The organism is Bacillus sp. LR_5 (assembly GCF_042709275.1).
This window is the reverse complement of the sequence record NZ_JAVAXX010000032.1, coordinates 1-40,538: the sequence shown is the minus strand read 5'-3', so window position 1 is coordinate 40,538 and position 40,538 is coordinate 1. Positions and strand designations below refer to the sequence as shown.

The window sequence follows — 40,538 nt, the reverse complement described above, 5'->3', positions numbered from 1 at the left end:
AAAAGCAGGAGAAATTAATTCTCCTGCGTGTTCATATGCTCGAATAACCTGTCATAATCGGCGCGAGTGGCATCCCGAAGACCTTCAACACGTTCATTTGTAATCTCCTGTTTGCCTTCCTTCAAGCCGTCCAAGAAATATTGAACATATTCTTCAGATGAAATGCCCCGGTACGTCAGGCCTTGTTTATCGCGTGATTTTTGGTTTAAGCCCGTGTCCACCATAGGCGGTGCCATTTCAATCACTTCCACGCTCGTGTCGCGGAGCTGGTGTCTGAGCGTAAGCGAGAACGAGTGAAGTGCTGCTTTTGTTGCGCAGTACACCGGATAAACAGCTAACGGGTTAAACGCAAGCCCGGATGTGACCTGAACGATTGCCGCTTCAGGCTGCTTCATCAAATGAGGTGTGAAAAGGGCGGATAAATGGACAGGCGCTTGGAAATTAAGTTCAATTTCATCACCGTCCACAAAAAGATCCTCTGTCCCTTTTTTAAAGTCAATTTCCTTTTGAATGCCGGCGTTGTTGACGAGAACATTCAAGTTCGGATATTCCTTTAAAGCCCATTCATACAATGCTTCCCGCTGCGAACGGTCTGCAACATCACATTGCTTTGTATGGATGTTTGGGAGCTGCTGCTTCGCTTCTGCAAGACGTGCTTCGCTGCGTCCGCAAATGATAACTTCATTGCCGAGCTCCAGCAGGCGCTTGGCCAGTTCAAGCCCGATGCCAGCAGAACCCCCTGTGATTAAAACCGTATTGCCTGTCATCTTCATTGGATGTAACACCTCTTAATTAAGTTGGCTGTGATTCCTTTACTATTTCAAATCTTAGCAGGAAATATGCAGCCGCGTCCTATGAGATGCTCAGGATGAAGTGACTTTTCCGGTTTTATAAAATTCGTCAATTGCTTTATCGACATACACCCAGCCTTTCCAGCCGATGTGAATGGTGTCTTTCATGAAATACGGGTCATATTCATGCCCTGAGAAATCAGCAACCTGGAAGCCCTTCGCTCTGATTTGTTTATTTACCTTTTTGTAATAGTCAGTGCGTCCTTTTTTCGGGAAGCCCGTGTAATCGTACCATTTCCCGTTAACAGGAATGGTGACAAACATAGGCTCTGCGCCCGCATCCTTCAGGATATCGAGCATCATTTCAAAGTCGCCATATTCCGGTGACACCGCATACGATCTTCCTTTGTTTTTCCCTTTCAGCTTAGGCACTTTCGGCTTCAGCTTTTTATAGACAGGGTTGTCGATGTGAAAATCGTTAGAACCGGAGTGGCGTTTGCCCGATTGATCCGCTAGTTTATTCAATTCAGACCATGACTTATCCTTTACTGACTGCGAGATATAGCGCTTTGGCCCGGATGATTCTGTCGTTGAATAATACAGATCTTTCTTTTCCAGCATGCTGTAATACACTTTCGCCGCCGGCTTCAGCGCGTTCACTTTCCACGTCTGGCCGTTTACCATTGCTTTGTACAGCTCAGAAAGAATGGCATCGTTTTGCACAGCCTTAAAGCGAAGCATGCGTTTCATCATTTTCTTTTTAATTTCAGGATCGATCTGATCGTTAAATGCCAAATCAAGCCCTTGCAGCGCAGAATAGTTCGGCGCGAAATGCTGTTCATCAGACCCGCGCTTAATAAACCATTGCGGAGACACGATGAATACGATTTTTTTGCCCTTCAGCTGATCCATGTGGGCAGCGAAGTTTAAAGAATGAATCAATGACTGGGATCCGCCTTTGCCGACAAGGTATGGCGTGAATCCCTCATTGTTTACCTGAAAATAATTAGATGGGTGGAACTCGTCCAGCCGAGAAAGCTCAGAAGACCCGTAAATCGGAAGATATGTCGGATCTTTGAGCATCTGATCTTGTAAATATAGCCCTTGAAACATACTCGGATTCAAGGCTGTTGCTGACTCTTTCACACGCTTATCGGTGATGAAGCCTGTCAGCCATGAAGATGGAATTGCGATGGCGCCTGCGAATAGAATAAACGCCAAAATAATTGGACCGAAAAAACGCTTTTTCATTATTTCAACTCAGACAGCTGATTTACAATGTTGTTAGGTGTATTCCAAACGTCCCGGTCAAATTCAGTGATCGGCACTAAAATATCAAAACGGTTTTCAATCGCAAGCAGCAATTCTACTGTTCCAAAAGAATCAAGCAAACCTTCTTCAAAAATTTCAATATCAGGATTTTCTTTTACGATGTCATCCTGGCAAACCTCTGCTAAAACGTCTAATACCTCTTGTTTAAAATCCATAGCTTTCTAATCTCCTTTAATGGTGGTGATGAAATGGTTTTCCTGAGAAAATATAAAACCCGAAGCAAACGAAATGGAATGTGATCACAATAGCGAGAATGGTTGTCCAGCGGTTGGACGGCAGCCATTTATATTTCTTATTCCACTTCTCGAAAAAGTTGTAACACGTCATCAGAACGGCGTGATAGAGGCCGTAAATGATATATTGCGGCGCGAGCCCGTGCCAAACCCCCATCAGCATAAACAGCAGGAAATACCCGATGTTTGAGACGGCCATACGGTTTTTGATCCACTTTTTCTTAGTCATCCAAAATACGAATCTCATAAACACATAATCTCTGAACCAAAATGACAGAGACATATGCCAGCGATTCCAGAAATCTTTAATATTTTTACTGATAAACGGTTTATTAAAGTTTTCTGGTGATTTAATGCCCATAATGTAGCTGACCCCGACGGCAAACATCGTGTAGCCGGCGAAATCAAAGAATAAATACATGCTGTAGCCGTACATGTACAGCAGGTTCCCAAGAATCTTATTGTGCGTGATTGCGGGAAGATTCATGATGAAGTACGTATTGATCGCGTAGCCGATAATAAATTTATACAGGAAACCGATGAAGATTTTATGGATTCCCGTATACAACAGGTCGGCGTATTCTTCTTTCGTCCAAGCCTTCTGTTCATCCTTGACGAACCGGCGGTATCTGTCGATCGGGCCGGAGGAAATCGTCGGGAAAAACAGGATGAAATACAGCAGGCGGTGCAATGGCAGCTGTTCTTTCAGCAGTCCGTCTCTTGCTTCCATAATCAGCTGAACGCCTTTAAAGGTTAAATATGAAATCCCTAAAAAGCTGATCAGGTTATGCGGCGGATGATGCGGCTGCGGGTGTGAAAGAAACGGCCATATTTTTGACAGAAATAAAGGCAGAATAGACGCGATAACAGCTCCGCAAAAGACAAAGCCGCTGTTCGCTTTCTGCCGGTATGCCAGATAGCCGCTGATCAGGAGCACCTGCCATATTGTAAACAGGCACAGCGCGATGACCCCGTGTAAGTCGTGCGAAAAAATTAAAGCCAATATAATGATAGATATGAACATGTTGTATGCTTGAAATCTTTTTCCGTTTAAGCCGAGAATGATCGTCGGCAGAAGAAGAATGCCAAGCAGTATAAAGAATAAAAACGAGCTGTAAGGCGTCATACAAGAACCTCTTCGCCAATGCGTTTTCGGTCAATTTTGCCGTTAGCCGTCATTTGAATGTGATCCTGATAGATAAATTTTCTCGGGATCATATATGCCGGAAGAGAAGCGGCAAGCTCTTTTTTAATAGCGCTTGTCAGCTGGAATTCCTTCTCGAACTCATGCTCCTCAGGCACAATAGCAGCGATCAGGTACTCAACTGTTCCGTTTGGCTGATAAGGAATCACGACAGCAGAACGAACGTACTGTGACTGTCTGACATGGAACTCGATTTCCTCCAGCTCCATTCGATAGCCGTGAAGTTTAATCTGAAAATCCAAACGTCCTTGGCAGAAAATCTGACCGTCTTGAATAAAGCCGGCATCGCCAGTTCGGTATGCCCACTGGCCTTCATGAGAGAAAAACGCTTTTTCCGTCAGTTCAGGTTCACCAAGGTAGCCTCGGCTTACACTCGGCCCTGCAATGACGATTTCTCCTTTTTCTCCCTCAGGAAGCGGCTGTCCCTCTTCATCCATAATGAAAATGTTCATATCTGGTTTGGCGAAGCCCACTGGAAGCGATTCGCTGCGGCTGATGACGTCATCCGTAATTTCAACCGATGTGACAGCCACTGTCGCTTCAGTCGGGCCGTACGTATTAAAAATCTTCGCTTTCGGAAAACGCTCAAGCAGCGCTTTTGCCACAGAAACCGGAAGAACCTCTCCGCAAAACATAAATGTGTCCGCATGAGGCAGCAGATCCTGTGAAAAACCCGGATCCATCAGGCACATTTGCACAAAGGAAGGTGTTGATGTCCACACATTCAGCCCGGACTTCTTCAGCTCTTCAAATAAGACTTTCGGCTTATTCACAGCATCCTTTGTCACGCAATGTAAAGTCCCGCCTGATTGAAGGCACGGATATAGGTCCATGACAGACAAATCAAATGAGAACGGCGCTTGGTTTAAAAATATTTTTCCTCCGCTGACTGGAAAGTCTGCACAAATCCAGTCTGTGAAGCTTTGAAGGTTCGCAGCGGAAATCTGCACGCCTTTCGGATTTCCTGTGCTCCCGGAAGTGTAAATGATATAAAACGTTTCGTGTTCTTTGACCCATTGATCTTGGCTGACAGAGCCGCCTTCGTTTTCCAGCAGTTCTTCCGCAGAAACTGTCTGAATCTGCTGGCCGACTGCATCAATTGAGAGTCCTGCTGCATGGATCAGCAATTCTGCTCCAGAGCCTTCGATAATTTTCACAATCCGTTCGGACGGAATAGAAAGGTCAACCGGAATATAAGGATGTCCCGCTTTGACACTTCCCAAGAAGGAAACGATCATATGCGGCTCCATGTGGCCGTACACAAGGATAGGAGATTTCTTTTCCCCAGAAATGCGTTTTTGGATCGCGGCAGCCGCGCGGTCAGACTGCTCCCATAATTCCTGATACGTGAGCGACTGGCCTTGAGAGCGGAAGGCATCGGTTTGCGGATAAGTTTCCGCATGTGTTTGAATAGCATGTAAAAGTTTCATAGTTATTCTCTCTCCAATTAGAAATCGTTATAAATATATGAACCGGTATTCGCGGTGTGAAAACCATACATAAAAAACAAAACAAGCAGTATCATCAAATAAAAGCCTGTATGACATGTCCACTTGACAGCGGGTTTTTCATACAGCTGTTTCATTAATTGCAGCATATCAAAAATTCCCTTCCCGTTTTTTCGACAATCACATGATTATTTGACGATCAGATGCTCAAAAAGTTTCATTTTTTCCCTAATCTCCCTCAAATTAATATATCGGCGTATGTTTTTGAAAATGAATCTTTATACCTGCAAGGGCAAGAATGGAATGTTTCGAGCTGATTCATAATAAAGGAAAAGATACCTGGAGTCAAAAGATCTTTTTAACTTTTAAAAAGTGTAATGTACTTAAAAAAATTTTTCTGTACCTGTTTGTTCAAGTGAAAGCAGAAACCTAATGAAATCAGGGCGAGAAGCGTATAATAAGAAAGAAAACGCCTTCTTGCGGTATCTTGTGAAATAAGGGAGAAGTCATTATGATAGATAAGGAAGCAAAAGGAGTTTTTTATTAAGCTGCCGGCTGAAAAAAAGTAAGCCTTTTAATAGAAAGGAAGAGGAAGATGAACCAAACAAATAAGGGTGAGGGTCAGACAGCGCCGCAAAAAGAAAGCATGGGGCAGATCCTTTGGCAGTTAACCCGTCCTCATACGTTAACCGCATCGTTTGTGCCTGTGCTGCTCGGAACCGTTTTGGCGATGTTTTATGTGAAGGTTGATCTGCTGCTGTTTTTGGCTATGCTGTTTTCTTGCCTATGGATCCAGATCGCGACGAACTTATTTAATGAATATTATGATTTTAAACGCGGGTTAGATACAGCAGAATCAGTCGGAATCGGAGGGGCAATTGTACGCCACGGAATGAAGCCTAAAACGATTTTGCAATTAGCTCTCGCCTCATACGGGATTGCCATTTTGCTCGGTGTCTATATTTGTGCCAGCAGCAGCTGGTGGCTTGCGCTGATCGGCCTTGTCGGCATGGCGATCGGCTACCTGTATACAGGCGGGCCGCTGCCGATTGCGTACACGCCGTTCGGTGAATTATTCTCAGGCATTTGCATGGGTTCGGTGTTTGTGCTGATTTCGTTTTTCATTCAGACAGATAAGATCAATATGCAGAGCATTTTGATTTCCATCCCGATTGCGATTCTTGTCGGCGCGATTAACCTGTCGAACAACATTCGTGATATTGAAGAGGACAAAAAAGGCGGACGCAAAACATTGGCGATTTTGATGGGGCATAAGGGAGCTGTTACTCTGTTAGCTGCGTCGTTTGCCGTCGCTTATATCTGGGTTGTCGGCTTGGTTATTACCGGTGCCGCAAGCCCATGGCTGTTTGTCGTCTTTTTGAGCGTGCCTAAGCCGGTTCAGGCAGTGAAGGGCTTCGTCCAGAACGAAATGCCGATGAATATGATTGTCGCAATGAAATCAACAGCCCAAACAAATACATTTTTCGGATTCCTGCTCTCGATCGGATTATTGATCAGCTATTTCCGATAATAAAAAAGACCGCTCGTTTCGTGCGGTCTTTTTTTGTTACAATCGACCGCATTTTGTAAAAAAATTCATAGAACCTTGCAGCAGACAGGGACGTCTAGTACATGGACAGCGGATAAAGTTCCGTTAAAGGAGATGACGAAAATGGATTTATCTGTAACACATATGGACGATTTAAAAACAGTAATGGAAGATTGGAAAAATGAATTATTAGTTTATAAATTTGCGCTAGATGCGCTCGATACAAAGTTCTCAATTATCAGCCAGGAATATAACCTCATTCACGGACACAACCCGATTGAACATACAAAATCCCGTGTCAAAAGCTTTGAAAGCATCGTGAATAAGTTAATGAGAAAGGGCTGTGAGATTACGACGAAGGAAATGAAGGAGCATATTCACGACATTGCCGGCGTGCGCATCATCTGTTCCTTTATTTCTGACATTTATAACGTCGTGAATGTGTTGAAGCAGCATGAAGATTTGAGAATCGTAAAGGTAAAGGATTATATCCAGACACCCAAACCGAATGGCTATCGAAGCCTGCATTTGATCATTGAGATGCCTGTGAATTTAACGAACCGTGTGGAATACGTCAAAGCAGAAATTCAAATCCGGACAATCGCGATGGATTTCTGGGCGAGCCTTGAACATAAAATTTATTATAAATTGAACAATGACGTTCCTAAGCAATTAACAGATGAGCTGAAAGAAGCCGCGGAGATTGCCCATTACCTAGATGAGAAAATGCTGGGGATTAAGAAAGAAGTGGATTGATAACAAAAGCGAAGCCTGACAGGGTTTCGCTTTTTTGCTTTGCTTGCTAGTACTTTTTATACCAGTATAAACTCACTTCTGTTTCCATGATTGAACCTGCTTTATCATGCATGAAGAAAGGGGGTAAACATGAACCATTCCATTTCATTATCGAGAGGTTTGATTTTTCTTATCGCGGTGACTAGCGGGTTTACGGTAGCTAATGTCTATATCAATCAAACATTGCTCGTCAGCATGGCAGGCACGTTTCATGTGACGCCGGCACAAGCTGGGATGATTGCTACATTGGCGCAGATTGGCTATGCGGCGGGGAACCTTCTGCTTGTTCCATTGGGAGATCTTTTTGAACGCCGCCGCTTAATTGTGAGCCTGCTATTCTTAGTGGGGGTTTGTTCGGCCGCTTCAGCGTTAGCTGTAAGCTTTCCATGGCTAGTCATCACAAATTTATTATTGGGATTCTTCACGATTATTCCTCAAATCCTTGTGCCGTTTGCGGCAGGTTTAGCAAATGACAGGAACAGAGGAAAAGTACTCGGAAACGTAGCCATCGGCTTGGTTTGCGGAATTTTAGGGGCGAGAGTGGTCAGCGGGGCGATAGATGCCCATTATGGCTGGCGCTTAATGTATTGGATTGCCTGTGCAGCAGCCGTCATCATTATGTTGATCATTCACTTCTGCTTTCCGAAAAGCAAAGGGACACATGCATTTCATTACGGAAAACTCATTTCTTCATTATTTCCGCTTTTGATCAAGGAGAAAGTGTTAAGAAAAGCATGTGTAAACCAAGGCTTCATGTTCGGCGCCTTCAGTTTATTTTGGACGACGTTAGTGTTTATGGTGAGTGAACCTCCATTCTCGTTTGGCAGCCAGACTGCCGGAACAATCGGTTTGGTGGGAATTGGCGGGGCTTTTGCAACTCCGCTGATCGGCCGGATTATTGATCAAAAAGGAGCTGCTTTTTCCAACAAGCTTTGTATGTCTTTTACCTTATTGTCATTTGTTTTATTAATGGCAGGCCAGACTTCATTGATTGTGATTGTATTGGGCGCTTTATTCATCACCATGGGCATTCAGGCGAATCAGGTGGCGTGTCAGGCGGAGATTTTCCAATTGTCGGCTGAAATGAGAAGCAGATTGAATGGCCTCTTTATGGTCAGCACGTTTTTAGGCGGCGCCTTGGGATCGTATGCAGGAGGTGCAGTCTGGATGCTGTTTCATTGGAACGGTGTTTGTATTCTGGGGATGATCATGGTCGGTATTGCCTTCAGTTCAAGGATTACCATAAATCGTACTACTGAAAAAGCGATATTGGAAGGGAGATAGAAGCTGATGCGAACAAGTGAACGTTATAAAAAAGGGTTAGATATTCTGAAACAAATTGATGAGGAGAACTATGAAGCGATCGTGGGCAATTTTAAACATTCCATCGCTCCGGACCTTGGTGTGCTTGCCGTGGAGTTTAACTACGGTCAGATTTTTTCAAGACCAGGTCTTGATCTGAAATCCAGATTATTAGCAACCGTTGCTGGATTGACTGCATTGGGCAATACCCAGCAGCTGAAATTCTATATTAACGGAGCCCTGAATGTCGGATGGACACAAGAAGAACTCATAGAAGTCATGATGCAGATGATTATTTACTCAGGTTTCCCGAATGGACTGAATACCATTCTTCCTGTGGCCGCGGAAGTATTTGCAGAACGAAACAAATAATATAAAAACCTTCTCCTTTTTATGTAGAATACTAATAGGAAATTCTATGCAGAAGGAGAGTGTGTATGTGGACAGTATGGCAGAAAAACGGAAAGAGCTAGGGGAGTTTTTAAAACTGAAAAGGGCACAGCTTTCTCCGCAAGAATTTGGATTGCCTATGGGCACCAGAAGGAAAACAACAGGCTTGAGAAGAGAGGAATTGGCCCAGCTGTCCGGTATAGGTGTCACATGGTACACATGGCTGGAGCAGGGAAGGGATATTCGGGTATCAACACAGGTACTGGAAAGCATATCGAGAGTGCTCAAATTGAATTATGAGGAAAAACGTCATGTCTTTCTGTTGGCTGGCCATCATGTTCCTTTAGATGATCAGGATGAAGATAATAAGAGCCTTCCTCTAGCTGTGCGGCACTTTATTGATCATTTAACCAATTGCCCTGTTTATGTGACTGACGAAAAGTGGGACGTTATTGCTTGGAACACAGCAGCTTGTGCTGTGTTCGGCAATTTTGGCCAAATGGGCAGTAAGGAAAGGAATGCCATATGGCGATGTTTCACCTCGAAGGAGTATCGGGATCTGCTTGACGACTGGGAAAGCCACGCCAAAAAACTTATCGCACAGTTTCGATCGACAGCCAGCCGGTTTCTTGGGGAAGCATGGATAAAAGAGCTGATCGATGAGTTAACTGAAAGAAGCCCGGAATTTAAAAAATGGTGGAACCACCACGAAGTATTAGGCACACACGCAGGAGAAAAAGTACTTCATCACCCGGCAGCCGGAACAATGGTGATGGAGCATATGACATTACAAATATATGACTCTCCTGATTTGAAACTGACCATTTATCGCCCGTTAGAAAAAGAAAATACAGTTGATAAACTGAAAGCTTTACTTATAGACGGCTAAACAGCTGATCATTATAAAAAAAAGACGGCACCCAAGTGCCGTCTTTTTTTATTTGATATCTTCAAAAATGTCAGATGCTTTCGCCTTCATTTGTTTCTTAATGGTTTTCGGTTTCTTCTCTTTTTTCACAGCCTCATAGACAGCGGCTGTCACAAGATCGCCTGCTTGCTGGAGGCGTTCTTTGCTGATATGATCAATCGAGTCTTCAGGGGTATGATACCACGGCTCAACTTCTTCTGTTTCCGGGTCTCCCCAAATAAAGTTGGCGGAATCAATGCCGGCTTCGTGGAATGGCACATGATCAGATGATCCTCCCTGTGTCAGAGACAGGCTGTCAAACCCAATTTTTTCAGCAGCCGTACGGCTGGATTCCCAAACATAGTTAGATTGGCCATCCAATGTGTTGACATACAGCTCAGACGCTTTTTCCCAGCTTGTGCCTACCATATCTAAGTTGAAGTTCACTTCGCTTCGTTTCAGCTCTTTTTCTGATAGATGATCTACATAGTGAGAGGAGCCGAGCAGGCCGAGCTCTTCGGCGCCGAAAGCGATAAAGCGGATTTCTTTATCAGATGGAACGCTTTTTAAGACACGTGCCATCTCCAGCATAACAGAGGTTCCTGAGCCGTTGTCATTTGCTCCGGGCGAAAAAGGAACACTGTCGTAATGGGCCGTCACGTACACAATGTCTGGATGTTTGATGTTCTTTGGTTTTTTGATTCCGATGATATTCTGGGAGGTTTGGTTTGTGAATGCTTTTAGTTTTAAGGTGGCTTCTTTTTGCTGGGTAAGTGCTTCACCGTCTTCTTTCTTAATGCCGACGACCGGAATGCCGACTTTATTTCCCGACAGGTTTGGCGTCATAGGCACGAGGCTTTCTTTGTTGTTATAAATGATGACAGCTTTCGCTCCGGCGGCTTCGGCATTTTTGGCTTTCTCGTAATAAGTCAGGTCTCCTCTGGAAATCAAGGCGATTTTGCCCTTGGCGTCAGCGGTAAAGTCCTTTTGATAGCCCAATCCCGCATTGTAAAGCGGGGCCGTCAGCCCTTGTTCTTCAGTCGGAGCTGAGCCGGACGCCGCTTGGAGAAGAATATCGCGTCCTGCTGAAGACAGTGTACCCTCAAGCCGGTCAGGAATGTTGAATCGTTGAACCTTCACATCAAGCTTTAATTTTCTCAAGGATGAGGCGATCAATAGGGCACTCTTTTTTTCAGCTGCAGTTCCGGCTATTCTGGGGCCGATTGCTTCACTTAGCTGAGAAATGGTAGAGTACGCATGCTTTGCTTTGAATGGAAGCTCGCGCTCGCTATTTGATATTTGTAAAGCGTGCGCGGCAGGGGTGACACTCTGTGCCGGCAAGAGCAGTGTGCCGGCAGTTAAAACAGCCATCGTCATGACAGTCAAAAGCTTTTTCATCAAAAATAAACCTCCCCTAAATGTATGGTTGGGGAATATTTCGGGATGCTAAAGGAGTTTCCTGCAAGATGGAGAGCGTTTTTGAAAAGACAGTGCTTTATACCTGCAAAAAAACGCTTATGAATGAAGGGTCATAAGCGTTTCGGAATATCAGACTATTGGAGCTTTAAAAACTTGCGTTTGCCGACTTGGATGATCATATTCTCTCTTATCTCTGCTTTGGTGTGAACATCTGTTACTTTCTCTCCGTCGATGCGTACACCGCCGTTTTGAATCATGCGGCGCGCCTCGCTCTTCGAAGAGAGGAGCTTTAGCTTGACGAGCAGATCAATCATCGCTATCGTTTTTTCGCCTTTCCAGTTTACGGCCGGTATATCTTCCGGCAGGCTTTTTTCCTGAAAGACTGTTTTAAACGAGTGTTCGGCAGCTTCTGCTGCTTTCTCTCCGTGATACATTCGGACGATTGTTTTGGCTAAAAGCATTTTGGCATCACGCGGATGAACGGCGCCGGTTTCTAAGTCTTTTACGAGCTGTTTTTTCTCTTCAAGCTCTAAGTCTGTCGCCAAGTGGATGTATTTTTTCATCAGGCTGTCGGGCAGTGACATCGTTTTTCCGTACATGTCGTTTGGATGTTCGTTAATGCCAATGTAGTTGTGTTTCGACTTCGACATTTTCTCGACGCCATCCAAGCCTTCCAAGAGCGGCATAAGGATGACGACTTGTTTTTCTTTGTTGTATCGTTCTTGAAAATGCCGCCCCATGAGGACATTGAAATGCTGATCCGTTCCGCCTAATTCAATATCACTTTCGAGAACGACAGAATCATATCCCTGCATCAATGGGTAAAAGAATTCATGCAGTGAGATTGGTTTTTGCATGGCGATGCGTTCTTCAAAGTCGTCGCGCTCCATCAGGCGGGCTACCGTTATTTTCCCTGCTAATTCAATGACATCTTCCAGATTCAATGTTTTCAGCCATTTTGAGTTATAGTGAAGCTCGACTTTTTCTGGATCAAGCACTTTTCCGAATTGCTCAAAGTAGGTTTTGGCATTGTGCTGAACTTCTTCATCAGTCAGTTGCTTTCTGGCTGCCGATTTTCCGGTCGGATCACCAATTTTTCCTGTGAAATCCCCAATTAACAGCTGGACAATGTGGCCGTTTTCTTGAAATTGGCGAAGCTTATTTAACACAACCGTATGGCCCAAATGTACATCCGGTGCAGACGGATCTAATCCGAGCTTAATTTTAAGCGGCGTGCCCGTGGAAATTGATTTCACGAGCTTTGCCTTTAATTCCTCCGGCGGTATGACTTCGTGGGCGCCTGTCATGTATAGCTGAAGCTGTCTTTCTACCTCTTTTTGCTGTGACGCTGTGAGCTGCTCAAATGTTCTCATCATTTTTCCTCCTTTTTTACAAACACAAAAAAGAGCCCATCCCGATAAGGGACGTGGCTCAATGCACGCGGTACCACCCTGGTTGAAGACATCGTCTTCCGCTCATTCGAATAACGGTTTCCCGTTCTTTGCTACCTTTAAGGTTCACAAAGAAAGCTCGGGGAGGTAATTCACGTTTGCTGTGTGCCGGCTCGCACCTTCCGCCGGCTCTCTGAAACAGGGAGACAAACCGCTACTGGATTCCCGTCAAAGCTTATGTTGTATGAAGATTGTCAGCTACCTTTCTAAGCAGCCCTGTCAATATTTTCTGTTCGTCCTTCGTCATTCCCGCAATGAGCTCTGTTTCCCCTTTGTGAAACTCCGGGTAGAGTTCTTCGATCGCTTGTTTGCCGGAATCGGTGATAGAGACAAATACGAGTCGCCGATCTCTTGTGTCGATGCTTTTACGGCAAAAACTCTTTTTTTCGAGCGTTTTGATCACGTTGCTTGCTGTAGCTGTAGATATCCCTGACAGCTCAGCGATTTTTCTCGTTTCGAGCGCTCCCCATACCCATAGATCATAAAGAATGGAGAAAGCGGTCCAAGAAAGGTTATAGGAAGAAAGAACCTCAGTCTCCATTTTGACACGGAGCCTTTGTGCAGACCGATACAGATTCGTAGCGATCGAAATGGCTTCCAGGTTGAGTGACTCGACGGGCATTTGTTTGAGCTTAGAAAGTGTATCGTGTTCTTCCTTCCGAAGCTGCTGATGTTGATGTGAACGTTCCATTTTTTAGGCCTGCCTTAAATTATCAGAATCATTAGCTATGAAACGAATTGTAACAGAGTCTGATGTGAACTTCAAGCCCATATATCAGTGAATAAAAAAAGCCCAAACAACGCCAAAATAAACAAAAACCCGCAAACGGGGGTGCAGTTTTGCAAAAATATGTTCAATCCGTCTATAAGCATGATCCGTTTCATCTGTTTTCGACAGAGCATGTAGTGACGTTAGCGATTATCGCCCTTTTGGCCATTCTGTTGTTTTTGTTCCAAGAGGGGGTCAAGCAGCCGAGGGCCAGCCGGTTTTTACGTTCTCTGTTTATGTTTCTTTTGCTTGGTTCGCAAATCGGCTATCAAATATGGATGGTCGCCACGGGCAGGTGGTCGGTGCGCACTTCATTGCCTCTCCAGCTTAGTGACCTGTCGGTGTATTTGTCAGCTATTATGTTAGTGACAAAAAGCAGAAAGCTGTTTGTGTTTTTGTTTTTTGCCGGCATCGGCAGTTCGATTCAGGCTCTTGCCACTCCTGACCTCGGTATGTTTTCATTTCCGCATATCCGATATATCCTCTTTTTTATTTCTCACGGGTCTGTGTTTTTATCCTGTCTGCTGATGGCTGTGATTGGCACCTACAGAATGGGCCAGCGCTCGTTATGGGTGACAGTCCTGCTTGTTAATGTGTACGGCGTCTGTATTTTCCTGATTGATCGCTGGCTTGGCGCGAATTATATGTATTTGACGAAAAAACCGGGCGGATCCTCTCTCTTAGATGTTCTCGGGCCATGGCCGTGGTATATCGTCTCGGCTGAAGCCATCACAATCGCAAGCTTTTTCATTCTTTATTGGCTTTATCGCATCTTCAAAAAATGACACCTTTTTTGTTGTATCACACATTCTGTTTAAAAAAATGTCGGAGAACGTGTTTATTTTTTTGAAAAAGGGTATGTAACTTGTACAACAAAAAGGGAGATGAATACCATTGAGGAAAGATGAAATCATGCATATCGTATCATGCGCAGATGATAATTATGCTCGTCATTTAGGTGGGATGTTCGTTTCTTTATTGACTAACATGGATCAGGAGAGAGAGGTAAAATTATACGTCATTGATGGCGGAATTAAGCCTGATAACAAAAAAAGACTGGAAGAAACCACTTTGAAATTCGGAGTGCCGATTGAGTTTTTAGAAGTGGATACCAAAATGTATGAACATGCGGTAGAGAGCAGCCATATTACAAAAGCCGCGTATTACCGCATTTCGATTCCCGACTTAATTAAGGATGAAAGCATCAAACGAATGATTTACATCGATTGTGATGCGCTTGTCCTAGAGGATATTTCCAAGTTATGGGACTTAGACATTGCGCCATACACCGTAGCTGCTGTTGAGGATGCGGGGCAGCATGAACGCCTGAAAGAAATGAACGTCACTGATACAGGGAAGTATTTTAACTCAGGTATCATGATTATTGATTTTGAGTCTTGGAGAAAGCAAAACATCACAGAAAAAGTCATCAACTTTATCAATGAACACCCAGACGAAGACTTTCTTGTGCTGCATGACCAAGATGCACTGAATGCGATCTTGTATGATCAGTGGTATGAACTTCATCCGCGCTGGAACGCTCAAACCTATATCATGTTAAAGCTGAAAACCCCACCGACTCTGTTAGGGCGGAAGCAATATAATGAAACAAGAGAAAACCCGGCAATCGTGCACTTCTGCGGCGGAGAAAAGCCTTGGAACTCCAATACAAAACATCCGTATCGCGATGAGTATTTCCATTACATGTCCTATACGAAGTGGAATACGATTGGGAATCCGGCGATCAACCAATAATACAGATATAAAAAAACGCTTTTGAGATGATCAAAAGCGTTTTTTGTTTGTCTCAGCGTGCGACTGACCGTTGGTAGAACCGCTGAATATGCATGGCGATGTAGCACAATTCTTTTTCAGGAAATTCAAAGCCGTATTCCTTCTTCACAAAGGTGCCGATGCTTAGGGCACACAGGAAGGCATCCTTAAACTTCTCTTTAATGATGTCGATCATTTCTGCGTCCAGCTCGTAAATGGATTCGCCTGCTTTGATATGCTGAATGGCAAAGCGGAGATGGGTCACAAGCCGTTCATAAGAGATGGTATCTTCAACGATATTAATAGACAGTTGAATTTCGATAATCTCGATAATATCACGGATCATTGTTGTAATATCAAGCGTTTGTGTCATATCGCCGGCATTGTTTCTTGCTGTGTGGATATGCATGGCGATATTGCCGATTTCATCATCAGGAATGTGAATCCCCAGTTTATCTTTAATCAGTGCTCTGGCCCATAAGCCGATCTGGAACTCCTTTGGATAAAGGACTTTGATTTCATTCAGCAGCGGATTTTTGATAACCATCCCATTGCTCAGGCGTTCAATTGCAAAAGAAAGATGGTCTGAAAAAGCGACATGAATGCGCTCGTTGATTTTGATGTTCAGCTCTTTTTCGGCATGAGAGATAATTTGCTCAGAAATCTGAATGTGGTCTTCAGGCAATGTTTCTAAAATCTCTTCGAACTGCTTATAGTCAGGTGTATCTTTTCTGATAAAGGTTTTTTCTATTTTTGACGGATCGACAATATCATTCTTCTTTTTGTTAAACGCAATTCCTGCACCCAAGAGAATCTTCTCTTCATTTTGATCCTTTACGACGATAGCATTATGATTTAAGATTCTTTTAATTTTCATAGCTTTTTTGTCCTTTCATCCCCCGTTTTATGAATGAAAACGAATAAATCCAGTTATTCTGTCTCTTCTTTAAACCCGAGAAACAATGTAGCTATAAAAGCAGAGACGGCTGCGATCAAGAAACCGATCATATAATGAACAAAATTAGCGGCGCCAAACGGCAGCACGATTGAAATCATCGGAATGCCTGTCAGCCCGTAGGAATTTGCCACAACTTGTACCGCAACCACGTATGCTCCGCCAATAGCACCGCCGATGGCTGCTCCGATAAAGGGACGGATCAATTTGAGATTTACCCCGAATACAATCGGCTCAACAATGCCTAAAAACGCGGTCAGAGAAGCGGGGAGCGCAATTTTTTTCAGGCTTGATTGTTTCGTTTTGAGGAATACCGCAAGCCCCGCTCCGCCTTGGGCCACATTCGCCATCGACCATATCGGCACTAAAAAGTTGACACCGACATGCGGATTAGCAAGCAGCGTTGCCTCAATTGCATAAAAGCTATGATGCAATCCAGATAGGACGATGGTGGAGTAGATGCCGCCGAAAAGGGCTCCGGCGGCAATGCCGGCGTGATCATAAATATAGACGATCGATTGTGTCATGATCTGGCCGATGATGGACGCGGCGGGATTCATCACAATCAGCGCGAGGCATCCTGTCACCATGACCGTAATAAAGGGAATGATCACGACATCAAGCGACTTCGGCACAATCGATTTTAATAGCTTCTCAATTTTGCTCATGACAAAAACGGAAAGAAGAATCGGTATCATGGAACCCTGATAGCCCATCATTGGGATATGAAGCCCCCATATGTCTAAAGAAGACGGGGTTTTGCTGCCGAGCATAGACGGGTCCAGCAGATCAGGATGCGTCAAAAGCCCCGCGATCACTGCCCCTAGGTATGGGTTGCTGCCAAATTGCCGTGCGGCACTGAAGCCGACTAAAATCGGCAGTAAAATAAAGGCTGTGCTGGACACGAGGTCGAGCATTTTAATCCATGGGCTGCCGGCAGCGAACCAGTGAAACACCTTAATCATGCCGATCAGCCCCATGAGCAGGCCGCTTGCTGTTATTGCCGGAATAATCGGCACAAAAATATCGGACAGTGTTTTCGCAAAAGCTGCGGCAGGGTTCAGCTTCCGGCTGGCTTTTTTCTGGTGGACAGGTTCTTCAGAAGGCGCGTTCTCCCATACATGAACGACTTCTTTATATATTTTGTTGACGACGCCTGCTCCGAAGATAATCTGGAAAAGCCCATAACGGAAAAAGGTGCCCTGCACACCTTGCAGGTTCTCAATGGCATGTATATCAATTTTCGTCTCGTCCTTTACATCAAAACGAAGACGGGTCGTACAATGGCTGATGCTGATAATATTGTTTTTTCCTCCTGCGAGCAGCAGTAATTCTTTTGCAATCTCTTTATGCAAGCAATCAAAACCTCCTTTGCTGAAGAAAAGTCGGCTTGTTCATCGTATCAAATGAAAAGTTGACAATCAAAATGAAAAAAGTGAGAAATACCGGCTGAAAATGACAAAAATGCCCGCGTCGACGACGGAGCATGAGAATAGGGGTTGTCCAAGGCGCCGTTATGAGCCCAACACGAAAAGAAGAGTTAAAATGCCCTGCTTTTTAGGCACTAATACTCCCTTTGCATCATTGGGTCTTGCCTGCCTGCCCAGTCACAATCCCGCCATATGTGGTGATAACTGTAATAACGTTCATTTTATGCTGTTCATGGCTGTATAGCAATAGTATGAAAAGCCTGTGAGGCGGATGGGAAAAAGGTTGTGTGCGATGTTCTTAGAATGTAAAAAACCTTTAAGACCCGGAATGCAAGTCTTAAAGGTTTTTGGTTACTTTTTCGGTTTGACGGCGTTCAGCCGTTTTTGCAGCTTTGTTTTTTCATTGGATGCTTTTAATTGATTCACTGCAGACTGAGCGGATGTCTTCGATTTCTTTGTTTTGTCTTTTTCCGCTTTCTTCACTTTTGCCTTGGCAGTTTCGACTTTTTTTGCTTCAGCCGCCGCCACCTTTTTCTTCACTTTGTCTAACCGTTTTTGCAATGCCGTTTTGTCCTTGCCTGCTTGAAGCTGATTGACGGCTGATTGTGCTTTTGCCGCATTTGCATCAGTTGATTTCTTTTCAGCCGCAGATACGGATTGCTGTGCCGTCTTCAAATTGGTGCTCTTCACTTTGTTAAGGCGTTTCTGCAGGGACGTTTTTTCTGAACTTGCAGGCAGCTTGCCAATTGCTGATTGTGCGTTGTCCACATCTGTTTTCTTTTTGCTTTTTTCCGCTTTCGCAACTTTGTCTTTCGCTTGCTTTGACGCGATGTAGCGTTTTACTTGGTCTAAGCGTTTTTGAAGGTTCTTTTTGTCTGTTCCGTTCGGAAGCTTGTTGATGGCAGTTTCTGCTGTATCAACGGTTTGCTGTGTTTTATATTTTTCTGCCTTTGCGACTTTGTCTTTCGCATCTTTTACATTTCTGTATGACTGTACTTTATCCAGTCTTTTTTGCAGGGCAGTTTTGGCGTCGGAGCCCGGCAGCTGGCTGACGAGTTCTTGCGCTTTGTTGATATCGGTTTGTGCTTTTGTTTGTTCCGCTTTTTTCACCGCTTGCTCTGCTGCCGCGTACGCTGAATCTGTTGCCTGTGCTTTATATTGGATTAAGCCGTAGCCAAATTGCTGATCGCGGCCTGCGGTACCAAGATCAACGATATTTCTCCGCATTTCCTCGCGAAGCTGGACGTTTGTCTCGGCAGGATCACGCTGTTTTAACAAAGCAAACATGGCAGCGGCGTGCGGTGTCGCTTGGGATGTTCCGCTTCCTGTTGCATAATACTGGTTTAAGTAAGTGCTTGTGATGTTTGTCCCCGGCGCTGAAAATTCAACTTCATCTCCAGTTGTTGAGAAGGAGGCAAGCTGATTCTTTTCGTTTGTTGCTGAAACAGCAACGACACTGCTGTATGCCGCCGGATAATTCACCGGCTTGCCGTTTCCGTCGTTACCGCTTGCGGCAACAAGCAGAACACCTTGTTCATATGCTTTGTTCACGGCCTCATGAAGGATTTTGCTGTCTGACGTCGTGCCAAGGCTCATATTGACGATGTCCATCCCGTTTGCGATCGACCAGTCAATTCCTTGGAGAAGACTTTGAAGATCCCCCGAGCCGTTCTGATCAAGCGCTTTAACCGCGTATATTTGTGCTTCCGGTGCGATGCCGTCAATTCCGTAGCCGTTATGCTTGGCTCCGATAATCCCTGCGACATGTGTTCCGTGGCCGTTATCATCTTTGTAAGAAGAGGTATAACTGACAGCTGAATACCCGCCGGCAATCGACAGGTCATCGTGGGGGGAGATCCCGCTGTCAATGACGGCAATTTTGATATTTTTTCCTGTCAGTCCTGCCTTCCAAGCCTGTTTCACCTGAATGGGCTCAAGGTTCCATTGCTCAAAGTTGTCAGAGGTGTCAGTGCCGTCTGACAGCACTTTGAAATCCGTGCTGTCTGCTGCGGTAAATGATACGTTGTTTTCTACATACAAAATATCAGGATCCTGCTTTAATTCTTTTACTGTCTCCTGGTCTGCTGTGACCGCTACCGCGGGAAGATGTTTATACTGCTGTTCAACATCAGCATCACTATCCAGGATGGTTTCCTTTCCGGCCTTGTTTTTATAAACCACAATAACCTCTTTCTCGCTGCTGTTTTGCGCATGAGCGAGAGGGCCTACGGCGAGAAAACTGAAAAACAGAGTGACTGATACAACAAGTTTGCAAGACATGTTTTTCATGATTCATCTCCTTTTTCTATGATGTTTGATATATATATCGGAGAAAAAAAGAGAGATTAATAGTAAGAAGGAAAAAATTTTTCATGGGCAGGGTTGTTTAGCAAAATACAGATTTTTTCCGCATGAAGAGGAAATTTTCCAAATGAATTTGTAAGCGTTTTCAAAATAAGATAAAGAAAACATTGCGGAGGTTGTTCACAAAGCAATGAGAAAAGGGGGCTTTTAAGATGAGCACATTCACTCGGGTGATGGAGGAAAAAATAATGCCTGTCGCCGGGAAAATTGCCGGGCAGCGGCATCTCAGCGCTTTGCGTGACGGAATTATCCTGACCATGCCGCTGATTATTATCGGGTCTGTCTTCTTGATTTTAACGAGCCTGCCGATTCCGGGGTATGCTGATTTCATGGCGAGTGTGTTTGGGAACGAGTGGGCCGATAAGCTCGGATATCCTGTTAACGCTTCGTTTGATATTATGGCGATGATTGCCGCTTTTGGGATCGCCTATCGGTTGGCAGAAAGCTATGGTGTCGATGCCCTTTCTGCCGGAGCGATTTCAATTGCCGCATTTCTGCTGGCGACGCCGTTTGAGGTGCCGTTTACACCGGATGGCTCAACGGAACCCATCATGGTAGGGGGCGGAATTCCGATCACGCTGCTCGGCAGCAAGGGCTTATTTGTCGCCATGCTGATCGCCTTGTTTTCAACCGAAATCTATCGGTACATTATTCAAAAAAATATCGTCTTCAAAATGCCAGACGGTGTGCCGCCTGCGGTAAGCAAATCGTTTGTCGCGCTGATTCCCGGCTTTATCATTGTGTTTCTCGTGTGGCTGGCGCGCCTTTTGATTGAAATGACACCTTTTCAGAGTCTGCACAATGTCGTAGGAGACCTGCTTGGCACACCGCTTTCCATCCTTGGCGGCAGTCTCGGCGGAAGCCTGATCGCTGAATTTGTGCAGATGCTGCTTTGGTCGTGCGGGATTCACGGGGCTTCCATCATTGGCGGAATCATGGCGCCGATTTGGTACGGCGCGATGGATGCCAACCGTCTCGCCTTTCAAGCGGGCGAGGCGCTGCCGAGTATTTTTACGACTCAGTTCTTTCAAATTTGGATCAATGTCGGCGGGAGCGGGGCGACGCTGGCGCTTGTCCTGACGATGCTTGTGCGCTCCCGCAGCAAACAAATGAAGCAGCTTGGCCGATTAGGGATTGGGCCCGCACTTTTTAATATCAACGAGCCGATCATTTTCGGCATGCCGATTGTCATGAATCCGCTCCTTATTGTCCCATTTATCATCGCACCGCTCCTCACGATTACCGCAACTTATATCGGCATGAGCACCGGGCTGGTGGCAAGACCGGCCGGAATCGCGGTGCCATGGACGATGCCGCCGCTCATATCAGGTTACCTGGCGACAGGCGGAAAGGTGTCGGGCGCCGTTATGCAGCTGGTGAACCTGCTGATCACCTGTGCCATCTACTATCCGTTTTTCAGAATATGGGATCATCAAAAATGGCGGGAAGAGAGTGCGGTTGAATCTGGGGATAAAAATGTGTAGTGATGTAAGTGTTTAAATAATAAAAAAGCAGCGTTATGCTGCTTTTTTATTACCGCTGAAAGAACTCAATCCACTCACCGTCAGGGCCTTCGATATAGAAATAACGGTATCCGTTTGGAAGTGTTGTGATCTCCTCGTCGATAAATTTTGCGTTCATTTTTTCCGCTTTTGTATATTCAGCCGCGATGTCATCAGTCAGCAGGGCAATGTGGTGCACTTTTCCTTCAGCGGGAAGCTCGCTGCTGTAGCCTTGAATCAGTTCAATTTCTGTTTCCGGGCCGTCTTCAAAGCCAAGAAATGCAAGCTCGATTACACCGTTCGTGTGTGTGATGCGATCCTTCAATTTCATGCCGAGTACCTCTTCATAAAATGTGATGGACGCGTTAATATCTCTTACCATGATGCCTGTATGGTCAATTCGTTTTGCCATGCTGCTCCTCCTCGAAACTCTTTTTGTCTATCGTAGAAAAACCTTTCCTTTCTGTCAATGCAGACATCTTGGCGTTTTGTGGTACGATAAGAGAAAGCAAACAGAAAGAGGACGACATATATGAAGCTACTCACCCTAAAGAAAGCATACGCTGCCAAAATCAAAAAAGGCTATCCCCTTATCGAAAAAGAAGCTCTCGCAGGGAGTGCGGGGCACATGAAAGAAGGAGACCTCGTTGATATCGTGTCTGAGAGCGGCGAGTTTCTCGCGCGGGGCTATTATGGCCTGCAAAACAAAGGGGTCGGCTGGACGCTTACCCGCAATAAACATGAACAGGTTGACCAGGCATTTTTTCTCACCAAATTAACAAAAGCGGCCCAAGCGCGCGCCAAACTATTTGAGGCTCAAGATACAACAGCTTTCCGCCTGTTCAACGGTGAGGGCGACGGTGTCGGCGGCGTCACCATCGACTATTATGACGGCTACCTGCTGATTCAATGGTACAGCAAGGGGATTTACACCTTTAAAGACATGCTGATTTCCGCATTGGATGAGATGGATCTTGATTATAAAGCGATTTACGAGAAGAAACGCTTCGACACGGCTGGACAATACGTTGAAGATGATGACTTCGTGAAAGGGAGAAGGGGCGAGTTCCCGATCATCATCCAGGAGAATGGCATTCAATACGCGGTGGATCTGAATGAAGGCGCCATGACGGGCATCTTTTTGGATCAAAGACACGTGCGCAAGGCGATCAGAGACCGCTATGCAAAAGGGAAAACCGTTTTAAATACATTTTCTTATACGGGTGCATTCTCCGTGGCAGCGGCGCTTGGCGGAGCAGAGAAAACAACAAGCGTCGACGTGGCAAACCGAAGTCTGGCCAAAACGATCGAGCAATTCAGCGTGAACAAGCTGGATTACGAAGCGCACGACATTAAAGTGATGGACGTTTTTAACTATTTTTCATATGCTGCAAAAAAGGATTTGCGCTTTGATCTGATTATTCTCGATCCGCCTTCCTTTGCGCGCACAAAAAAACGCACCTTCAGCGCGGCCAAGGATTATAAAAACCTGCTGAAGGAAACGATCGCCATCACTGCTGACAAGGGTGTCATTGTTGCCTCTACAAACAGCAGCTCTTTTGGCATGAAGAAGTTCAAAGGCTTTATCGATGCCGCCTTTAAAGAAACAAATGAACGCTACACGATTATTGAGGAATTTACACTGCCGGAGGACTTCAAAACGATTTCGGCATTTCCGGAAGGCAACTACCTGAAAGTGGTCCTTCTGCAGAAAAAATAATGAAAAAGCTGCCCTGTTCAGGGGCAGCTTTTTTTTATGTAGAAATGATCTGCTGGACGCGGCCGATGCGGCCATCTTCAAGACGGACTTTAATGCCATGCGGATGAAAGCTTGATTTCGTCAAAATATCCTTCACTGTCCCTCTCGTCAGTTTTCCTGTTTTTTGATCTGCTTTCAATACAATATCAACCTGCAACCCTTTCGAAATGCTGTTTCGCTCTTGCCCGTTCATAACGCACATCCTTTCTTTTGTTCATTATAGTCATTATGGTTTAAAAGTAACAGCCGGCTGATGAAGTGTATGTTTGTTTTTTTCAGCCTTCATTAAATATAATGTCAGGCCAAAGCCTGCTATGCTCAGAATGCCAAAAAGCAAATAGACCGCGAAAATCGACACGTAGTCAAAAATGTACCCGCCTGCAAATGTGCAGAACCAGTTGCCGAACCCGTTGCCAATGGCGGCGTACATGGTCAGCGCCGTCGCTTCAACGTGTCTTGGGGTAATCTTTTTCACATATTGAAGCGCCGCCGGGATAAATAAACCGATGGCCACTCCCTGAAGAAAGACCGTCGCATAAATGATCCATAGTGAAGGCGCCGTGAAATAGAGCGCCCACCTGAATAATGAGACTCCGCCTGACAGCATAATGACGTTGAGCAGCCCCATTTTATCTATAAATGTTTGGGCGAATCTCATAAATGGAATTTCTGAAATGACACCGATGAAAAATAAAATGCCGATAGCGGAAAGTGACGCGCCGCTTTTGTCCAGAAAAAGACTGAAATACGTATTGTTCGCTAAGTTTGGAGCAAATGTCGTAAAGGTGATGATCATAAAGATGAGGAAAGTTTTGTTGCTGATAAGCTCCCGGAATCCTTTGCGGATATTGACCTTTGTTTTTGTTTTCTGCTGGCCGGGCATTTGTGAAGCCAATATGGCAGCAATGCATAGAAAGGCACAGCCAAAGATAAAGATCACGTGAATGGGGTACAGCCGGTTCGTCACCTGTCCCATGGCAAACACCGCGACACCGAAGCCGAGAGAACCAAACAGGCGGATTCCGCCGTAGTTGCCGTTTGTTTCTTGTGTGTACCTTAGTGAAATGCTGTCCGAAAGTGGAATAATCGTGCTTTGAAAGGCTGCAAAACAGGCCGCAATCAAAATAAACAGAGGGAAACTGTCAAATGCAATATAGGCTAATCCAATGATGCCTGTGATTGATGTGCAAACCGCCAGCAGGCCTTTCGTTTTTTGCGTATAGTCGCTCAGCATGCCCCAAAACGGCTGAAAAAAAATCATCACAATCGGGCCCAGTGACATGATCAAGCCGACCTGTGATCCGCTTAAATGCTGTTCCTTCGTTAAATACATACTGAGTAAGGGAATTATGCTGCCCGTACCGAGAAAAGCAAACAAATAAAATCCTTTTAACGCGGCATAATGCCGTCTCACCTGCAAGTTGTGCATCAAGGTGCCTCCTTTGGTATCCACAAATTACATTATATTGTAATTTGCGAGCTTTTCAATAAGGGGAAGCACATAAAAAAACTGCCCTCGAGAGGACAGTTTTTTACATAAATGAAAGTAAAAACGGCGCCGCGCAAAGCGTCATAATCGCAGCTAAGATCATCGATACGCTTGAAATCGTGCCGGACACAGAGCTGAGCTCAAATGCCTTTGACGTTCCCGCTCCGTGTGCGCTTGTGCCGAGCAGCACGCCCCGCGCGATTTCGTTATCAATACGGAAATAGCGGATGACCATCGGGCCGATCACTGTGCCGAGCAAAGCGGTTAAAATCACAAACACGGCTGTGACGGCAGGCATTCCGCCGATCATTTCAGATACGTTCATCGCGATCGGCGTTGTCACTGATCTCGGGACGAGGCTGTCAATTAAGCCGGTGCCGAGGTGAAGCCATTTCGCAATAAGAGCGGTAGAAATAATCGCGATGCATGAACCGACGGCCACATTCAAAATAATTTCCACTGCGTATTTCTTTAAAACAGGGAAATATTTATATAGCGGGATCGCGAATGCCACGGTGGCCGGCTGTAGCATATCGGTCAGCAATCCGCCGCCGAGATTATAGGACTCGTACGGGACATTCACCAGCAGCAGCAGACCGACTAACACAGCGGGCGTCACCAATAGCGGCGACGTATAAACACGCGGAAAACGTTGATATACCTTTTTTGCTCCTAAATACACCAAAACCGTTAAAAACAAACTTACAATTCCGATGAACACGTATGCTTTTTCTCCTTTCTTTTTGCAATGATTTGTGTAAGCGTTCCTGTAGACACCATCACGACAAACGTGCTGATGATGACAACAAGCAGAATGCTGACACCGAATTTCGACATAATGTCTCCGTATTCAATCACTCCGACGGCAGACGGGATAAAAAATAAAAGCAGCTCCCCGAGAAGCCACGCTGCACCAAGCTCTATCCATTCAAGCTTGATAATGTTAAAGTGCAATAATGTGAAAAGAATCACAATCCCTATTATACTGCCGGGAATATTTATATGAAGAAGGGCTGTCACCCAATTAATCAGCCGAGCAAATATAAATAACAGAGCGATTTGAATAACGGTTAGCAACAGTTTTTTCATATTGATGCCTCCCTTATATTCATATTGTACATAAGGTCTCTCTATAGGTAAAATATATATAAAGAATAATAAGTATTCCTTTTGTCTATAGAAAGGGTGAAACCCATGGATATCCGCCATTTAACATATTTCTTGGAAGTCGCCCGTTTAAAAAGCTTTACGAAGGCTTCCCAATCCCTTTATGTTTCTCAGCCGACGATATCAAAAATGATCAAAAATTTAGAAGAAGAACTCGGGATTGAACTGTTTTACCGAAACGGCAGGCAGGTGGATCTGACTGACGCCGGCCAGAGCATGTATGTGCAGGCGCAGGAAATTATTAAATCATTTCAAAACCTGACGTCAGAATTAAATGATATTATGGAGGTCAAGAAAGGGCATGTACGGATTGGACTGCCGCCGATGATTGGATCGGGATTTTTCCCGAGAGTGCTCGGCGATTTCCGTGAAAACTATCCGAATATCACCTTTCAGCTAGTCGAAGACGGTTCTATAAAAGTCCAAGAAGGTGTCGGGGACGGTTCACTTGATATCGGCGTTGTCGTTCTTCCTGCAAACGAAGACATCTTTCATTCGTTTACAATCGTAAAAGAAACCTTAATGCTTGTCGTTCACCCTTCCCACCGGCTGGCAGGCGAAAAAGAGTGCAGGCTGCGTGAGTTGAAGGACGAGCCTTTTATTTTCTTCAGGGAGGATTTTGTCCTGCACAATCGAATTATGACGGAATGTATCAAAGCTGGATTCCGGCCTCATATCATTTATGAAACCTCACAATGGGATTTTATCAGTGAGATGGTGTCAGCCAACCTTGGAATCGGGCTTTTGCCGGAACGAATCTGCCGCGGACTTGACCCGGAAAAAGTGAAAGTCATTCCGCTTGTCGATCCGGTCATCCCTTGGCACCTCGCCATTATTTGGAGAAAAGACCGCTACTTGTCCTTTGCGGCCAGAGCTTGGCTCGAACATACGAAATCGTATTTATGGGACCCGAAAAAAGAGAGTAAAGGATGATGCAAACATGGATGCACAATCAGCAGCAAAATGTCTTACTGCTGTCCGCCAGCATAGCCCTCTGGTGCACAGCATAACCAATAATGTCGTAACGAATTTTACAGCAAACGGCCTGCTCGCCCTCGGCGCATCCCCTGTTATGGCGTACGCGAAAGAAGAGGTCGCGGACATGGCGAAGATTGCGGGTGCACTTGTTTTAAATATCGGAACGCTGAGCAAGGAGTCTGTCGAAGCGATGATCATCGCGGGAAAATCAGCTAATGAACATGGTGTTCCTGTCATTCTTGACCCTGTCGGCGCCGGAGCAACACCGTTCCGTACTCAATCGGCGCGTGACATCATTCGTGAGGTGCGCCTCTCTGCGATCAGAGGAAATGCTGCGGAAATTGCCCATACCGTTGGTGTGACCGATTGGCTGATCAAAGGTGTTGATGCGGGAGGAGACGGAGGAGACATCATCCGGCTCGCCCAGCAGGCGGCACATAAGCTAAACACAGTCATTGCGATTACCGGTGAAGTGGATGTGATTGCCGACACGTCAAACGTATATACCCTTCATAACGGCCACAAGCTGCTGACGAAAGTGACAGGCGCCGGATGCCTGCTGACTTCTGTTGTCGGTGCGTTTTGCGCTGTGGAAGAAAATCCAATGTTTGCTGCTATCGCTGCCATTTCTTCGTATGGGGTCGCAGCTCAGCTTGCCGCACAGAAGACAGCTGACAAAGGTCCGGGAAGCTTTCAGATTGAATTGCTGAACAAGCTTTCATCTGTTACTGAACAAGACGTCCAAGAACTGGCGACAATAGAAAGGGTGACTGTCTCATGACACGTATTTCTCGGGAAATGATGAAAGAGTTATTATCTGTTTACTTCATTATGGGGTCAAACAATACGAAAGCCGATCCTGTCACGGTCGTACAAAAAGCGTTAAAAGGCGGCGCCACTCTGTACCAGTTTCGTGAAAAGGGCGGGGATGCGCTGACAGGAGAGGCACGGATTGAATTTGCTAAAAAAGTGCAAGAAGCCTGCCGTGAAGCCGGTGCTCCTTTCATTGTCAATGATGATGTGGAGTTGGCTCTGAAACTGGAGGCTGACGGTATCCATATCGGCCAGGAAGACGCCAACGCAAAAGAAGTAAGAGACGCTATAGGGGATATGATTCTTGGCGTTTCCACCCATACAATGTCTGAGGTGAAGCAAGCCGAAGAAGATGGCGCGGATTATGTCGGACTCGGGCCAATCTACCCGACAGAAACGAAAAAGGATACGAGGGCTGTACAAGGTGTATCTCTCATCGAAGCGGTCCGCCGTCAAGGTATCGACATTCCGATTGTGGGCATCGGTGGCATCACAATCGAAAATGCCGCACCTGTTATCCAAGCGGGGGCCGACGGTGTCAGTATGATCAGCGCCATCAGTCAGGCGGAGGATCCAGAGGGTGCCGCACGCAAGTTTCATGAAGAAATTCAAACGTATAAAACAAGAAGATAAACGTTCTTCTTCCTTCAAAAGGCTGTTCTATAAAGGACAGCCTTTTTGCTTTATATCAAGGTTTTCAGACCTTCAAATTTTAATTGACAAAGAACAGGAACTGGCTATGATTATGTTATACAATGATAATCATTTTCAATTATAGGAGGAGCATGATGACTCGGGGGCTGGCGCTTATTTTATTTAGCTTGTTGATGGTTTTCGGTTCTGCGGCACATGCGGAAGACGATCCGATTGCTGCGCTGATTCAATTAAACAAGCAAATGATCGAAGCCGTAAAAGGCGGAGATATGGACTCGGCACAACAAACGTTTGAAACATTCAAGGCAAAGTGGAAAAAAGAAGAACCTTCTATTAAGAAAGAAAATCTATCTTCTCACAGCAAAATGGACTCAAATATCGCGATGATTTCTCTTTCTTTTATTAATCAAGACGCAGACAAGCTCAAAACACAGCTTGAAGAGCTTTCTTCCCATTTAGAAACCTATCAGCAGGCTGTCGTGCTGAAAAAGACATCCTCGGGTCAATCAAGGGCGTCCTTAACAGCCTATATACAAAGCCTGAAAGACACAAAACAGTTAATAGAAAAAAAACAATTGGATGAAGCGTCATCTGCAATCGACAATTTAATTACATCCTGGCTCGCTGTTGAGGGAGACGTCGTTTCCCAATCGAAAGAAGCCTATACGAGATCAGAGGAAAACCTGGCGCTGATGAAAGCTGAGATCGGCAGCCATCCCGAAAAGGTATCAAAGCAAATTGACGAAATGATTCAATTGCTCGAGCCGATCGCTTCAAGCAGCTACAGCTGGTGGGATGCTGCGCTGATCCCGATTCGTGAAGGGATGGAGGCCCTGCTAGTCATCGGGGCGCTTTTAACCATGACAAAGAAAGCCCGTGTCACGCGTTCCTCGGCATGGATCTGGGGCGGGGCGTCCGCCGGAATGGTTGTGTCCCTGGCAGCCGGCATCGGTGTCACGCTTTTATTCTCTTCCAGAGTATTCGGAGAAAACAACTTCTTGCTTGGCGGAATTACCGGCGTACTGTCGGCTGTCATGCTTTTATATGTCGGGGTGTGGCTGCACAGAAACGCCTCAATGGATAAATGGAGAGAAAAAATCAATATCCAGAAGTCACAGGCACTGAAAAAACGAAGCCTGCTTTCCTTTGCGCTCATTGCATTTCTGGCAGTTGTAAGAGAAGGGCTCGAAACAGTCATTTTTTTCATCGGGCTTGTCGGGAAGCTTCCGCTCACTGAACTGATCGGCGGAACTGCCGCGGGGCTTATCGTTCTCGTCATCGTCGGTGTTCTGATGATCAAGCTCGGAATGCGTATTCCATTAAAGCCGTTTTTCCTGCTGTCCATGGCGGTCGTCCTGTATATGTGCGTGAAATTTCTCGGAACAGGCGTTCACAGCCTTCAGCTGGCGGGCATTCTCCCGTCTGATGCGGAGAGCTGGCTGCCGTCTGTATCGGTGCTTGGAATTTATCCGTCCGTGTACAGTACGATTCCACAATTGCTGATTTTATTCTTTTTACTGATTGCGCTTGTCTCAGAAATGGCAAAACATTTTACAAACGGAAAGGAACTGACAAAATGAATTTCACAAAAATCGCTGTATCAGCCGGATGCATCCTTGCGCTGTGTGCAGGCTGCGGAGCCAATGACACATCTTCATCCAAAGAAAAAGCTTCACCTGAAAAAAGCGGGGTCACTAAAGAGATCACCGCATCCGTAGATAAAATGGAGACCATCATTTCCAAGCTGAATGATTCAGCGGAAAAAGGCGACCAAAAAGAGATTGAAAAGAAGGGGAAAGAGTTAAACAGCTACTGGCTTTCCTTTGAAAATGATATTCGCGGCGACTATCCGTTCGAATATACAGAGATCGAAAAGCACCTTCAGCCCATCTATACAGAAGCGCAGAAAGACAAACCGGATACAGACAAAATCAAGACAGAATCCGAGTCGCTGAAAGCGTCCTTAGAGGACTTGACAGAAGCGAAGAAGAGCAGCAAAAAGGCAAGCGATCAGCTGGCAAAAGCAGCGGACGAATATAAAGACTATGTCAAAGAGCAGAGCGATCAGCTTGTCAAAGCGACTGAAGCATTTACAAGCGCCGTCAAATCCGGCGATATCGAAAAATCTAAAACATTATATGGAAAAGCACGTGTTTATTACGAGCGAATCGAACCGATCGCTGAAAGCCTCGGAGATCTTGATCCAAAAATTGATGCCCGTGAAAACGACGTAGAAGAAGGGGACAAATGGACAGGTTTCCATAAGCTTGAGAAAGCCATTTGGAAGGATCAAGATATTTCCGGGGAAAAGGCAACAGCTGACCAGCTTCTCAAGGATGTAAAAGAGCTTGACGGTTCAATTGAATCACTGAAATTAACACCTGAACAAATTGTAGCAGGCGCGATGGAGCTTCTGAACGAAGCCGGCATTTCGAAAATCACGGGAGAAGAAGAGCGCTACTCACGAATCGATTTAGTCGACCTCATGGCGAATGTAGAAGGCTCCGAAGCTGTTTATCAAACAGTAAAAAGCGCGCTTGTTAAAGATCACTCTGACCTGACGGAAAAACTGGATACGGAGTTCAGCGAATTTGAAGTTTTAATGGCAAAATACAAAACAAATGATCAGTCCTATACGTCTTATGATAAATTAAGTGAAGATCAAATCAGAGAGCTGAGCACAAAGCTGACGACTCTTTCTGAAACCATGTCGAAGATTGCGAATGTGCTATAAAAGGAGTTTTGTAACAGCATGAGCGATGAACAAAAAAAGCCAGAACAAATTCATAGACGGGACATCCTAAAATGGGGGGCGATGGCAGGTGCAGCTGTTGCGATCGGCGCCAGCGGACTCGGCGGTCTGGCTCCGCTTGTGCAGACTGCAGCTAAGTCATCAAATAAGGATGAAAAAGAGGATGAGCAGGTCGTTCCGTTTTACGGAAAGCATCAGGCCGGCATCACAACTGCCCATCAAACGTATGTCTATTTTGCCGCGCTGGATGTAACAGCAAAAGAGAAAAGCGACATCATTACATTATTCAGAAACTGGACAAGTCTGACACAGATACTGACGTCTGGAAAGAAAATGTCGGCTGAGCAAAAAAATCAATATTTGCCGCCGCAGGATACAGGTGAATCTGCTGATTTATCCCCTTCGAACTTAACGGTTACATTCGGATTCGGGCCTGGCTTTTTTGAAAAAGACGGAAAGGACCGCTTCGGGCTGAAAAACAAAAAACCGAAGCACCTCGCCGCTCTTCCAGCAATGCCGAATGACAACCTGGATGAAAAACAGGGAGGCGGAGACATCTGCATTCAAGTATGCGCAGACGATGAACAAGTGGCGTTTCACGCGCTGAGAAATCTGCTGAATCAAGCGACCGGCACCTGTGAGGTCCGCTTTGTGAACAAAGGCTTTTTAAGCGGAGGAAAAAATGGCGAAACGCCGCGCAACCTCTTCGGGTTTAAAGATGGAACAGGCAACCAGAGCACGAAGGATGACACCTTGATGAACTCCATTGTGTGGATTCAGTCCGGTGAGCCTGACTGGATGACGGGCGGCACCTATATGGCTTTTCGGAAAATCAAAATGTTCCTTGAGATATGGGACCGTTCTTCCCTCAAGGACCAAGAAGATACCTTCGGCCGCAGAAAAAGCTCGGGGGCGCCTTTCGGTCAGAAAAAGGAAACAGACCCCGTGAAGCTGAATCAAATCCCAGCAAATTCACACGTCAGCCTTGCGAAATCTACGGGAAAACAAATTTTGCGAAGAGCTTTCTCTTACACAGAAGGACTTGATCCGAAAACCGGCTATATGGATGCGGGTCTCCTGTTTATCAGCTTTCAAAAAAATCCCGACAATCAGTTCATCCCCATGCTTAAGGCACTTTCGGCAAAGGATGCATTAAACGAATATACGCAAACAATCGGTTCTGCTTTATATGCATGCCCAGGAGGCTGCAAAAAAGGAGAATATATTGCCCAGCGTTTGCTGGAATCATAAAAGAAGCCTTTATCGGCTTCTTTTTAAAAAACAGTTGTAACTTTTATTGTTACAGTTTAAAATCAACCTATACGAAAGGAGATTATCATGACAGTACACATCAAAGTTTATTCAGATTACGTCTGCCCATTTTGTTTCATTGGAAAAGCCGCTTTTGAAGAAGCGATAACAGGAAAGGATGTTGAAGTCGAGTGGATGCCGTTTGAACTGCGCCCAAGTCCATCTCCACAGCTTGACCCGGTCAATGATCCTTCCAAACAGTACATGTGGCAGAAGTCGATTCAGCCAATGGCGGACAAATTAGGAGTCGAGATCAATTTTCCAAACGTCTCGCCTCATCCATATACAGATCTGGCGTTTGAAGGCTTCCACTTTGCAAAGGAATACAATAAAGGACATGAATACAACACCCGTGTCTTTCAGGCATTTTTCCAAGAGGGCCAAAATATCGGCGACATTGACATCTTGACGAAGCTTGCCGAGGAAGTGGGGTTAGACGGAGCCTCATTCAAATCCGCACTTGAAACAAGAACATATCAGGACGTGCAGCGGCAAGCCTTGAAGCACGCCTATGAAGAGGCCGACATCACTGCCGTTCCAACCTTTATCATTGGCGACACTGTGATACCGGGTGCTGCCGGCAAGGACGTATTTGAAAAAGCGATTTCTGACGAACAGCAGAAAAAGTAAAGAAAAGCTCTCTATACAAGAGAGCTTTTTTACTCCTACTCCTGTTCCATATGAATGCCAGTATGTGCCTTCACCTGTATTTCCGCAAACGTCTCTTCATCAACTGTTTTATTTGACGACAGCACCGTTCCGAGCCATGCACCGAGGAAGCCGAGCGGGATGGAAATAATGCCCGGATTAGAAAGCGGAATGAGCGGATCGCCGGTAAATATAGCTCCTCCGGACGGGTCCCACACACTAGGGCTCATCGATACAAGCACAAGCGCGCTGATCAGGCCTGTCAGGCTGCCCCACAAAGCGCCTGTAGCATTGAATCTCTTCCAGAAGACCGTAAACACAATCAGCGGGAGGTTTGCGCTGGCCGCCACCGCAAACGCAAGTGCGACAAGGAACGCCACATTTAAGGACTGTGCAAAAATCGCGAGGAGAATCGAGAGAACTGACACGGCGAGAGAAGCCCATCTGGCCGCTTTCATCTGTTCTTTTTCAGTTGCTTCTCCCTTTCTGATAATCTGGCTGTAAATATCATGGGCAAATGCTGAGGCGGCAGACAGCACCAATCCTGTCACGACAGCTAAAATGGTAGCAAAGGCGATGGCTGATACAAAAGCAAACAGAAAATCTCCCCCGAGCGCTTTCGCTAAAAGCGGAGCCGCCATATTTCCCGCTTGATCAGCCGCCGTAATCGCGTCAAAACCGACAAACGCAGCGGCGCCAAAGCCGAGAAACACCGTCATAATGTAAAACACACCGATAATCCATGTCGCTGACACAACGGATGTCCGGGCAGTCTTGGCATCCTTAACAGTATAAAACCGGATCAAAATATGCGGGAGCCCGGCAGTTCCAAGCACGAGTGCCAGGTTTAACGACAAGGTCTCCAGCGGCACCTTGTACTTATTTCCGGGGTTTAAGAAATCAGCGCCAAGCGGAGTTGCCGTTTTCATCTGCTCAAACATGGTATTGAGGTTAAAGCCGAATTTCGAAAACACGATGATTGAAATGACGAGTGTTCCGGCCATCAGCAAAACGGCTTTAACAATTTGAACCCAGCTTGTCGCGATCATGCCGCCAAACACGACATAAATGGTCATCAACACTCCGACAATGAGGACTGCCGCGGTGTAATCCAGCCCCAGCAGCAGTTTGATCAGCGCGCCCGCCCCCACGAGTTGGGCGATCATATAAAAAGTAGAGATGGCAATGGTATTGAGAGCCGCGACGCCGCGGATTTTCTTTTCTTTAAATCGAGCCGCAATCATGTCCGCCATCGTGTACTTCCCAAGATTCCGAAGCGGTTCCGCCACGATGTACAAGACAACGAGATAAGCCACCAGAAAACCGATGCTGTAAAAGAATCCATCAAATCCATATAACGCAATCATTCCGGCAATCCCGAGAAACGAGGCCGCGGACATGTAGTCGCCGGCAATTGCCAGTCCATTCTGAACACCGGTGAGCCCGCCGCCCGCCGTATAAAACTCACTCGTCGTTTTCGTCTTCTTCGCGGCAAAATACGTGATGATAAGCGTCAGGCCGACAATCGCTAAAAATAATAGAAAAGCAGTCATATTCATGTCTGTTCACCCTTCAGATCTTCCTTTAAAGCGCTTACATACCGATCGAAATGAGCCGCCCTTCGGGAATACACTGTACTCAGTATCCAAGTCATGGCGAATTGGGCGATGGCAAACAGCCAAGCCCATGAAACAGCTCCAATGGCCGGTGCATTCAAAAAGGTGAAATAAGACGTCAAAACAGGAAGTGAAAAATAAAAGACAAAAAAGAAAATCGCTGAAGGAACAATAAAAGCGCGTTTCTGCTTTAAAAAAGCTTGAAAAGACGGCGTTGCAGCAATCTGTTTGTAATCAGCTTTGTACATGGCTTTCCTCCTTTTATTCGCTAAACGTAAGCAAAAAGGTACACCAATAGGTATGTACTGAAAGTCTGATTTATGCTGAATAACATCTGGAGGATGAAAAAAGAAGGAAGTCGTGAAGAGGTGAACATAGAGGTATAAAGACAGGCGAAGGTTTTCCAGCTCGGCAGCGTATAAAACGCGTTTGCTTTCAAAACCTCACCGAATGCAGCTTGTTCTCAGCAAAGCTGCTGTTTACCAGAGCCCGGTTAATAGATGTTCGCATCACCTCTTTATGACAATGCATGTGCCAAGAGGTGATCGCATCACCGGCTGTCTGTCGTATGTTAGCTGACACACCGTTTGTCCTCAAGCTCGGCGCAGCAATCGCTTTCGAATAGAGGAAATGGTGAAAACTCAGATCAGATGATAGAAAAGCCAGAGGTAATAGATCCGCCTGTTCGGATTAGTCTTGGCGGACGGTTTTTTTGTGATTATTCTTTCTCAATGCTGTCTCAGATTCTAAAAACTGCCTCACATCACGAATGCCTAACCCAATGGATCTAGCTTCTTGCATTAACATATGCCAATCTTTGTCCAAATCTTTTTTAACATGAGTTTTCATAGTAACCTCCAATTGTATAAAATGTTTTCCTGCAACATGCGGGCAATAAAGATGAGCCGGCGCGATGATGAGGCGAGTACAACAAATTTCACACATAGTTGCTCGGTGTTCACAAACTGAAGGAAAAACCACCTACCTATTCCCTAAAAAAATGACTAATATAACCAATATGAATCTTATTTATAATAATAAACAATTAAATACTGACTGGATAGTATGTAAATGAAAATAAATCATTCAGCCTATTAAAAATGACCCCGGGAAAACCGAATAGCATAAGCGTCCAAAGAAATAAATACCGCTAAAGATTGATCCGTTGTAAGATAAGGGTAATCATACCGCCTGGAGAAAAATATGAAAAAAAACAAATTTCAAATGAAAAGAGAAGCAACATTTCAAAGTTTTATAGACGCTGGCTTGAATTTGTTGATTGACCGAGCGTATGATCCGGTTTCTGTAGAGGATATCAGCAGAGCAGCCGGGTACAGCAAAGGAGCGTTTTATGTTCATTTTGTCAGCAAGGAGGATTTTCTGCAGCATCTTCTCGAAAAACGACAGATGAAAAAAGAGATCATCATAGGGTATCTTGATCAAATGGAGCAGGTCTCAGTGAAACCGCTGACATTGGACGAGGCTGCAAAACATGCCGCAGAGCTGCTTTATTCCTATTACATAAATAAGCCGTCGTGGGAGATTACCTCATTTGCCATGAATATGCCGACATACAAAGTCCTTCAGAAATGCAAGGCCTATGTCCGGCTGTACGAATTGTGGGTGGAAGAAAACGCGTTATATATTAAGTGGCTGAAGGAGAGAAAGCTGATTGACGCCTGTATTGATCCGGAATATACGGCTAAAATAATATGTGCAGTGCTCGACGGAATCATCAAACAATCGTATGTATTGGGTCAGCCCGCCACATTCCGCAGCTTTTTAGACGCACTCTCTGTTTTTTTTACTCTGGACAGAGAGCAAGTGAGCCCAAGAATTTTGAAAAGTTATTCAGGAAGCGAGGAACATCAGTGAAGTATAGAGAAATGATTATGTATATCATTATGGGGGTTTTCACAACCATTGTGAACATCGCCAGCTTTTATATATTGGTAGAGATCATGAATATGGATTACAAAGCCGCTACTGTAGCCGCTTGGATTTTGTCCGTGCTGTTTGCTTACATAACAAATAAATTATATGTATTTCAGCAAAAAACACATGACCTGCAGAGCCTGATAAAAGAGATCACTGCCTTTTTCAGCGTTCGGGTCCTGTCTCTTGGCATAGATTTAGGCATGATGATCATTCTTGTCGGCCAGTTCAATACAAATGAAACTCTTGCCAAAATACTCGACAACGCGGTGATTGTTGTCGTTAACTATGCCGCAAGCAAATGGCTCGTCTTTAAAAAGACAAAAGAGGAAGGGGTATAACAGGGGACAGCAGCGTATGATCTACAGTTTTCACTGAAGAAATAAGGGGAAATAAAAAAATAAAACAATGAAAGGTGATTGCACATGCGGGAAGAGCTAAAGGGGATATTTGCAAGTGTATTCGGAGAAAAAGAGGGGTTACGGTTTTTTTTCGCACCTGGAAGAGTGAATCTGATTGGGGAACATACAGATTATAACGGCGGGCATGTGTTTCCGTGCGCGCTGACAATGGGTACATATGCTGCTGTTGCAGAAAGAAACGACGGGGTTGTCCGGATGTATTCAGACAACTTTAAAGACGCAGGGATCAAGGAATGCTGCCTTGACGACATCCGCTATCAAAAAGAAGACGACTGGGCGAACTATCCGAAAGGCGTCATTTATGAATTTCAGCAAAGAGGCTATTCAGTTCCTCATGGCTTTGACATTGTGTTTTCAGGGAATATTCCAAACGGAGCGGGACTGTCGTCCTCCGCTTCTATTGAATTGCTGATGGGAGTTGTGCTCCAAAGCTATTTTCATCCTGAAGTGGATGCGCTTGAGCTTGTGAAAATGGCGCAGCATGCGGAAAACACATTTATCGGTGTTAATTGCGGGATTATGGACCAATTTGCAATCGGAATGGGGAAAAAACACCATGCGATGCTGCTGAACTGCGACACGCTGGACTATGAATATAGCAAACTCGATGTCTCAGGCCTCGCGCTGGTCATCGCGAACACGAACAAAAAAAGGACATTGGCAGACTCAAGCTATAATACGAGACGCCAAGAGTGCCATGACGCCTTGCTTGATCTGCAAAAAGCACTTGATATTGCCTCGCTGGGCGACATCAAGCCCTCTGATTTCGACGCGCATTCCAGCTTGATCCAAAATGAAACGAACAGACGCCGGGCAAAGCACGCCGTACACGAAAATCACCGTGCTATCAAGACGGCTCATATGTTCAAGGAAAATAATGTAGATGAAATCGGGCGGTTAATGAAGGAATCCCACCTTTCACTGAAGGATGATTATGAAGTGACATGCCTTGAACTTGATGAGCTTGTGTTTGCGGCGTGGGACCACGAAGGTGTGATTGGCTCAAGAATGACGGGAGCGGGCTTCGGCGGCTGCACCATCAGCATTGTAAAAGATGCGTTTGTTGATGATTTTATCCAAAAGGTTGGAGACAGATATCAAGAAAAAACAGGGCTCAAAGCGGATTTTTATGTCGCTGATATCGGAGAGGGAGCGAGAGAGCTAAAGGGGGAATGACAAATGAGTATCATTGAACACCTGGAACAGCTGCTGGAGTATGGACTGGAACGAAAACTCATTTCGATCTGGGATCGGGAATATACGAGAAACCGCCTTTATGAAGCGTTGGACATCAAACACCCCGAGCCGGTCTCCCACACTTGCATCAAGCAGGCACAAAGCCTGCCGGATTTGCTTGCTCCTATTTACAAATGGGCTGCGGAAACCGGTCGGATGGAAGCGGATACAGACACATACCGTGACTTGCTCAGCGCAAAGCTGATGGGATGTTTCGTACCTGCTCCGTCTGAGGTCATACGCAAGTTTGAAGAGACAAAAGCATTATACGGCCCAAAACAGGCCACAAAGGAATTCTATCAATATTCAGAGGATGTCTATTATATCCGGTCTGACAGGATCGCCAAAAATGTTCATTGGACGGTGCCGACCGAATATGGCGAGTTGGAAATGACTATTAATCTATCAAAGCCCGAAAAAGACCCGAAAGCGATTGCAGCTGCAAAAGAACAGGCGCAGACAAATTACCCAATGTGTTTGCTTTGTAAAGAAAATGTTGGGTTTGAGGGAAGCGTGAATCATCCAGCCCGCCAAAACCACAGAATCATTCCGGTCATCCTTAAAGACGAACAATGGTACTTGCAGTTTTCGCCATACGTCTATTATCCGGAGCATTGCATTGTCTTAAAGGGTGAGCATGAACCGATGGAGATCAGCAGAAAAACATTTGAAAGGCTGCTGTCATTTCTCGGACAATATCCGCATTACTTTATTGGTTCAAACGCGGACCTGCCGATTGTCGGCGGCAGCATCCTAAGCCATGATCATTTCCAAGGCGGGGCACACGATTTTCCGATGGCGCGTGCAGAAGCGGAAGACGTTTATGAATTAAATGATTATCCCGGCGTGTCGCTGGGCTTAGTGAAGTGGCCAATGTCCGTGCTCAGGCTCCAAGGAGACAAACCGGATCATGTCGCCGAAGCTGCTGATCATCTATTCCGCACGTGGCAAACGTATTCCGATGAAAAAGCCGGCATAGCCGCCTATACAGGCGATACGCCCCATAATACGGTCACTCCGATTGCGCGACGCAGGGGAGACTTGTATGAACTCGATATCGTGCTGAGAAACAATCGGACGGATGAGGAGCATCCATTAGGAATATTTCATCCTCATCAGGAAGTTCACCATATCAAAAAAGAAAATATCGGCCTGATTGAGGTCATGGGATTGGCGATATTGCCGGGCCGTTTACAGAAAGAAATGAAAGAAACGGCAGCGGCGCTATGCTCTGCTGATCCGAAATCCGCTTTAGAACAAAATCCGCTCACAGCAAAGCATAAGGAGTGGGCTCTTCGGATGATGGAAAAAAGAACGATAACAAAAGAGAATGTGGATCTAGTCATAAAGGAAGAGCTTGGACATGTATTCGCGCGCATTCTTGAACACGCCGGTGTATTTAAACAGACAACGGAAGGAAAACAGGCCTTCAGAAGGTTTATCGATCATTTAGGCGTCAAACCAGTCAAAAGCCTCAACCGTTAGGGTTGAGGCTTTTCCGATTTTTTTGCAAAACAAATGCCCAAAACGCTGATGCTTTGGGCACTGTTACTTTTATCCTCTTTTTCTGGCTAACAGGCTTACTAGAAATACAACAATGGCTGCGCCGATCACCGCTGGAATAATGGCAAATCCGGCTAGGTTCGGGCCCCATGTACCCAGCAGCCCGTGTCCGATCCACGCACCGATAAGACCCGCGATCATAGACCCGATAATTCCGCCCGGCATATCTCCTTTAACAAACAGGCTGCCAAGCCATCCGATAATAATTGCGACGATAAGGGAAATAATAAAACTCATCATACAACACATCCTATTTTATATTTATTTGCTTATATCATTCCTCTTTTTTGTATAAGATAAACAATTGGATGCTCTCATAAAAAATGGGAACAGTTCAGAACATATCGCCGCTTTAATAAGCCTTTTCTTTCAAAATTGGTTGCGTTAAAATGGTAGCCGTGTGAAAAGATGCTAGACAAGGAAAAAATAATTCCTTTCTAGAAAGTTTAACAAAATGAAACTTTTGATTGACCTAAGTTTTTTATTGTGGTAAACCTTTATTTGTCAGAATTAGTTCTTCATCATCTTTCTTTACTTATATGCGGAAATAACTAGAAACTTTTCATCTTAAGCGATAGATG

At 45.3% G+C, this 40,538-nt stretch carries 42 protein-coding genes and 1 other annotated feature; of the genes, 21 read left to right on the top strand and 21 right to left on the bottom strand.

Annotation, left to right across the window (positions count from 1 at the left end; all coding sequences use genetic code 11):
* Positions 1–14 precede the first annotated feature (14 nt).
* The 6 genes from RAC86_RS09845 to RAC86_RS09820 form a co-directional block, all read right to left on the bottom strand.
* Entirely contained in the window at positions 15–773 is a 759-nt protein-coding gene (locus tag RAC86_RS09845; RefSeq protein ID WP_015714939.1) for an SDR family oxidoreductase, read from the bottom strand.
* 90 nt (positions 774–863) lie between these two features.
* Positions 864–2,042 carry a D-alanyl-lipoteichoic acid biosynthesis protein DltD gene (gene dltD, locus RAC86_RS09840; protein WP_003227323.1) on the bottom strand — a complete coding sequence of 393 codons (1,179 nt, stop codon included), beginning with the start codon at positions 2,040–2,042 and terminating at the stop codon, positions 864–866.
* Positions 2,042–2,278 carry a D-alanine--poly(phosphoribitol) ligase subunit DltC gene (gene dltC, locus RAC86_RS09835; RefSeq protein ID WP_003227325.1) on the bottom strand — a complete coding sequence of 79 codons (237 nt, stop codon included), beginning with the start codon at positions 2,276–2,278 and terminating at the stop codon, positions 2,042–2,044. Before dltC ends, dltD begins: the two co-directional genes overlap by 1 nt.
* 16 nt (positions 2,279–2,294) lie before the next feature.
* Positions 2,295–3,482 carry a D-alanyl-lipoteichoic acid biosynthesis protein DltB gene (gene dltB, locus RAC86_RS09830; RefSeq protein ID WP_003227327.1) on the bottom strand — a complete coding sequence of 396 codons (1,188 nt, stop codon included), beginning with the start codon at positions 3,480–3,482 and terminating at the stop codon, positions 2,295–2,297.
* On the bottom strand, positions 3,479–4,990 hold the full coding sequence (gene dltA / locus RAC86_RS09825; RefSeq protein ID WP_377885555.1) for a D-alanine--poly(phosphoribitol) ligase subunit DltA: 1,512 nt from the start codon (positions 4,988–4,990) through the stop codon (positions 3,479–3,481). The genes dltB and dltA overlap by 4 nt, the downstream gene beginning before the upstream one ends.
* A gap of 17 nt (positions 4,991–5,007) precedes the next feature.
* Positions 5,008–5,157: a teichoic acid D-Ala incorporation-associated protein DltX gene (locus RAC86_RS09820; RefSeq protein WP_003227330.1), complete on the bottom strand. Its 150-nt coding sequence runs from the start codon at positions 5,155–5,157 to the stop codon at positions 5,008–5,010.
* Between the two features lie 149 nt (positions 5,158–5,306).
* On the opposite strand from RAC86_RS09820, the gene RAC86_RS09815 reads away from it, so the two are divergent.
* From RAC86_RS09815 to RAC86_RS09790, 6 genes are all read left to right on the top strand, one after another.
* On the top strand, positions 5,307–5,441 hold the full coding sequence (locus tag RAC86_RS09815) for a hypothetical protein (RefSeq protein WP_003227332.1): 135 nt from the start codon (positions 5,307–5,309) through the stop codon (positions 5,439–5,441).
* Positions 5,442–5,603: 162 nt separating this feature from the next.
* On the top strand, positions 5,604–6,539 hold the full coding sequence (locus tag RAC86_RS09810) for a 1,4-dihydroxy-2-naphthoate polyprenyltransferase (protein ID WP_009968370.1): 936 nt from the start codon (positions 5,604–5,606) through the stop codon (positions 6,537–6,539).
* A gap of 141 nt (positions 6,540–6,680) precedes the next feature.
* The gene (gene ywaC, locus RAC86_RS09805; RefSeq protein WP_003244564.1) at positions 6,681–7,313 is read left to right on the top strand and encodes a GTP pyrophosphokinase YwaC; all 633 of its coding nucleotides are present in this window, start codon (positions 6,681–6,683) and stop codon (positions 7,311–7,313) included.
* A gap of 129 nt (positions 7,314–7,442) precedes the next feature.
* Positions 7,443–8,636 carry an MFS transporter gene (locus RAC86_RS09800; protein ID WP_377885554.1) on the top strand — a complete coding sequence of 398 codons (1,194 nt, stop codon included), beginning with the start codon at positions 7,443–7,445 and terminating at the stop codon, positions 8,634–8,636.
* Positions 8,637–8,642: 6 nt separating this feature from the next.
* Positions 8,643–9,026 carry a carboxymuconolactone decarboxylase family protein gene (locus RAC86_RS09795; RefSeq protein ID WP_377885553.1) on the top strand — a complete coding sequence of 128 codons (384 nt, stop codon included), beginning with the start codon at positions 8,643–8,645 and terminating at the stop codon, positions 9,024–9,026.
* 67 nt (positions 9,027–9,093) lie between these two features.
* Entirely contained in the window at positions 9,094–9,933 is an 840-nt protein-coding gene (locus tag RAC86_RS09790; protein WP_019712842.1) for a helix-turn-helix transcriptional regulator, read from the top strand.
* 48 nt (positions 9,934–9,981) lie between these two features.
* Here the strand turns inward: RAC86_RS09790 and ywaD are convergent, their stop codons facing one another.
* The 3 genes from ywaD to ywaE all read right to left on the bottom strand — a co-directional run bounded on the left by ywaD (position 9,982) and on the right by ywaE (position 13,512).
* A complete protein-coding gene (gene ywaD, locus RAC86_RS09785) occupies positions 9,982–11,349 on the bottom strand; it encodes an aminopeptidase YwaD (protein WP_377885552.1) in 1,368 nt (455 codons plus the stop codon).
* 155 nt (positions 11,350–11,504) lie between these two features.
* On the bottom strand, positions 11,505–12,746 hold the full coding sequence (gene tyrS / locus RAC86_RS09780; RefSeq protein ID WP_377885550.1) for a tyrosine--tRNA ligase: 1,242 nt from the start codon (positions 12,744–12,746) through the stop codon (positions 11,505–11,507).
* Positions 12,747–12,787: 41 nt separating this feature from the next.
* Positions 12,788–13,002: a binding site (T-box leader), on the bottom strand.
* Positions 12,997–13,512 (bottom strand): tyrZ transcriptional regulator YwaE, encoded by a 516-nt coding sequence (gene ywaE, locus RAC86_RS09775; protein ID WP_003227345.1) that lies wholly within the window; start codon positions 13,510–13,512, stop codon positions 12,997–12,999. (Overlaps the previous feature by 6 nt.)
* 149 nt (positions 13,513–13,661) lie before the next feature.
* On the opposite strand from ywaE, the gene RAC86_RS09770 reads away from it, so the two are divergent.
* Positions 13,662–14,375, top strand: coding sequence for a YwaF family protein (locus tag RAC86_RS09770; RefSeq protein ID WP_377885549.1), 714 nt, complete (start codon positions 13,662–13,664; stop codon positions 14,373–14,375).
* Between the two features lie 109 nt (positions 14,376–14,484).
* Entirely contained in the window at positions 14,485–15,345 is an 861-nt protein-coding gene (locus RAC86_RS09765; RefSeq protein WP_014478368.1) for a glycosyltransferase family 8 protein, read from the top strand.
* Between the two features lie 52 nt (positions 15,346–15,397).
* Here the strand turns inward: RAC86_RS09765 and sacY are convergent, their stop codons facing one another.
* From sacY to epr, 3 genes are all read right to left on the bottom strand, one after another.
* A complete protein-coding gene (sacY, locus tag RAC86_RS09760) occupies positions 15,398–16,240 on the bottom strand; it encodes a transcription antiterminator SacY (protein WP_003244589.1) in 843 nt (280 codons plus the stop codon).
* A gap of 53 nt (positions 16,241–16,293) precedes the next feature.
* The gene (gene sacX / locus RAC86_RS09755; RefSeq protein ID WP_024572918.1) at positions 16,294–17,673 is read right to left on the bottom strand and encodes a SacY negative regulator SacX; all 1,380 of its coding nucleotides are present in this window, start codon (positions 17,671–17,673) and stop codon (positions 16,294–16,296) included.
* A 426-nt stretch (positions 17,674–18,099) separates the two neighbouring features.
* On the bottom strand, positions 18,100–20,037 hold the full coding sequence (gene epr, locus RAC86_RS09750; protein WP_377885548.1) for a minor protease Epr: 1,938 nt from the start codon (positions 20,035–20,037) through the stop codon (positions 18,100–18,102).
* 227 nt (positions 20,038–20,264) lie between these two features.
* Between epr and celB the strand changes: the two genes are divergently transcribed.
* The gene (celB, locus tag RAC86_RS09745) at positions 20,265–21,596 is read left to right on the top strand and encodes a PTS cellobiose transporter subunit IIC (RefSeq protein WP_256683070.1); all 1,332 of its coding nucleotides are present in this window, start codon (positions 20,265–20,267) and stop codon (positions 21,594–21,596) included.
* Positions 21,597–21,645: 49 nt separating this feature from the next.
* On the opposite strand, the gene glxA is transcribed toward celB, so the two are convergent.
* Entirely contained in the window at positions 21,646–22,026 is a 381-nt protein-coding gene (glxA, locus tag RAC86_RS09740) for a glyoxalase GlxA (protein WP_003243380.1), read from the bottom strand.
* Between the two features lie 120 nt (positions 22,027–22,146).
* Here glxA and RAC86_RS09735 point away from each other — a divergent pair, with 120 nt between their 5' ends.
* Complete coding sequence (locus tag RAC86_RS09735; protein WP_377885547.1) at positions 22,147–23,334, top strand: class I SAM-dependent rRNA methyltransferase; 1,188 nt, start codon at positions 22,147–22,149, stop codon at positions 23,332–23,334.
* A gap of 34 nt (positions 23,335–23,368) precedes the next feature.
* Here the strand turns inward: RAC86_RS09735 and RAC86_RS09730 are convergent, their stop codons facing one another.
* From RAC86_RS09730 to RAC86_RS09715, 4 genes are all read right to left on the bottom strand, one after another.
* Positions 23,369–23,566, bottom strand: coding sequence for a YwbE family protein (locus RAC86_RS09730; RefSeq protein WP_015385004.1), 198 nt, complete (start codon positions 23,564–23,566; stop codon positions 23,369–23,371).
* Between the two features lie 33 nt (positions 23,567–23,599).
* Positions 23,600–24,802 carry an MFS transporter gene (locus tag RAC86_RS09725; RefSeq protein WP_174222808.1) on the bottom strand — a complete coding sequence of 401 codons (1,203 nt, stop codon included), beginning with the start codon at positions 24,800–24,802 and terminating at the stop codon, positions 23,600–23,602.
* Between the two features lie 103 nt (positions 24,803–24,905).
* A complete protein-coding gene (locus RAC86_RS09720; RefSeq protein ID WP_003227371.1) occupies positions 24,906–25,583 on the bottom strand; it encodes a CidB/LrgB family autolysis modulator in 678 nt (225 codons plus the stop codon).
* Entirely contained in the window at positions 25,565–25,951 is a 387-nt protein-coding gene (locus RAC86_RS09715) for a CidA/LrgA family holin-like protein (protein ID WP_015714922.1), read from the bottom strand. Before RAC86_RS09715 ends, RAC86_RS09720 begins: the two co-directional genes overlap by 19 nt.
* A gap of 105 nt (positions 25,952–26,056) precedes the next feature.
* Between RAC86_RS09715 and cidR the strand changes: the two genes are divergently transcribed.
* From cidR to RAC86_RS09680, 7 genes are all read left to right on the top strand, one after another.
* Positions 26,057–26,962 carry a cidABC operon transcriptional activator CidR gene (gene cidR / locus RAC86_RS09710; protein WP_014115634.1) on the top strand — a complete coding sequence of 302 codons (906 nt, stop codon included), beginning with the start codon at positions 26,057–26,059 and terminating at the stop codon, positions 26,960–26,962.
* A gap of 7 nt (positions 26,963–26,969) precedes the next feature.
* Entirely contained in the window at positions 26,970–27,788 is an 819-nt protein-coding gene (gene thiM, locus RAC86_RS09705; protein ID WP_072565474.1) for a hydroxyethylthiazole kinase, read from the top strand.
* The gene (thiE, locus tag RAC86_RS09700; RefSeq protein ID WP_072565473.1) at positions 27,785–28,453 is read left to right on the top strand and encodes a thiamine phosphate synthase; all 669 of its coding nucleotides are present in this window, start codon (positions 27,785–27,787) and stop codon (positions 28,451–28,453) included. Before thiM ends, thiE begins: the two co-directional genes overlap by 4 nt.
* 155 nt (positions 28,454–28,608) lie before the next feature.
* A complete protein-coding gene (efeU, locus tag RAC86_RS09695) occupies positions 28,609–30,054 on the top strand; it encodes a ferrous ion permease EfeU (protein ID WP_072565472.1) in 1,446 nt (481 codons plus the stop codon).
* Complete coding sequence (gene efeM / locus RAC86_RS09690) at positions 30,051–31,208, top strand: iron uptake system protein EfeO (RefSeq protein WP_072565471.1); 1,158 nt, start codon at positions 30,051–30,053, stop codon at positions 31,206–31,208. The genes efeU and efeM overlap by 4 nt, the downstream gene beginning before the upstream one ends.
* An 18-nt stretch (positions 31,209–31,226) precedes the next feature.
* Positions 31,227–32,477 carry an iron uptake transporter deferrochelatase/peroxidase subunit gene (gene efeB / locus RAC86_RS09685; protein ID WP_061186553.1) on the top strand — a complete coding sequence of 417 codons (1,251 nt, stop codon included), beginning with the start codon at positions 31,227–31,229 and terminating at the stop codon, positions 32,475–32,477.
* 87 nt (positions 32,478–32,564) lie between these two features.
* Positions 32,565–33,167 carry a DsbA family oxidoreductase gene (locus RAC86_RS09680; protein ID WP_072565470.1) on the top strand — a complete coding sequence of 201 codons (603 nt, stop codon included), beginning with the start codon at positions 32,565–32,567 and terminating at the stop codon, positions 33,165–33,167.
* Between the two features lie 35 nt (positions 33,168–33,202).
* On the opposite strand, the gene RAC86_RS09675 is transcribed toward RAC86_RS09680, so the two are convergent.
* The 3 genes from RAC86_RS09675 to slrA form a co-directional block, all read right to left on the bottom strand.
* Complete coding sequence (locus RAC86_RS09675) at positions 33,203–34,744, bottom strand: solute symporter family protein (RefSeq protein ID WP_072565469.1); 1,542 nt, start codon at positions 34,742–34,744, stop codon at positions 33,203–33,205.
* Positions 34,741–35,049 carry a DUF485 domain-containing protein gene (locus RAC86_RS09670; protein WP_003222190.1) on the bottom strand — a complete coding sequence of 103 codons (309 nt, stop codon included), beginning with the start codon at positions 35,047–35,049 and terminating at the stop codon, positions 34,741–34,743. Before RAC86_RS09670 ends, RAC86_RS09675 begins: the two co-directional genes overlap by 4 nt.
* 442 nt (positions 35,050–35,491) lie before the next feature.
* Positions 35,492–35,650, bottom strand: a complete 159-nt coding sequence (gene slrA / locus RAC86_RS09665; protein WP_014115625.1) for a transcriptional regulator SlrA — start codon at positions 35,648–35,650, stop codon at positions 35,492–35,494.
* Between the two features lie 354 nt (positions 35,651–36,004).
* On the opposite strand from slrA, the gene RAC86_RS09660 reads away from it, so the two are divergent.
* The 4 genes from RAC86_RS09660 (at position 36,005) to galT (ending at position 39,879) form a co-directional block, all read left to right on the top strand.
* Complete coding sequence (locus RAC86_RS09660; RefSeq protein ID WP_072565468.1) at positions 36,005–36,676, top strand: TetR/AcrR family transcriptional regulator; 672 nt, start codon at positions 36,005–36,007, stop codon at positions 36,674–36,676.
* A 17-nt stretch (positions 36,677–36,693) separates the two neighbouring features.
* Positions 36,694–37,077 (top strand): GtrA family protein, encoded by a 384-nt coding sequence (locus RAC86_RS09655; RefSeq protein ID WP_032727269.1) that lies wholly within the window; start codon positions 36,694–36,696, stop codon positions 37,075–37,077.
* A gap of 84 nt (positions 37,078–37,161) precedes the next feature.
* Positions 37,162–38,334, top strand: a complete 1,173-nt coding sequence (locus RAC86_RS09650; RefSeq protein ID WP_072565467.1) for a galactokinase — start codon at positions 37,162–37,164, stop codon at positions 38,332–38,334.
* A 3-nt stretch (positions 38,335–38,337) separates the two neighbouring features.
* Positions 38,338–39,879, top strand: a complete 1,542-nt coding sequence (gene galT / locus RAC86_RS09645) for a UDP-glucose--hexose-1-phosphate uridylyltransferase (RefSeq protein ID WP_014115621.1) — start codon at positions 38,338–38,340, stop codon at positions 39,877–39,879.
* Positions 39,880–39,948: 69 nt separating this feature from the next.
* On the opposite strand, the gene RAC86_RS09640 is transcribed toward galT, so the two are convergent.
* Positions 39,949–40,194 carry a GlsB/YeaQ/YmgE family stress response membrane protein gene (locus tag RAC86_RS09640; RefSeq protein WP_003222176.1) on the bottom strand — a complete coding sequence of 82 codons (246 nt, stop codon included), beginning with the start codon at positions 40,192–40,194 and terminating at the stop codon, positions 39,949–39,951.
* Positions 40,195–40,538 lie beyond the last annotated feature (344 nt).

What these genes read in the sequence shown, in the direction of transcription:
- efeM (WP_072565471.1), top strand. Translation starts at nt 30,051, where the DNA reads ATGAATTTCACAAAAATCGCTGTATCAGCCGGATGCATCCTTGCGCTG.
- dltD (WP_003227323.1), bottom strand. Translation starts at nt 2,042, where the DNA reads ATGAAAAAGCGTTTTTTCGGTCCAATTATTTTGGCGTTTATTCTATTC.
- galT (WP_014115621.1), top strand. Translation starts at nt 38,338, where the DNA reads ATGAGTATCATTGAACACCTGGAACAGCTGCTGGAGTATGGACTGGAA.
- RAC86_RS09675 (WP_072565469.1), bottom strand. Translation starts at nt 34,744, where the DNA reads ATGAATATGACTGCTTTTCTATTATTTTTAGCGATTGTCGGCCTGACG.
- RAC86_RS09715 (WP_015714922.1), bottom strand. Translation starts at nt 25,951, where the DNA reads ATGAAAAAACTGTTGCTAACCGTTATTCAAATCGCTCTGTTATTTATA.
- RAC86_RS09800 (WP_377885554.1), top strand. Translation starts at nt 7,443, where the DNA reads ATGAACCATTCCATTTCATTATCGAGAGGTTTGATTTTTCTTATCGCG.
- RAC86_RS09650 (WP_072565467.1), top strand. Translation starts at nt 37,162, where the DNA reads ATGCGGGAAGAGCTAAAGGGGATATTTGCAAGTGTATTCGGAGAAAAA.
- RAC86_RS09795 (WP_377885553.1), top strand. Translation starts at nt 8,643, where the DNA reads ATGCGAACAAGTGAACGTTATAAAAAAGGGTTAGATATTCTGAAACAA.
- ywaC (WP_003244564.1), top strand. Translation starts at nt 6,681, where the DNA reads ATGGATTTATCTGTAACACATATGGACGATTTAAAAACAGTAATGGAA.
- RAC86_RS09735 (WP_377885547.1), top strand. Translation starts at nt 22,147, where the DNA reads ATGAAGCTACTCACCCTAAAGAAAGCATACGCTGCCAAAATCAAAAAA.
- dltB (WP_003227327.1), bottom strand. Translation starts at nt 3,482, where the DNA reads ATGACGCCTTACAGCTCGTTTTTATTCTTTATACTGCTTGGCATTCTT.
- dltA (WP_377885555.1), bottom strand. Translation starts at nt 4,990, where the DNA reads ATGAAACTTTTACATGCTATTCAAACACATGCGGAAACTTATCCGCAA.
- RAC86_RS09810 (WP_009968370.1), top strand. Translation starts at nt 5,604, where the DNA reads ATGAACCAAACAAATAAGGGTGAGGGTCAGACAGCGCCGCAAAAAGAA.
- RAC86_RS09815 (WP_003227332.1), top strand. Translation starts at nt 5,307, where the DNA reads ATGGAATGTTTCGAGCTGATTCATAATAAAGGAAAAGATACCTGGAGT.
- RAC86_RS09730 (WP_015385004.1), bottom strand. Translation starts at nt 23,566, where the DNA reads ATGAACGGGCAAGAGCGAAACAGCATTTCGAAAGGGTTGCAGGTTGAT.
- RAC86_RS09680 (WP_072565470.1), top strand. Translation starts at nt 32,565, where the DNA reads ATGACAGTACACATCAAAGTTTATTCAGATTACGTCTGCCCATTTTGT.
- tyrS (WP_377885550.1), bottom strand. Translation starts at nt 12,746, where the DNA reads ATGATGAGAACATTTGAGCAGCTCACAGCGTCACAGCAAAAAGAGGTA.
- ywaE (WP_003227345.1), bottom strand. Translation starts at nt 13,512, where the DNA reads ATGGAACGTTCACATCAACATCAGCAGCTTCGGAAGGAAGAACACGAT.
- cidR (WP_014115634.1), top strand. Translation starts at nt 26,057, where the DNA reads ATGGATATCCGCCATTTAACATATTTCTTGGAAGTCGCCCGTTTAAAA.
- epr (WP_377885548.1), bottom strand. Translation starts at nt 20,037, where the DNA reads ATGAAAAACATGTCTTGCAAACTTGTTGTATCAGTCACTCTGTTTTTC.
- celB (WP_256683070.1), top strand. Translation starts at nt 20,265, where the DNA reads ATGAGCACATTCACTCGGGTGATGGAGGAAAAAATAATGCCTGTCGCC.
- RAC86_RS09670 (WP_003222190.1), bottom strand. Translation starts at nt 35,049, where the DNA reads ATGTACAAAGCTGATTACAAACAGATTGCTGCAACGCCGTCTTTTCAA.
- RAC86_RS09820 (WP_003227330.1), bottom strand. Translation starts at nt 5,157, where the DNA reads ATGCTGCAATTAATGAAACAGCTGTATGAAAAACCCGCTGTCAAGTGG.
- sacY (WP_003244589.1), bottom strand. Translation starts at nt 16,240, where the DNA reads ATGAAAATTAAAAGAATCTTAAATCATAATGCTATCGTCGTAAAGGAT.
- thiE (WP_072565473.1), top strand. Translation starts at nt 27,785, where the DNA reads ATGACACGTATTTCTCGGGAAATGATGAAAGAGTTATTATCTGTTTAC.
- slrA (WP_014115625.1), bottom strand. Translation starts at nt 35,650, where the DNA reads ATGAAAACTCATGTTAAAAAAGATTTGGACAAAGATTGGCATATGTTA.
- thiM (WP_072565474.1), top strand. Translation starts at nt 26,970, where the DNA reads ATGGATGCACAATCAGCAGCAAAATGTCTTACTGCTGTCCGCCAGCAT.
- efeU (WP_072565472.1), top strand. Translation starts at nt 28,609, where the DNA reads ATGACTCGGGGGCTGGCGCTTATTTTATTTAGCTTGTTGATGGTTTTC.
- efeB (WP_061186553.1), top strand. Translation starts at nt 31,227, where the DNA reads ATGAGCGATGAACAAAAAAAGCCAGAACAAATTCATAGACGGGACATC.
- RAC86_RS09725 (WP_174222808.1), bottom strand. Translation starts at nt 24,802, where the DNA reads ATGCACAACTTGCAGGTGAGACGGCATTATGCCGCGTTAAAAGGATTT.
- RAC86_RS09640 (WP_003222176.1), bottom strand. Translation starts at nt 40,194, where the DNA reads ATGAGTTTTATTATTTCCCTTATCGTCGCAATTATTATCGGATGGCTT.
- ywaD (WP_377885552.1), bottom strand. Translation starts at nt 11,349, where the DNA reads ATGAAAAAGCTTTTGACTGTCATGACGATGGCTGTTTTAACTGCCGGC.
- RAC86_RS09655 (WP_032727269.1), top strand. Translation starts at nt 36,694, where the DNA reads ATGTATATCATTATGGGGGTTTTCACAACCATTGTGAACATCGCCAGC.
- dltC (WP_003227325.1), bottom strand. Translation starts at nt 2,278, where the DNA reads ATGGATTTTAAACAAGAGGTATTAGACGTTTTAGCAGAGGTTTGCCAG.
- RAC86_RS09845 (WP_015714939.1), bottom strand. Translation starts at nt 773, where the DNA reads ATGAAGATGACAGGCAATACGGTTTTAATCACAGGGGGTTCTGCTGGC.
- glxA (WP_003243380.1), bottom strand. Translation starts at nt 22,026, where the DNA reads ATGGCAAAACGAATTGACCATACAGGCATCATGGTAAGAGATATTAAC.
- RAC86_RS09660 (WP_072565468.1), top strand. Translation starts at nt 36,005, where the DNA reads ATGAAAAAAAACAAATTTCAAATGAAAAGAGAAGCAACATTTCAAAGT.